The 42,186-nt window shown below is 70.6% G+C and carries 40 protein-coding genes and 1 pseudogene (1 of these 41 cut by a window edge); 21 read left to right on the top strand and 20 right to left on the bottom strand.

Going from position 1 to position 42,186, the window contains the following annotated elements:
• Window positions 1–114: 114 nt before the first annotated feature.
• From F3T56_RS18135 to F3T56_RS18125, 3 genes are read right to left on the bottom strand one after another with little or no spacing between them, the layout of a single operon-like run.
• A complete protein-coding gene (locus F3T56_RS18135; protein ID WP_149826209.1) occupies window positions 115–726 on the bottom strand; it encodes a GTP-binding protein in 612 nt (203 codons plus the stop codon).
• Window positions 723–1,151, bottom strand: coding sequence for a roadblock/LC7 domain-containing protein (locus F3T56_RS18130; protein ID WP_149826208.1), 429 nt, complete (start codon window positions 1,149–1,151; stop codon window positions 723–725). The genes F3T56_RS18135 and F3T56_RS18130 overlap by 4 nt, the downstream gene beginning before the upstream one ends.
• Before the next feature lie 60 nt (window positions 1,152–1,211).
• On the bottom strand, window positions 1,212–1,451 hold the full coding sequence (locus F3T56_RS18125) for a hypothetical protein (protein WP_149826207.1): 240 nt from the start codon (window positions 1,449–1,451) through the stop codon (window positions 1,212–1,214).
• Between the two features lie 674 nt (window positions 1,452–2,125).
• Between F3T56_RS18125 and F3T56_RS18120 the strand changes: the two genes are divergently transcribed.
• The gene (locus F3T56_RS18120; RefSeq protein WP_149826206.1) at window positions 2,126–3,361 is read left to right on the top strand and encodes an acyl-CoA dehydrogenase family protein; all 1,236 of its coding nucleotides are present in this window, start codon (window positions 2,126–2,128) and stop codon (window positions 3,359–3,361) included.
• Between the two features lie 105 nt (window positions 3,362–3,466).
• Here the strand turns inward: F3T56_RS18120 and F3T56_RS18115 are convergent, their stop codons facing one another.
• The 6 genes from F3T56_RS18115 to F3T56_RS18090 form a co-directional block, all read right to left on the bottom strand.
• Window positions 3,467–4,063 carry a GAF domain-containing protein gene (locus F3T56_RS18115; RefSeq protein ID WP_149826205.1) on the bottom strand — a complete coding sequence of 199 codons (597 nt, stop codon included), beginning with the start codon at window positions 4,061–4,063 and terminating at the stop codon, window positions 3,467–3,469.
• 37 nt (window positions 4,064–4,100) lie between these two features.
• Complete coding sequence (locus F3T56_RS18110) at window positions 4,101–4,703, bottom strand: GTP-binding protein (protein WP_149826204.1); 603 nt, start codon at window positions 4,701–4,703, stop codon at window positions 4,101–4,103.
• Complete coding sequence (locus F3T56_RS18105; RefSeq protein WP_149826203.1) at window positions 4,681–5,049, bottom strand: DUF742 domain-containing protein; 369 nt, start codon at window positions 5,047–5,049, stop codon at window positions 4,681–4,683. The genes F3T56_RS18110 and F3T56_RS18105 overlap by 23 nt, the downstream gene beginning before the upstream one ends.
• A gap of 4 nt (window positions 5,050–5,053) precedes the next feature.
• Window positions 5,054–5,491, bottom strand: a complete 438-nt coding sequence (locus F3T56_RS18100; protein ID WP_149826202.1) for a roadblock/LC7 domain-containing protein — start codon at window positions 5,489–5,491, stop codon at window positions 5,054–5,056.
• Window positions 5,478–7,346: a sensor histidine kinase gene (locus F3T56_RS18095; protein ID WP_149826201.1), complete on the bottom strand. Its 1,869-nt coding sequence runs from the start codon at window positions 7,344–7,346 to the stop codon at window positions 5,478–5,480. The genes F3T56_RS18100 and F3T56_RS18095 overlap by 14 nt, the downstream gene beginning before the upstream one ends.
• A gap of 558 nt (window positions 7,347–7,904) precedes the next feature.
• Window positions 7,905–8,867: a helix-turn-helix domain-containing protein gene (locus tag F3T56_RS18090; protein ID WP_172638999.1), complete on the bottom strand. Its 963-nt coding sequence runs from the start codon at window positions 8,865–8,867 to the stop codon at window positions 7,905–7,907.
• A 371-nt stretch (window positions 8,868–9,238) separates the two neighbouring features.
• Here F3T56_RS18090 and F3T56_RS18085 point away from each other — a divergent pair, with 371 nt between their 5' ends.
• Genes F3T56_RS18085 through F3T56_RS18065 form a run of 5 tightly spaced genes read left to right on the top strand, consistent with a single transcriptional unit; the run spans window position 9,239 to window position 13,313 of the window.
• Window positions 9,239–10,612 carry an ATP-binding protein gene (locus F3T56_RS18085; protein ID WP_149826200.1) on the top strand — a complete coding sequence of 458 codons (1,374 nt, stop codon included), beginning with the start codon at window positions 9,239–9,241 and terminating at the stop codon, window positions 10,610–10,612.
• The gene (locus F3T56_RS18080) at window positions 10,609–11,022 is read left to right on the top strand and encodes a roadblock/LC7 domain-containing protein (protein ID WP_149826199.1); all 414 of its coding nucleotides are present in this window, start codon (window positions 10,609–10,611) and stop codon (window positions 11,020–11,022) included. The genes F3T56_RS18085 and F3T56_RS18080 overlap by 4 nt, the downstream gene beginning before the upstream one ends.
• A complete protein-coding gene (locus F3T56_RS18075) occupies window positions 11,019–11,378 on the top strand; it encodes a DUF742 domain-containing protein (protein WP_149826198.1) in 360 nt (119 codons plus the stop codon). The genes F3T56_RS18080 and F3T56_RS18075 overlap by 4 nt, the downstream gene beginning before the upstream one ends.
• Window positions 11,356–11,964, top strand: a complete 609-nt coding sequence (locus F3T56_RS18070; RefSeq protein ID WP_149826197.1) for a GTP-binding protein — start codon at window positions 11,356–11,358, stop codon at window positions 11,962–11,964. The genes F3T56_RS18075 and F3T56_RS18070 overlap by 23 nt, the downstream gene beginning before the upstream one ends.
• A gap of 38 nt (window positions 11,965–12,002) precedes the next feature.
• On the top strand, window positions 12,003–13,313 hold the full coding sequence (locus F3T56_RS18065; RefSeq protein ID WP_149826223.1) for a cytochrome P450: 1,311 nt from the start codon (window positions 12,003–12,005) through the stop codon (window positions 13,311–13,313).
• Window positions 13,314–13,334: 21 nt separating this feature from the next.
• Here the strand turns inward: F3T56_RS18065 and F3T56_RS18060 are convergent, their stop codons facing one another.
• A complete protein-coding gene (locus F3T56_RS18060) occupies window positions 13,335–14,582 on the bottom strand; it encodes a cytochrome P450 family protein (RefSeq protein WP_149826196.1) in 1,248 nt (415 codons plus the stop codon).
• A 219-nt stretch (window positions 14,583–14,801) separates the two neighbouring features.
• On the opposite strand from F3T56_RS18060, the gene F3T56_RS18055 reads away from it, so the two are divergent.
• The gene (locus tag F3T56_RS18055) at window positions 14,802–15,191 is read left to right on the top strand and encodes a hypothetical protein (RefSeq protein ID WP_172638998.1); all 390 of its coding nucleotides are present in this window, start codon (window positions 14,802–14,804) and stop codon (window positions 15,189–15,191) included.
• A 101-nt stretch (window positions 15,192–15,292) separates the two neighbouring features.
• Here the strand turns inward: F3T56_RS18055 and F3T56_RS18050 are convergent, their stop codons facing one another.
• Window positions 15,293–15,691, bottom strand: coding sequence for a DUF6114 domain-containing protein (locus F3T56_RS18050; RefSeq protein ID WP_246203676.1), 399 nt, complete (start codon window positions 15,689–15,691; stop codon window positions 15,293–15,295).
• Window positions 15,688–16,350, bottom strand: a complete 663-nt coding sequence (locus F3T56_RS18045; RefSeq protein ID WP_149826195.1) for a DUF6230 family protein — start codon at window positions 16,348–16,350, stop codon at window positions 15,688–15,690. Before F3T56_RS18045 ends, F3T56_RS18050 begins: the two co-directional genes overlap by 4 nt.
• Window positions 16,351–17,057: 707 nt before the next feature.
• On the opposite strand from F3T56_RS18045, the gene F3T56_RS18040 reads away from it, so the two are divergent.
• Entirely contained in the window at window positions 17,058–17,711 is a 654-nt protein-coding gene (locus tag F3T56_RS18040; protein WP_149826194.1) for a Tat pathway signal sequence domain protein, read from the top strand.
• 23 nt (window positions 17,712–17,734) lie between these two features.
• Here the strand turns inward: F3T56_RS18040 and F3T56_RS18035 are convergent, their stop codons facing one another.
• A complete protein-coding gene (locus F3T56_RS18035) occupies window positions 17,735–18,715 on the bottom strand; it encodes a lytic polysaccharide monooxygenase auxiliary activity family 9 protein (protein WP_149826193.1) in 981 nt (326 codons plus the stop codon).
• 458 nt (window positions 18,716–19,173) lie between these two features.
• On the opposite strand from F3T56_RS18035, the gene F3T56_RS18030 reads away from it, so the two are divergent.
• From F3T56_RS18030 to cyc2, 5 genes are all read left to right on the top strand, one after another.
• A complete protein-coding gene (locus F3T56_RS18030; RefSeq protein WP_149826192.1) occupies window positions 19,174–20,994 on the top strand; it encodes a S8 family peptidase in 1,821 nt (606 codons plus the stop codon).
• Between the two features lie 81 nt (window positions 20,995–21,075).
• A complete protein-coding gene (locus tag F3T56_RS18025; RefSeq protein ID WP_149826191.1) occupies window positions 21,076–21,663 on the top strand; it encodes a hypothetical protein in 588 nt (195 codons plus the stop codon).
• A complete protein-coding gene (locus F3T56_RS18020) occupies window positions 21,656–22,813 on the top strand; it encodes a damage-control phosphatase ARMT1 family protein (protein ID WP_149826190.1) in 1,158 nt (385 codons plus the stop codon). The genes F3T56_RS18025 and F3T56_RS18020 overlap by 8 nt, the downstream gene beginning before the upstream one ends.
• A 38-nt stretch (window positions 22,814–22,851) precedes the next feature.
• A complete protein-coding gene (locus tag F3T56_RS18015; RefSeq protein WP_172638997.1) occupies window positions 22,852–24,012 on the top strand; it encodes a penicillin-binding transpeptidase domain-containing protein in 1,161 nt (386 codons plus the stop codon).
• A gap of 216 nt (window positions 24,013–24,228) precedes the next feature.
• On the top strand, window positions 24,229–26,436 hold the full coding sequence (gene cyc2 / locus F3T56_RS18010) for a germacradienol/geosmin synthase Cyc2 (protein WP_149826188.1): 2,208 nt from the start codon (window positions 24,229–24,231) through the stop codon (window positions 26,434–26,436).
• 13 nt (window positions 26,437–26,449) lie between these two features.
• Here cyc2 and F3T56_RS18005 read toward each other — a convergent pair whose 3' ends face one another.
• On the bottom strand, window positions 26,450–27,199 hold the full coding sequence (locus F3T56_RS18005; RefSeq protein ID WP_149826187.1) for a CTP synthase C-terminal region-related (seleno)protein: 750 nt from the start codon (window positions 27,197–27,199) through the stop codon (window positions 26,450–26,452).
• A gap of 95 nt (window positions 27,200–27,294) precedes the next feature.
• Here F3T56_RS18005 and F3T56_RS18000 point away from each other — a divergent pair, with 95 nt between their 5' ends.
• Window positions 27,295–28,167: a LysR family transcriptional regulator gene (locus tag F3T56_RS18000; RefSeq protein WP_149826220.1), complete on the top strand. Its 873-nt coding sequence runs from the start codon at window positions 27,295–27,297 to the stop codon at window positions 28,165–28,167.
• A gap of 34 nt (window positions 28,168–28,201) precedes the next feature.
• Here F3T56_RS18000 and F3T56_RS17995 read toward each other — a convergent pair whose 3' ends face one another.
• On the bottom strand, window positions 28,202–28,957 hold the full coding sequence (locus tag F3T56_RS17995) for a metallophosphoesterase (protein ID WP_149826186.1): 756 nt from the start codon (window positions 28,955–28,957) through the stop codon (window positions 28,202–28,204).
• Between the two features lie 214 nt (window positions 28,958–29,171).
• Here F3T56_RS17995 and F3T56_RS17990 point away from each other — a divergent pair, with 214 nt between their 5' ends.
• Complete coding sequence (locus tag F3T56_RS17990; protein ID WP_425473586.1) at window positions 29,172–30,338, top strand: aminopeptidase P family protein; 1,167 nt, start codon at window positions 29,172–29,174, stop codon at window positions 30,336–30,338.
• Between the two features lie 48 nt (window positions 30,339–30,386).
• Window positions 30,387–31,304: an aminoglycoside phosphotransferase family protein gene (locus tag F3T56_RS17985; RefSeq protein WP_149826185.1), complete on the top strand. Its 918-nt coding sequence runs from the start codon at window positions 30,387–30,389 to the stop codon at window positions 31,302–31,304.
• A gap of 128 nt (window positions 31,305–31,432) precedes the next feature.
• Here the strand turns inward: F3T56_RS17985 and treZ are convergent, their stop codons facing one another.
• Complete coding sequence (gene treZ / locus F3T56_RS17980) at window positions 31,433–33,178, bottom strand: malto-oligosyltrehalose trehalohydrolase (protein WP_149826218.1); 1,746 nt, start codon at window positions 33,176–33,178, stop codon at window positions 31,433–31,435.
• Window positions 33,179–33,382: 204 nt separating this feature from the next.
• On the opposite strand from treZ, the gene F3T56_RS17975 reads away from it, so the two are divergent.
• The 3 genes from F3T56_RS17975 (at window position 33,383) to F3T56_RS17965 (ending at window position 35,857) form a co-directional block, all read left to right on the top strand.
• A complete protein-coding gene (locus tag F3T56_RS17975; RefSeq protein WP_149826184.1) occupies window positions 33,383–33,934 on the top strand; it encodes an FHA domain-containing protein in 552 nt (183 codons plus the stop codon).
• 130 nt (window positions 33,935–34,064) lie between these two features.
• Entirely contained in the window at window positions 34,065–35,456 is a 1,392-nt protein-coding gene (locus F3T56_RS17970) for a M14 family zinc carboxypeptidase (protein WP_149826183.1), read from the top strand.
• Window positions 35,453–35,857 (top strand): SSI family serine proteinase inhibitor, encoded by a 405-nt coding sequence (locus F3T56_RS17965; RefSeq protein ID WP_149826182.1) that lies wholly within the window; start codon window positions 35,453–35,455, stop codon window positions 35,855–35,857. Before F3T56_RS17970 ends, F3T56_RS17965 begins: the two co-directional genes overlap by 4 nt.
• Before the next feature lie 51 nt (window positions 35,858–35,908).
• Here F3T56_RS17965 and F3T56_RS17960 read toward each other — a convergent pair whose 3' ends face one another.
• Window positions 35,909–37,150: a M14 family zinc carboxypeptidase gene (locus F3T56_RS17960; protein ID WP_149826181.1), complete on the bottom strand. Its 1,242-nt coding sequence runs from the start codon at window positions 37,148–37,150 to the stop codon at window positions 35,909–35,911.
• 223 nt (window positions 37,151–37,373) lie between these two features.
• Here F3T56_RS17960 and F3T56_RS17955 point away from each other — a divergent pair, with 223 nt between their 5' ends.
• Together F3T56_RS17955 and F3T56_RS49300 are read left to right on the top strand one after the other, a co-directional pair.
• Complete coding sequence (locus F3T56_RS17955; RefSeq protein ID WP_149826180.1) at window positions 37,374–39,080, top strand: IS1182 family transposase; 1,707 nt, start codon at window positions 37,374–37,376, stop codon at window positions 39,078–39,080.
• Between the two features lie 174 nt (window positions 39,081–39,254).
• Window positions 39,255–39,332, top strand: a pseudogene (locus F3T56_RS49300) (hypothetical protein); the annotation flags it as partial.
• Between the two features lie 444 nt (window positions 39,333–39,776).
• On the opposite strand, the gene F3T56_RS17945 reads toward F3T56_RS49300, so the two are convergent.
• From F3T56_RS17945 to F3T56_RS17935, 3 genes are all read right to left on the bottom strand, one after another.
• On the bottom strand, window positions 39,777–40,724 hold the full coding sequence (locus tag F3T56_RS17945; RefSeq protein WP_246203675.1) for an MBL fold metallo-hydrolase: 948 nt from the start codon (window positions 40,722–40,724) through the stop codon (window positions 39,777–39,779).
• A 405-nt stretch (window positions 40,725–41,129) separates the two neighbouring features.
• Window positions 41,130–41,549, bottom strand: coding sequence for a nuclear transport factor 2 family protein (locus F3T56_RS17940; RefSeq protein WP_149826179.1), 420 nt, complete (start codon window positions 41,547–41,549; stop codon window positions 41,130–41,132).
• 5 nt (window positions 41,550–41,554) lie between these two features.
• A protein-coding gene (locus tag F3T56_RS17935; RefSeq protein WP_149826178.1) for an MBL fold metallo-hydrolase crosses the window boundary here: on the bottom strand, window positions 41,555–42,186 show its 3' portion. 175 nt of this gene lie beyond the right edge of the window; only the last 632 of its 807 coding nucleotides appear in the window; the start codon falls outside the window, past its right edge — the gene reads right to left on this strand; it ends in the stop codon at window positions 41,555–41,557.

Genomic DNA, 42,186 nt, shown 5'->3' with positions numbered 1-42,186 from the left:
GGGAGAAGCCGAGAGTGGGGGAGCGTGCATGGCGTCGCTCGGCAGACGGGAATGTGACGACAGGGCCTAGCCGGCGTAGCCCACAGCAACACCCGGTCGGCGGCGAACTCGCGCTCAGCCCGGGCGCAGGCCCGCCGCTACCAGGCGGGCCTCTATCCTGCGGCGGGCCGCGCCGAGTACCGCCAGCAGGACCTCCTTGCTGGACTGGCGTTCGCGTACGTCGCAGAGGATCACCGGCGTGGTGGGGCCCAGGTCGAGGGCCTGGCGGACCTGGTCGGCGTCCACGTCGCGGCGGCCGTCGAAGCAGTTGACGCCCACGGCGAACGGGATGCCGCGGGACTCGAAGAAGTCGATCGAGGCGAAGGACGCGTCGAGGCGCCGGGTGTCGGCGAGGACGACCGCGCCCAGGGCACCGGTGGCCAGGCCGTCCCACATGAACCAGAAGCGCTCCTGGCCCGGCGTACCGAAGAGATACAGCACCAGGTCGGGGGCGATGGTGATGCGGCCGAAGTCCAGGGCGACCGTCGTCGAGCTCTTCCGCTCGACGCCCGTGAGGTCGTCCACGCCCTCGCTCGCCACGGTGAGTTGTTCCTCGGTCCGCAGCGGGGAGACCTCGCTCACCGAGCTCACCATGGTCGTCTTGCCGACGCCGAAGCCGCCCGCGATGAGGATCTTCAGGGCGGTGGGCACCACCGGGCCGCCCGCCGCCGAGCCGCCGCGGGTCATGCGTCCTGCACGTAGTCGGTCGGCGTCTCCGAACGGGGCGCGGCACTCAGGTACTTGCCGACCTGCTTGACCAGCGTGCCCATCTCGAACGCCATCATGCCGACGTCCACCTCCTCCGAGGCGATCGCGGCCAGCCGCGCGCCCCGCCCGGCGGCGGTCACGAAGAGGAACGCCCGCTCCATCTGGATGACCGTCTGCTGGACCTCACCGCCGTGGAAGTGACGTGCCACGCCCCGGGCCAGGCTGTGCATGCCCGAGCCGACCGCGGACAGGTGCTCCGCGTCGTCGAACCGGATGTCCTTCGACTTGCCGATGAGAAGGCCGTCCCCGGAGAGCACGATGGCGCAGCGGATCTCGGGTATCCGCTCCACGAGTCCGTCCAGCAGCCAGTCCAGTTGGGGACCCGGGGGTACCTGCTCAGTCATTCCTGAATGTTCCTCACAGTCGGTCGGCGCCAGGGGGACACGCCGAGTCGTCGGGGGCCGTCAGTCGGTGTCGTCCGGCTCGGCGAGCCGGGCCCGCATCGATCCCCGCTGGATCGCCGTCATGGCACGGGCCAGGGCGTCGGGAGAGAGGGTGTCCTCGGCGTCGTAATCCTGGGGGCTGTTCGCCGCCTCGTCACGTGCTGGGGGCGCGGACAGCGCTGCTCGCGGCCGGGGCCGTCGGGGGAGGCCCTGGGCGCCGCCCGTGGCGGCCGCGTCCTCGGCTGAGGTTCCGGCGCTCATCGATGACATGCCCGGCCGTCGCGGGTACCTGGCATCTGATTCCTCGTACGGCAGCGAAAGTCCGATGGAGACAAAGTCCGGTGGGGACAAGGGGTGTTGCGCTCGGCCGGAGGGAACGGTATCAGGCTCCGCGCCCCGTCGTCAGTAGCCCCCTGACCGCCACCTGACCCCAGCTCCGCCGGTGGCCGGGGCACAACTGCCGTACGGCCGTCAAGGGTGACTTGTCGACAGAGAGAGACAGGGAGAGATAGGTCACTATCGGCCGGACCAAGCCAGTTCTGACGCGCATCGACGTGGCCGAAAGTCGCTATCGTCCTGCTCAAACCTCCGCGGACGGCTCGTCGGTCTGGTATTTGACCCCAACTGGGGCTTGGAGAAGGTGACTTCGAGGGCGGATGCCTGGTGGTCATGGGACGTCAGGCTGGCGCCGCGTCAGCGGAGACGCTCAACTTCTCTTTGGAAAGTATCAAAATGTGGACACCGAATCGCCCGTCTCCCACGGGCTGACGCAGATTTCAACGGCCCATGTTTCAGCCAAACCACCTTAACGATCTTGGCGTAAGAGGTTGATTTGTAGACCATGTTGCACGTCGGCCAGGTCCCCCCTTGGAACCACAGCCTGACGTACAGCCTCCGCGTCTTCCGGCGCGGGGAAGCACGGAGAAGGGCTTGGCGTGGAACACGTCTTCACCACTCAGGACCACGAGGATCTGCGGCAGCGCGTACGCGAGTTCGCCGAGCGCGTGGTGCGGCCACTGATACCGGAGATGGAGGCATCCCGTACCGCACTGGTCGGGCTGTCCCGAGCGATCGCCGAGCAGGGTTGGATCGGCGCCACGATCGACCCGGTGTACGGCGGAATGGGCGCGGGCCATCTGGCCAAAACCATCATCATCGAGGAACTCGCCCGCGTCAGCGGCGCGATGGGCGCGATGGTCCAGGCATCCCAGCTGGGCGTCGCCAAGATCGTTCACTTCGGGGACGAGACCCAGAAGCGGACCTGGCTCCCGAGGATCGCCAGTGGAGAGGTCCTGCCGACCATCGCCGTGACCGAGCCGGGGTCGGGGGGCCACGTGGCGGGCATGGAGAGCAGCGCCGTACGGGACGGCGACGACTACATCCTCAACGGCCGCAAGGTCTTCGTCGGCAACAGCCACGTGGGAGACCTGCACGGTGTCGTGGTCCGTACCGGGCCGGGCTCCAAAGGCATGACGGCGTTCCTCGTCGAGGCGGACCGGCCCGGCTTCTCCCTCGCGAAGCAGGTGCCGTCCATGGGCCTGCACGGGTTCAGCTTCGGGGAACTCGTCTTCGACAACTGCCGAGTACCCGCCGCGAACCGGCTCGGCGAGGAGGGGGGCGGACTGGCCGTCGCGTACTCCTCGTCGGTGCTCTACGGCCGGCTCAACCTCACGGCGGTGTCCCTGGGGATCCATCAGGCGGTGTTCGAGGAGACCTCCCGGTACTGCCGGGAAACGCAGCGCTACGGCGAGCCGCTCGGCCACGTTCCCAACATCAAGATCGAGCTGGGCCGGATGCTGCAACGGCTCACCCTCGCGCGGCAGAGCGCCTATCTCGCCGCACACCTCCTGGACAACGGGCGTCCCTGCGACGTCGAGCTCATGGCGGCCAAGCTCTTCAACGTCGAGTCGTCCATCGAGTCGGCCCAGGCGGCCATGAAGATGCACGCGGCCTGCGGCCTGTTCACCGACCGCCCCCTGGAGCGCTATCTGCGCGACGCCTTCCACATCTACGCACCCGCCGGCACCTCCGAGATCCAGGCCCTCAGGCTCGGCGAGTTCGCCCTGGGGGAGAACCGGGGCCAGTGGTCCGAGCGCCTCGCCGACCTGGTCCGCACCCCGCAGCCCACGTTCCAGCAGACGGAACTCGACCCCGTGGGCGAGCTGGTCTAGACCTCGGACAGCAGGGAAACCGCGGACACAGCGCGTGTCCGCGGCTTTCGTGAGTGAGTCGGTTGCCCGGCGACCGGGCGGTGGTGCCCGGTCGGGCGGTCGGGGTCAGTTGCCGGCTGCCAGGGACTGGATCTGCTCGGACATCTCCTGCGCCATGTGCTTGATGACCTCCAGCCGCTGCCGCCCCCACGTCCGGGAGTCGGTGTCCACGACGCAGATCGTGCCGAGGTTGATGCCCGCCAGCGGGTCGACCAGCGGCGCGCCCATGTAGGAGCGGATGCCGATCTCGTCCACGACCGCGTTGCCCGCGAACCGCGGGTAGTCGCAGACGTCGTCGAGCACCAGCGCCGTGGTCCGCTTGACGGTGTGCGGGCAGAAGCCGTGGTCCAGGCCCATCTCCCGGCTCACCGAGGGGGCGCTCTCCTGCATCGGTCGCTGGGCCACGTTCACCGGACCGGCCTCCGGTGTGTACAGCCCGGCGAAGAACTGCCGCCGGTCGTCGATGAAGTTGACCATCGCGTACGGCGCGTCGAGCTCCAGGGCCAGTCGGCGCGCGAACTCGTCGAACTCGATCCGGGGGGTGTCGCGGAGCCCGAGTTGGGCCAGTCTGGCGGCCCGTTGCGGAGCGGCGGGGTCCTCGGGGGTCAGGAGCAGACGGTCGAGCGGTGGGTCGTAGGTGGAGTAGGGGCCGGTGCTGTTCATGAGAACTCCGTTCGATGTCGGCTGGGTTGAGTATGGATCAACGGAGCACGGGCGGCTGCTGCATCGCCACACCGGGTGTCATACCGAGCAGATGCTGGACGAGTTCGACGAGCACGCCCGTACCGGAACTGCAGTGCCGGGCGTCGCAGAACACGATCGGTGCGTTGGACCTCAGGCCGATGGCGTCGCGGACCTCTTCGATCGAGTACTGGTACGCACCGTCGAACTCGTTCACGCCCACCACGAACGGGATGCCGCGGACCTCGAAGAAGTCCACTGCCGGGAAGCAGGCGTCGAGTCGGCGGGTGTCGGCGAGCACCACCGCTCCCAGCGCACCGTCGGACAGTTCGTCCCACATGAACCAGAACCGTTCCTGACCCGGCGTACCGAACAGGTAGAGGACATGGTTCGAGTCGAGGGTGATACGGCCGAAGTCCATGGCCACGGTGGTCGTGGACTTTTCCTCCACCCCGTCCAGGCTGTCCGTGCGCACACTGGCCGTGGTGATCACTTCCTCGGTGCTCAGGGGCGCGATCTCGCTGACCGCCCCCACGAAGGTGGTCTTGCCCACCCCGAATCCTCCGGCTACGAGGATCTTCAGCGCGGTCGGGAAGGGGTCAGAGCCGTGCGCGTAGGCCATCAAGCACCGCCTCCAAAACTTCTCGGTTGGCGGCGGAGGCCGCCTCGACGGCACGGGGCGCCCGTGCGGTGAGCGCCTCGTGCTGCACTAGGTCGGACAGTAGGACTTTGGTGACGGCGATCGGCAGGTTCATCCGGGCCGCCACCTCGACCACCGGCACCGGTCGGGCGCACAGCCCGAGCACCATGTCGTGGTCGGGGCCGAGGTCGTTGATCGGCTGGATGCCGGTGGCCATCACCAGGCTGAGCAGATCGAGAGGCGTCGAGGGTCGAGTGCGCCCGTTGCTGACGGTGAAGGGCCGGACTAAGCGTCCGGCCTCCTCGTCCAGGAACAGCTCGTCCGTCATCGCGTCACATCCCCGCGCTGGAAGGCGCGGTGGTAGGCCGGCGGGCCGGGGTGGCGAGGAACGGCTGCACGGCCCGGATCAGCATGCCCATCTCGTAGCCGAGCGTCTCGGTGTGCGTCGAGGAGTCCGCGGTCACCGCGAGCACGGCGCCGTGGCCGGCGGAGGCCACGATGAGGATGCCGTTGTGCAGTTCCACGATGACCTGACGGACCGTACCGCCGTTGCCCAGCACCCGGTCGTGACCGAAGGAACGGCCTAGGGAATTGAGCCCGGAGGCTATCGCCGCGAGCCGGTCGGCGTCGTCGGCGCCCAGGTCCACATGCGCCTTGCTCAACCCGTCGGAGGACAGCAACAGCACCTGGCGGGTACCGGGCACGGTCTTCTTGAGGTTCTCCAGCAGCCAGTCGATGTTCTGACCGGTGGGGTGGCTATCGCTCACCATGGTGGGGTTCTTCTCCTTGCGGTTGAGACGAGGCCCAGCGCGAGTCGTCGACGGGGATCACGTCGGATGTCGCGCCGGCGAGACCGAAGCCTCGGTTGATTCCGGCCAGGAGGCCGGGGCTGAAGTTCAAGTCCTGTTCGTTGGTCTCGGGAGGCGCGAGGGGCCCGTGGCGGAGCTCGGGGGCCAGGTGCTCCATCGCACGGCGCTTCGGCAGCACCGGCCTGGCGGACGACCCGGGCCCCTGCGGGGCGCCGGGGCGCTCATGGCCGGCGGGGCGGTACTCGGACCGGACGTCGGCGTTCCGCGCGGTCGGCCCGGACGCCGATGCGGGCGGCTGCGCCATGTCGTGCCGGACGGGGGCGGACGGGGAGGCCGAAGCCATCGGTGCCGGTCGCTGCGGTACGGAGGCGGGGGAACCCCCGTACGACGCGACGGCGGCCGGGGGAGCCGGGTACGCCCCTTGGCCGGCCGGGGGGCCGGAGTAGGACGACGCCACGGCGACCGGCGGACCCGACTGCGGCGGACCCGGTTGCGGCGAGTCCTCCCATGAGGGTGCGGCCGGTTGCGCGGACGCCTGTGCCGGGCGGGGTGCGGCGGGACGTGCCCGGTCCGGCGCCTGCCCCTCCTCGTCGCCGAGCAGGCCCTGCGGGAGCACCAGGATGGCCTGGACACCGCCGTAGATGTTGCTCTGCAGCTGGACCGCGATGCCGTGCCTGCGGGCCAGGGAGGAGACCACGAACAGACCGATCCGGCCGTCGGCGAGCAGCTTGTCGATGTCGATGCGGACCGGGTCGGTGAGCAGCGCGTTGATCCGGTCCTGGTCCTCCTGGGGGATGCCGAGTCCGCGGTCCTCGACCTCGATGGCGATGCCGGCGGTCACCCGGCGGGAGCGCAGGAGGATCTGGGTGTCGGGGTGGGAGAACATCGTGGCGTTCTCGACCAGCTCGGCCAGCAGGTGGATGACGTCGGCGACCGCGTGCCCGCGCAGCGTGCCCTCGATCGGCGGCACCAGCTTGACCCGGGAGTACTGCTCGACCTCGGCGATGGAGGACCGCAGCACCTCCGTCAGCGTCACCGGGTTGGTCCACTGGCGGCGGGAGACCGCGCCGCCGAGCACCGCGAGGTTCTCCGCGTGCCGCCGGATACGCGTGGCCAGGTGGTCGATGCCGAAGATGCGCCGGAGCAGGTCCGGGTCCTCGACCTGGTTCTCCAGGTCGTCGAGTTCCCGGATCGTACGGTGGACGAGGGACTGCAGCCGACGGGCCAGGTTGACGAAGACCTCGACCTTGTCGCTGTTGTCGTCGGAGGCCGCCTGGAAGTAGCTCGCCGCCCAGACGAGGGCCTCGCGGGCCCGGTGCTGGGCCGACGCGACCTCGTACTCCAGAGCCTGGCGGGCGTCCTCGGCGCGTGGTGCCTGGTACGTGAACCCCCGCGACGCGAGCTGCTCACCCCGCTTGAGCCGGGTCAGGTCCTCGTCCAGCGCCCAGTTGCCGTTCGTGAGGGCCTGACGCAGCGACTCGACGTGCCGCTCCTCGGTGCGGGCCCGGGACCTGGCCGCGAGCACGGCGCCGGCGAGGCAGCCGCAGCCGAGCACCGCGCCACCGGTCAGGACACCCCAGGTGGCAGCGTCGGCGGTGCCCTCCTGCAGCCGCAGGACGGTGCCGGTGACGGCGGTGGAAATTCCGGCCATGATCGCGGTCGGGAGGACGGCGAGGCGCGTCAGACGCGGGCGTATCGCAGAGGAGTCCCCAGGACCCGAGGCCCCGGTCCTGACGTGCCGGTGACGAGGCGGAGGTGTCGTCGTGTCCGGCCGACCGTGATCCGGGGATGTTGCGAAGGGTGGGGGTTCAGGCATCGGAGTCCTCTCGATCAGCCAGTACGCGACAGAGTAGCGAAGAACGTCAACTATCTGACCAGCAGTCCTAGTCGCCCAGGGCGGGGCATTCACCTGAGGAGCCGTCAATCGCGGCAAGGGGCTGCGACGCATTTCTACCGTCTGTCGCCGGGGTGGCGCCGCAGCAGTTCTTCACACCGAGCCGGGGTGCGGGGCCGGTTGTGAAATCAGGACCGTGCCGCGGGGACGACCTGCGCGGGGTCGCCGTCCGGTGGTACGCGCGTTACCGATCGCCAACCCGATTCGTGCGGGACTCAGTTGACCAACAGGTAAACCCTGGTCACACAGGGCGTGCACGAGGGCTCCCAGCAACATTCACACCATGAAGTCGCAAAACGCGCGGTGCGCCGACTTGCGGCGGACTCCCGCCCGAGCCGGGGCCGGGGGGCGGACGAGGGTCGATTTTCGGCTGGGCTCTGACTAAGCTTTAGACTTCAACGGAACGCCGCGAGGGCGGAAAGATGAGAGAGTGTCGGCGAAACGGGCCCGTCGCCCCAACTCCCTTGATTTCAGGTGGAGTCAGCGCAGGCTCTGTCGCATCTCCCGGGGGCTCACGCCGTAGCGCCGTCGGAAGGCGGTGCTGAGGGCGCTCGCGGAGGAGAAGCCGGCGGAGTACGCGAGGTCGGTGATCGTCATGTGCTCGCACTCCGTGCACAGCAGCCGGTCCCGCACCAGGCGCAGCCGCTCCTCGCGGATCAGTTCGCGGGGTGTGGTCCCCACGCGCTGCAGGGCGAGTTGGATCTGGCGCAACGACCAGCCGAGGGCACGTGCCACCGCCGTACCCGTGAGATTCGGGTCGGCCGCGTGGTCGCGTACATAGCGGCGGACCATCGCCTCCACCTCGGCCAGCTGCCCGGGGACGTCGGGGCGGTCGTCGCCGACGGTCAGCATGCAGATGAGTTCCACGATGCGGTCGGAGACGGAGTCGAACTGCGGGTCGGTCAGATGCTCCCGCTCCTCGTGCAGGCCGGTCAGCATCGAGCCGACGATCCGTCCGAGGCCCCGGGTCAGGTCAAGGCCGGCGGCGACGGGCGACTTGGCGCCCAGGCGGCCGTCCACCTCGCGGGCCGGGACGGTGAGGATGAACGCGTTGATGTCGTCGCTCTGTAAGCATTGGAAGGGCGCCCCGAAGGTGACCAGCGCCCCGGTGCCCGGGGTGAGCCGTGCCTCCTCGCCCTCCTGGCGGAGCACTATCTCCCCGTTCAGGGGTAAGAGCAGGCGGTAGTCCTCGTCGGGGTCCTGGCGGACCTGGCGCATCGTGCGGGTGTACTCGATCTCGCCCGACCGGTACTTCACCAGCTGGTAGTTGTCGGTGCGCTGGCGGACGGTCTGCCCGTGGAAGCGCTCCGCCTGGGGGTACCTGTAGCCCATCCGGGACTGGTACGTGCCTATCTGCTCGGTCCAGAAGTCGGCCCGCTCACGCGGGTCCAGCTCCTCGGTGGACAGCGCGTCGACGACATAACTACCCGCGGGCAACGCCATTCCCTTCCCGTGTCGGTCGGAACCCGAGAACCCGACAGCTCCCTTGTGGTCTCATACGATCCCGGACGCGAAAACCTTCAACTGGTGAGTGATCAAAGACAGTTACCGTCCGGTCAGTTGTGCTGCGCAGCCTAGCGTGGCAAGCGATTGCCATGCCGCCCGGTCGGGTGGCCGAATATGCCGGGGGAGGAATCGCGGGGTCACTCACGCCTCTTGCGTCACTCCTGCGTCCTGTGACAACTTCCGTGCGCGTCACGGAAAGTGCCCGGGCGGTCGCACCACTATCGTCGGGCGCTCCGTCAACTCACGCCCGCTGTCCGGGACCTGAGGACGTTCCGTGACGTTGAGGACGTAAGGACTCGTGGACTCTCATGACCGATCAGATACCGCAGGCGGTGACCTGGGCTCTGGCCTCAGCCCTGTTCGTCACCGCCGTACTCCTGTTGCGCCAGCAGGGGATCACCAGGCGGCAGCGGAGGAAGAACGCCGGCCTGGCCGACGAGGTGCGGGCCCGTGAGGAGGAGCTGCGCCATCTGGTCCTCGTCCGGCTGCCGGCCCTCGCGGACCACCCGGGCCAGGACCTACCCGGTGTCGGCCCGCTCGACACCCGGCTCGCCGGAACCGAGTTCGGCAAGGGCCTCGACGAGGTACTGACCCGCTTCTCCGGCGCCGTCGCCCACGCGCAGGCCCGCGCCGACCAGTCCGCCAAGGCCGCGCTCAAGGCGTCGATGCGCTCCATCCAGGCCCTCGCCAACGAGCAGCAGGTGTCCATCTCCGAGATGCAGGACCGGCACGACGACCCCGACGTGCTGCGCGACCTCCTCGAAGTCGACCACACCAACGCCCAGTTCGGCCGCCGCGCCCAGGCCATCGCCGTACTGTGCGGATCCTGGCCCGGCCGGCAGCGCTCGACCTCACCCCTGCTCGAGGTCGTCCGGGGCGCCACCTCCCGCATCCGCGACTACCGTCGCATCCGGATCAACGGCCAGGTCGACATCGCGGTGGAGAGCCGCGCGGTGGAGCCGGTCGTCCTCGCGGTGGCCGAGCTGCTCGACAACGCGGCCCGCCACTCGCAGCCCAACACCACGGTCGAGGTCACCGTCCAGTCCGTGCACAACGGCGCGTGCGTCGTCATCGACGACGCCGGCGTCGGCATGGACGGTCAGGCCGTGGACCGCGCCACCCGTCTGCTCGCCGGCCGCGGCGAGGTGGACGTCACCCGCCTCGCCGACCCGCCCCAGTTCGGCTTCGCCGTCATCGGGGTGCTCGCCCGGCGGTACGGGTTCAGCGTCTCCGTGGACACCCGCTCGCCGTACGGCGGTGTCCGCGCCGTCGCGTTCCTGCCCACCGCGCTGCTGACCCAGCTGGAGCCCGCCGCCCCGGAGCCCGCGATCGACCTGACACCCGTACCGGACACCACCGAACCCAGCCCCCGCCCCGCGGTCACCGAAGGCACCGCCGAGGGCACCACCGACGGCGGACTGCCCAAGCGCCGCCGGCGCACCCCGCGGCGGACTGCCGCCCCCGAGCCGGAGCCCGCCGGGACCGCGGAGGTCTCCGGGCGCACTCCCGAGGAGAACGCCCGCATCATGGGCGCCTTCGCCCGCGGCACCCGCTTCGGCCGGGCGGCGGGACGCATCCTCGACGAGGACGAATACGTCAACGCCGACGCCGCCGAGGCCGACGCGAGCACCGACACCGCACCATCCGCCCCCCACGAGAACGAAGGGACCCCCCACGCATGATCGAGCCCACGACCAACGAGCTGGGCTGGATGCTCGACGACGTGCTGAAGGTCCCCGAGGCGCGGCACGCCATCCTGCTCTCCGCCGACGGCATGCTCCGCGCCCACTCCGCCGACATCGACCGCGACGACGCCGAGCGCCTCGCGGCCGGGCTCTCCGGACTGCAGTCGATCAGCCGCAGCACCGCCGAGTTCTGCGGCTCCGCGGACAGCCCGTGGCGGCAGACCCTGATCGAGTTCGGGCACGGTTTCGTCTTCCTGGTCGCGGCCGGGGAGGGCGCCTATCTCGCGGTGTCCACCGGCGACGAGGTCGACATGGAGGCGGTGACGTACCGCATGCACAAGCTCGTCGACCGGCTCGGCAAGGAGCTGACCAGCCCGGCGCGGCTGGACACGGGCAGCCGGATATGACGCCCCGCCGCCGGCCCGAGGGTCGTCTGGTGCGGTCGTACGTCGTCACCGACGGCCGCGCCCACCCGACCCGCAACACCCTGGACCTGGTCACGCTGCTGATCGCCGCCACCGACCTGCCGCTGACCGGCCTCAACCCGGAGAAGCGCCGCGTGATGGAGCTGTGCCGGCCCGGCGCGCTCTCCCTCGCCGAGGTCGCGGGCCATCTCCAACTGCCGGTCAGCGTGACCAAGGTGCTGGTCGCCGACCTCATGGACAGCGGCCACATCGTCACCCGCGCACCGATTCCGGCCGCCCGGCCGTCCGACGCCCGCATCCTCCAGGAGGTCCTCGATGGGCTCCGCGCCCGCCTCTGACGACGTCTATCTGCGGCCGACCGTGAAGACGGCGGTCAAGCTGCTCGTCGTCGGTCACTTCGCCGTCGGCAAGACGACTTTCGTCGGCACGCTCTCCGAGATACGGCCGCTGCGCACCGAGGAGGTCATGACGCAGGCCGGTGCGGTGGTCGACGACCTCGCCGGCACCCGCGACAAGACCACCACCACGGTCGCCATGGACTTCGGCCGGCTCACCCTCAACGACTCCCTGGTGCTGTACCTGTTCGGCGCCCCCGGGCAGCAGCGCTTCACCAAGCTCTGGCAGGACATGACCCGGGGCGCCCTCGGCGCGCTGGTCCTCGCCGACACCCGGCGCCTGTCGCACTCCTTCGACGTGATGGGCGTCCTGGAGGAGCTGGACCTGCCGTACGCCGTCGCCGTCAACGACTTCGACGGCGCCCCCGTGCACGGCCTGGACGAGGTGCGCGAGGCCCTCGACCTGCTGCCCGAGACCCCGCTCGTCCGCTGCGACGCCCGCGACCCGGAGTCGTCCACGCGGGCGCTGATCTCCCTCGTCGAGTATCTGCTGAGCCGCGAGAGCGAAAGCGAACTGGAGCACGCGTGAACGCCGTACCGCCGCCGGGCTGCCCGGCCCACCAGCCCATGCACGGACCGGAGTTCGCCGCCGACCCTGCCGCGTTCTACGAGCGGGCGCGCGCCACCGGGCCGACCACCCCCGTCGAGCTCGCCGCCGGCGTCCGGGCCACCCTCGTCACCTCGTACGACGCCGCCCTGCACGTACTGCGGAGCACGGAGACGTTCTCCAAGGACCCGCGCCGCTGGAACGACCTCAACGACGGCACCGTGCCCCCGGACAGCCCCGTCGTGCCGATGATGATGTACCGGCCCAACGCCCTGTTCTCCGACGGCGAGGACCACCGGCGGCTGCGCGGCGCCATCACCGACAGCCTGGCCCGGGTCGAGCCCAACACCCTGCGCGGCTACGTCGAGCGCAGCGCCGACACGCTCATCGACCGGTTCGCGCCCACCGGCAAGGCGGACCTGCTCGGCGAGTACGCCCAGGTCCTGCCGCTGCTCGTCTTCAACCGCCTCTTCGGCTGCCCCGCCGAGTACGGGCTGAAGCTCGTGGAGGGCATGTCCGGCATCTTCGACGGGGTGGACGCCGAGCGGGCCAACGAACTGCTCGTCACCACGCTCTTCGAGCTGGTCACCCTCAAGCGCAAGCAGCCCGGGCCGGACGTCACGTCCTGGCTCATCGCGCATCCGGCGGAGCTCACGGACGAGGAGATGATCCACACCCTCGTCGTCCTCATGGGCGCGGGCACCGAGCCGCAACAGAACCTCATCGCCAACGGCCTGCGCCTGCTCCTCTCCGACGACCGCTTCGCGGGCGACCTCTCCGGCGGCAGCCTCCCCGTCGAGGACGCCCTCGACGAGGTGCTGTGGACCGACCCGCCCATGGCCAACTACGCCGTGCACTACCCGAAACGGGACGTCATGTACGAGGGCGCCCTCCTCAAGGCCGGCGACCCCGTCGTCATCTCCCTGGCCGCCGCGAACACCGACCCGGCCCTGACGAACGACCAGCGCGCGGGCAACCGCGCCCACCTTGCCTGGAGCGCGGGCCCGCACAACTGCCCCGCGCAGACCGAGGCCCGGCTGATCGCATCGGTGGCGGTGGAAAAGCTCCTCGATCGCCTCCCGGACGTCGAACTCGCCCTACCGGCAAGCGAGTTGGAGTGGCGCCCGGGGCCGTTCCACCGGGCGCTCGCGGCACTGCCGGTGACGTTCCCGCCAGCCCGGACGGTGGGCGCGTCTGTGGCCGAGGAGCCCGCCGGGGGGCGGCCGGAGGGGCCGTACGGGAGCGGTTACGGGGCGCCGGCCGCCGCGCCGGAGTCCGTCCGGCCGAGGAGTGGCTGGGCCCGGCTGCTGGCCTGGTGGCGCGGCGAGTAGCCGCGCCACCGGCGTCGTGGCTCAGGCATCGCGGACGGGCAGGTGGCGGTGGCCATTGGAGATGAATGACTCCACGTGTCCCAGCTCCGCGTCCGTGGCGGCCGGCCGGAGTGACGGGAACCGCTCGAAGAGGGCCGGGAGCGCGATACGGGCCTCCATACGGCCGAGGGGGGCGCCCAGGCAGTAGTGCACCCCGTGGCCGAAGGCGAGGTGCTCCTTGTCGGGGCGGGTGACGTCGAAGACGTCGGCGTCCTTCCCGTGCCGCTCGGGGTCGCGCCCGGCGGCCGCGTACGCGGCGAGGATCGGGTCCCCCTTGGCGATCACCACACCCTCGGGGCCGCCGAACTCGGCGAGGTCCAGGTCCTCCACGGCGTAGCGCAGCGGCAGGCTCGCCACCGGCGCCTCCGCCCGCAGCGTCTCCTCGATCACGTCGTCCCAGGTCGCGCGCCCCTCACGGACATGGGCCAGCTGCTTGGGGTGGGTCAGCAGGGCGTGTACGGCCTGGTCGAGGAGGTTGACCGTGGTCTCGTGCCCGGCGCTGACCACCAGCACCAGGGTGTCCAGCAGTTCCTGCTCGCTGAGCCGGGTGTCGTCCTCGTCGCGGGCCGCGATCAGACCGCTGGTGAGGTCGTCGCCCGGTGACTCCCGCTTGGCGGTCACCAGTTCGCCGAGTACGCCGTACATCCGCTCGTAGGCGGCGGTCATCTCGCCCGGCCCGGCGGACGTGTCGAACAGCTTGTCCACCAATTCCTTCAGCACCTGCCCCCGTTCCTCGGGCAGGCCGAACAGCTCGCTGATCACCCGGATCGGCAGCGGATAGCAGTACGCCTCCCGCAGATCGACCGTCTCACCGCGCCGGAAGCGCTCCTCGACGCCGTCGAGCAGTTCCTTGGTGATCTCCTCGATGCGCGGCTGCAACGCGGCCGTACGGCGCGCCGTGAACGCCTTGGAGACCAGAATGCGCAGCCGTTTGTGGTCACCGCCGTACGCCGTGAACATGTTCTGCACCGCGACCCAGGTGAACAGCGGCCACTCCGGCGTGATCTCACCGGCGGCGAACCTCGGCCAGTGCTGCCGCGCGTCCTTCGACACCCGGGGATCGGTCAGCAGCCGCTTGAGCAGATCGGTGCTGCTCACCGCCCAGGCCTCGACATCGTGCGGCCCCGGAAGCAGGACCCGGGTCGCCGGACCCGTCTCGCGGATCCGGGCGGCCTCACCGTGGATGTCACGGCCGGTCGCGTCGATCACAATGGGGGCGGGGTTGCCCATCGGGCCCTCCTGGCAGTCGTAATCAGTCGTAATCAGTCGTAAGGAGTCCAACAGCACTACGTACAAGCCCAGTTACGCTACGACCCGGTAGCGTCGCCGGGCGAGAACACGTGCCACGCGCTGCGTACGACGGCAACTTCCCTGCGCGTGCTCGCAAGTTGGGTGCGGAGCGCGCTCCTAGGATCGGGCTCACCCCCCCATGAGGAGCCGGTGAGTGCCATGACTGTCAGCAGGGCTCCGCGCTGGATGTGTTCTTACAACCCCGACGTACGTACGGTGCCGGCCGGGCGCTGGTGGAACGCCGTACGCGTGCCGGTGGCCCTCGGCACCCCCGCGCTGAAGTCCCTCGGGGACGCGAGCGGAGCCGTGATCGAGGACGGCTACGGCGGCATCATGTACTGGCTCGTCCCGCCCGGCGCCGCGACCGACTGGCGCCTCACCGACGTCCAGGTCCTCGGGCCGGGCAGCCACGTCGCCGTCCCACCCCTGCGCCGCACGACGGGCCCCGGCCTCTACTGGCGCGTACCTCTCTCGCAGGACCGCTACTGGACGGACCCGGAGCGCTTGCGCGCGGCTTTGACCGAGGCTGCGGTCACCTTTGCGCTATAAACGAGACCCCGCGCCCCGATAGGGGCGCGGGGCTGAATCGATATGCGGCTCCGCCGCGTGGGCGCGAACAACCACGAACAACCCGCACTCGCCGAACTACCTCAACCACCGAGCCCTGCGGCGTGTTTTTCCGGCTGCTTGGCGGAGCGCTTACGCCGGGGTTCCTGGTCCGGCAACCACCCGAACGTCAGCGTGCTACCCACCGCCCCCAACAGCAGCCCCACAACAAACCCGCCGATGTTGGACGTGAGCCAGGTGCCGAGGGAGAGCAGGATCCCGAGGATGGAGTAGAACAGGCGCTGCGCGGGGTTGAAGAGGATCAGCGCCCCGCACACGATCATCAGCGAGGGCAGAAGGTAACCCGCCAGCCCCTGCATACCGATCTTCAGGATGACCGGCAGCGGCGCCTTCATGGTCACCAGAATCTCCGCGCCGCCCAGCACCAGCAACAGCCCACCGGCGAACGGCCGGTGGCCCCTCCATTCCCGGAATCGGCTCACTGCTCGCAGCCCTCGCTCTGGAACCTCATGTGCAGGTCGGGGAGCTTGAAGACGGCCGCGGTGGCCGCGTAGTTGTGCTGGTACAGGTCGGTGATGGTGACCGAGTCGGCCTGCTGACCGTAGACACCCCGCGGGCCCTGCTGGTCGACCTTGTCGAACGTGCTGGAGTCGCGGCCGATCTCGATGTTGTTGAACGAGGCGTCGCCCTTGATGTCGTCGGAGTCGATCGCCAGGTTCTTCACGCTCACCGGCGTGGACTTGTCGCCCGCGGTGAGGACGAGCTGGATGCCGCCGAGGTCGACGCTCTGACACAGATTGGTCAGCTTGCCGCTCTTCACGACCGAGGTCACGACCAGCACCTGACCGCCGGTGTCACCCTCGTTGGGGCTGTTCTCGATCATGTGGTCGAGCGCACCGAACTGCGCGAAGCCCTGCCCCTCCAGCTTGTCGGCGGTGACCACGAAGGGCATGCCGGAAATGGCGAACTGGACGCCGAGGGCGCCCTGGGCGGTGAGGATCATGAGACCGGCGGCGACCGCCGTGGCCGGCACCGCCATCACGGCGGCACGCTTCAGGCGGACCCGCCCGCGTCTTCCGGACGTTTCGGGACCCTCGGGTCTTTCATTGGTGGACGCCGTGGCGTCCGAGGACGAGGCCATGTGTGCTCCCTGGACTTACAAGCAAGAACAGTGCAGATGGTTCAAGCCACGTTGTCCTGGCGCGGACACCGGTTGCGACGCACACCTGAGCGCACCCTCCCGAGGGTGCAAGGGCTTACTCGCTACGCCGCAGTAGCCATTCGGGAAGTTACCCGTGGTTACTTTGGAGGGTCAAGGCGCTTGTGACAAAAGGATGTTGGATGTGCGACACCTGTGAAGGGTGAACGTCGCTCACCTTTGCCTTTGTCGGTCGAGGCCCTCGACCGCACCACCGCAGGCGAGGCCGCCAGCGTCTCAACTTCCTTACTGCTCCTTGACGTTGACTCTTCTACAGGTCTACAACTCTCCCGGGTTTCCCCCAACGGATCCGTGGCGCCGGATCCGACGCGCAGCGTTTGTCACCGTCCCGAGCTCCCCGTCGCCGGCGTGGAGTGTGTGACACACCTGAACGCGCTGCGCGGCCCAACGCAGCACCACCCCTCGCCGCGTGCCGGGCATGGTCGCCTTCCCCTCCACTGGACCGTGCCCGGCCCCCGGCTGTCGCTGTCGATCCGTCACGTACGGAGAAGGCGTCACGGATCGACAGCGATCGTTCGGCGCCGTGCGGCACCGCCGCGTTCCCCCGCGCGAACGATGTCGACGCGCGCGTTCACCCGCAGTTCTCTCCTTCCGAAAGTCCTGAGAACAACCTGAGAAGAGGCACCCCCATGCGTACGCGATCCCTCCTTGCCCTCGTCGGAACCACCGCCGCCCTGATGGTGTCGGCCGTCAGCCCCGCCTCCGCCGCCGACACCGTGCTCACCACCGGCGGCCTCGCCGGTGACGCGGTCGCGGTCGGCGACACGCTCAGCGCGTCGCTGGCCTCCGGCACGACCGGCAAGTTCTACTCCAGCGCGACGGGCACGAGCGGTGTCTCCTGCGCCGAGTCGACGTTCACCGCCACGGTCACCGACAACCCGGCGGGGCCCGGCACGGCCACCGAGACGGTCGACGCCCACACCTTCGGCAACTGCACCAGCAACGTCTTCGGCGTCACCGGCGTCAACAGCGTCACGGTCAACAACCTGCCGTACACCACCACCGTCACCTCGGACGGTGTCGTCACGGTCAGCCCGGCCGAGGGCTCGGTCCTCCAGACCACCGTGGTGCTGAGCACCCTGCTGGGCACCATCAACTGCGTCTACCAGGCGCCCAGCATCACCGGCACGTCCAGCAACGACGACAACAGCATCAACTTCACCAGCCAGCCGTTCACGAAGACCTCCGGCTCGTCCCTGTGCTTCAGCACCGGCTACTTCACGGCGAAGTACGCGCCGGTCACGAACACCACCCAGGGCGGCGCGTCGGTCTTCGTCAACTGACGTAGCCCGACGGGTCAGTCACCTCAGTCACCGATACGAGAGCGGCGTCCGCGTCCGCGCAGGAAGAGGACGGCGGCCACGGCGAGCACCGACACCGTGGCGCCGCCCGCTGCCAGCGGCACGAGGGCGCCGCTGTCGTCGCTGCCATCGCTCGCGGAGGCCACCGGGCTGTCGGCCACTTCCGCCTGTACGTCACCGGGGGTCCACGAGGGCTCCAGCGGCGACGGCGACCCTTCCGTGGGCGTGGACTCGGCGGACGCCGCCGGCGCGGGCTTGTCGGTCTTCGCCGGTTCCGCCTCCGAAGTCCTCTCTCCAGTACCGGAGTTGGCCCCGGAGCCGGTCTTCTTCGCTGCCGGGAACACCACGTCCGAGCAGGAATAGTACGTATCCACCGTGCTTGTGTTCTGCCAGATCGTGTACAGCACATGACGCCCGGACCGGTCGGCCGGCAACTTCGCCGAGAAGCGGTACGAGCCGTCCCGCAGCGGCGGATCCGTGATCGAGGCGAACGGCTTCTCGGGCAGATCCGACCACTTCAACGGCTCGGTGGGGTCGTATCCCGGTTTCGTCAGGAACAGCTTGAACGTCCCGGTGTGCGGGATCGTCGTCCGGTACGTGAGGTTCAGCGTGCTGCCGGGGGAGAGGCGGGTCGAGGGCCAGTCGGCACGGGCCAGATCGAGCCCCTTGTAGGGCGCGAGCCCGCCGCTGCACAGCTGCCCGTCCGGGACGACCTCCCGGTCGCGCCCGTTCACCCCGGCGATCCGCATGTTGTCCCACGCGGTGAAGGGCGCCCCGTTCGCGGCGATCGCCGCCTCGCAGGCCGCCGTGCCCTGACTGTCACCCTCGGGCGAGCACGCCGACACCCGGCTCACCGGGTCGGTCGGCGCGCCGTGCGCCGCCGCGGGGCTGCCGGCCGCCGCCGTCAGAAGGACGGGAGCCGCCATGACGAAGGCGGCGGTGCGGTGGCAGGCGGACAAGCGGTACATCCGGAACGTCCGATCCATGGGGATGAGGGCTGGGGCGAGGGGCTGGGGTGAGGGCCTGGCGGTCCACCGTGTCGTACGGGACCCGGGAGCGCCGCGTTCAAAGGTCCGTGGCGTGGTACGTGCCGCGATCCGTGCCGCGATCCGTGCCGCCGTTCGACCGGTCGAATCCGGCCACTCCCGGTGCGGCGGCAAGGCATCGGCAAAGCGTCGACAAAACCGCCGAAGCGCGACATCAGGGCCCGACTGCCGTACGGGATAGGGGAGTTCCCGAAGGGGTCGAGGGTTTTCCCCGTATCCCCGTGACCAGTGCTTTGCCTAATGTGCTCGCACAGCTGAACCACAGGTAACCCCTGATCAACAGCTCGCGCCTGGCCGGCCTTTGCGCCAACCCTTTCTGGACCCCCCGCCGCTTCGATGAAGAAGCGTTTCACCGCCGCTCCTCCCCTGACATGAGCAGGCCACGAAAGGTGAAGACCTTGCGTACCTCCACCCCCCGCACCGCCGGACGGAAGCTCATATCCGTCGCCGCGGTCTCCGTCGCCCTGGTGGCCGGCATGACCTCCTCGGTCGCCGTCGCCCAGGCCCCGTCCGCCAAGGCCGACACCGCGCCCGCCGTCGCCGGTGCCACCGAGGCCGCTCCCGGCACGGTCGCCGAGCGCCTGATCGTCGGCTACAAGTCCGGTGCCGCCGAGGCCAAGTCGAACAAGGCCGCCGACGCAGACGCCGCGGCCAAGGGCAAGGAAGCCGGCGAGACCCTCGACTTCCAGCGCCGCCTCGGCAGCGGTGCCGCCCTGGTCGACCTGGGCGAGAACCTCACCAAGACGGACGTCGCCGACGTCATCTCCGAGTACCAGGCCGACCCGCAGGTCGCCTACGTCGTACCGGACCGCCTGAACAAGCCGCTGGCCACGCCGAACGACACCGAGTACAGCAAGCAGTGGGACCTCTTCGAGTCCACCGCGGGCATGAACGTGCCGGGCGCCTGGGACAAGGTGACCGGCTCCGGTGTGACGGTCGCCGTCATCGACACCGGTTACGTCACCCACTCGGACCTCGCCGCGAACATCGTCGGCGGCTACGACTTCATCTCGGACGCCACCGTCGCCAACGACGGCAACGGCCGGGACAGCAACCCGGCCGACACGGGCGACTGGACCGTGAACGGGGAGTGCGGCGTCGGCTGGCAGGCCCAGCCCTCCTCCTGGCACGGCACGCACGTCGCCGGCACCATCGCCGCCGCCACCAACAACAGCAAGGGCATCGCCGGTATCGCCTACGGCGCCAAGGTCTCCCCGCTGCGTGTGCTCGGCAAGTGCGGCGGCTACGACTCCGACATCATCGACGCCATCACCTGGGCGTCCGGCGGCACCGTCTCCGGTGTCCCCGCCAACACCAACGTCGCCAAGGTCATCAACATGAGCCTCGGCGGTGGCGGTGCCTGCACCACCGCGACGCAGACCGCGATCAACGCCGCCGTGAACCGCGGCACCACGGTCGTCGTCGCGGCGGGCAACAGCAACGCCAACGCGGCCAACTACTCGCCGGCCAGCTGCAGCAACGTGATCTCGGTGGCGGCCACCAACCGCGCCGGCTCCCGCTCGTACTACTCCAACTTCGGCTCGGTCGTCGACATCGCGGCCCCCGGCGGCGACACCCGCACCACTCAGTCGGGCGGCATCCTGTCCACGCTGAACACCGGCACCGCCGGCCCGAGCGGCGAGACGTACGACTACTACGAGGGCACCAGCATGGCCGCCCCGCACATCGCGGGCCTCGCCGCGCTGCTGGAGTCGGCGAGCTCCGCGCTGACCCCGGCCCAGATCGAGTCCGCGATCAAGGCCAACTCGCGTGCTCTGCCGGGTACGTGCTCGGGCGGCTGCGGCGCCGGCCTCGCCGACGCGGCCAAGACGGTGCAGGCGGTGACCGGGGGCTCCGGCGGCTCCACGGGGGGTACCACCTTCACCAACACCACGGCCGTCTCCATCCCGGACAACGGCTCCGCGATCGAGTCCTCGATCGCCGTCACCGGCCGCACCGGCAACGCCCCGTCGACCCTCCAGGTCGGCGTGGACATCACCCACACCTACCGCGGTGACCTGGTCCTGGACCTGGTGGCCCCCGACGGCTCGACCTACCGTCTCAAGGCCTCCAGCACCTCGGACTCCGCCGACAACGTGAACACCACCTACTCGGTGAACGCGTCGAGCGAGACCGCGAACGGCACCTGGAAGCTGCGTGTCCAGGACGTGGCCTCGGCGGACACCGGCCGCCTCAACAGCTGGAAGCTGACCTTCTGAGTCAGTTGCTCTGACCGCCACCCCCCACTGCTGGCGGCCGGCCGATGCGAGCGGGCATCGGCCGGCCGTTAGCGTATGCGTATGTCGACAGAGAAGACCCAGTGGACCGACGGGACGCCGGGGCCGGTCGCGGTGGTGTGCCCGGGCTGCGGCGGCACGGGCTCGTCGGTGCGTACGGTGCCCGAGACCTGCGCCGACCCGGAGTCCCGGCGGAGCGGACTCACCGACCGGCTGCTCAAGACCCCGGGTGCGCACGGACGTTCCGACAGCGTGACGCACTTCCTCGAAGGCACGGTCCTCACCGGTATCGGCGTCGGCCTCGCCTACAGCGGCGTCCAGAACGACAAACCGCTCTACACGATCGGTGGTTCGCTCCTCGCCCTGCTGCTGTTCATCGGCACGATCGCGGTGGTCAACGGCGAGCGGCGCGAACGGAAGCTCGTCGCGGCAGGCAAGGAACGCGCCGAACGGCTCTGGCGCCCCGCGCACCACTGCTCCTCGTGCGGGTCGGTGTTCTACCCCGGCGGCAGCCCGTGGCAGGGTCCGCTGACGCCGGAGCAGTTCAAGAAGTACGTGTGGACCGAGGCCGGCTACGACAAGCTGCTCGACAAGAAGGCCAAGGACGTCTCCCTGCCGCCCGCCGGCGCAGGAGGAACTCCCGGTGTCTGACGCCCCCGCCCCCGTCATCCGCAGCGACGACCCGGCCTCCTTCCCGCACAGCGTCCTCGCCGAACGGCACCCCGCCCTCATCCGCAAGGTCCAGGACGCCACCCCCTACGGCCCCCAGCAGCGCCGCGCACTCGACGAGTTGCTGAAGAACACGCTCGAAGGCGTCGTCGAACCCCCGGCCGACGACGCGTGGTGGGACACCTGGAACGTACGCCGCTACGCCGGCCGCTCCTGGTTCTCCCTGCCCTTCCTCGCCGCCGAGAGCTGCTTCTACCGCCAACTCCTCCACGCCGTCGACTACTTCGCCCCCGGCCCCTGGCAGGGCACCGACCCGTTCCGCCCCTTCAAACTCGCCGAACTCGACACCCCCGAGGCCGCCGCGGAACTCACCGCCCTCGACACCCTCACCGAACACCCCCTCCCCGACCAGCTCAAGGCCCTCCTCCACGGCTCCCTCTGGGGCAACCGCGCGGACCTGGGCTTCCGCATCCAGACCGCCGAAGAGAACATGGCCGCCGACTCCCAACTCGTGGCGGACGACAGCGAGTCGCTGCTGTCGGCCCTGCTGTCGGGCGGCTCGGGCGGGGGCGTGCTCTGCCTGGTCGCCGACAACGCGGGCCGCGAACTGATCCCCGACCTCCTCCTCATCGACCACCTCCTCGCCCACGGCCACTTCGACCGCGCCGTACTGCACCTGAAGCCGTACCCGTACTTCGTCTCCGACGCCACCACCGCCGACACCCTCGACGCCGTACGCCACCTGGTCGCCGCGAAGACCCCCGCCGGGCAACGCCTGTGGTCGGCCCTGTCGGACGGCCGCCTCATCCTCCGCGCCCACCCCTTCTCCTGCGCCCCGCTGCCGTACACGGACATGCCGGCCGACCTGCGCGACGAGTTCGCCTCCGCCGACCTGACCCTGATGAAGGGCGACCTCAACTACCGCCGCCTGGTGGGCGACCACCTCTGGCCGCCCACCACCTCCTTCGCCTCGGTCACCGCGTACTTCCCCGGACCGGTGGCCGCTCTGCGCACCCTCAAGTCCGACGTGATCGCGGGCCTGGACGCGGAGACGGAGGCCGCGCTGGTGACGGCGGAGGGACGGCGATGGCGTACGAGCGGGACGCGGGCGTTGATTCAGGTCAGGATCTGACGAAGGTCTTTCTCTAGAGTGTGGGCATGCGGTCGATCATGAGACGTCCCCTTGCCGTGCCCGGACTCCTCGCGCTGCTCACCGGCTGCACCGGAGACGCAGACGCGCCCAACGCGCGGGAAGAGACAACGAGTTCGCGTGTCGGCACCTCTGGCGGATACGGCGACATCCTCGTCGCCGGCGAGCCGGTCACGGGGTCGAAGGAGAGCGGGACCACGAAGGTCCCCTACCAACGCACCTACACGGACGGCGAGTTGTACGCGCCCGTCACGGGCTACCGTGCGCTTATGTTCGGCACCACCGGGCTGGAGAGCATCTACGAGGACTCCCTGAAGTACAGCAAGGGCGAGGACGTCGAGACGACCATCGACCCGGCGGTGCAGGAGGCCGCCTTCGCGGAACTCGGCGGAGAGCGCGGGGCGGCCATCGCGCTCAACGCGGAGACCGGCGACCTGCTCGCCGTCGTGAGCACACCCTCGTACGACCCGACGGCCTTCGCCGGCAACACTCCGAAGGACCAGGAGGCCTGGAAGAAGGCGAACGACGACCCGGACGAACCGATGTTCAACCGCCCGCTCCGGGAGGCCACCGCCCCCGGTGAGGCCTTCCACATCGTGATCGCCGCCGCGGCCCTGGAGAACGGCCTGTACGACACGGCCGAGGAGCCCACGACCGGCGGCACGGGCGAGTGCGCGAACGCGACCGTACGACAGGCGCTCGCCCGCTCCTGTGAGGCGGTCTTCGCGAAGATGGCCGACGATCTCGGCGAGACGAAACTGCGGGAGGCCGCCGAGAAGTTCGGCTTCAACGACGACAAACTGTATGTCCCGCTGCGTGTCGCGGAGAGCACCTACGACAGTTACCGGGACGGGAACATCACCGTCACCCCGCTCCAACTGGCCATGGTGACGGCGTCCCTCGCCGACCGAGGCGAGGTGGTGGGGCCGGGTATGACGGGCACAAGGGACCTGTCGATCGGGCGGAGCGTCTCGGAGGCCACGGCGAACGAACTGCTCCCGTCCGTACGCGACAAGAGGGAGTGGGCCCCGACCGACACCGGTTCGTCATGGTCTCTCGCCTACGCCACCACCACCCAGGGCGACCCCGTCGCGCTGGTCGCCCGAGTAACGGGCCCGAACGCCGAAGCGGCGGAACGGGCAACAAAGGCAATGTCCGAGGCCCTGGCCGCGCCCCTTTAAGGGGGCGGGGAACTGCGCGAGCAACCACACAGAACCCGCACCCGCCAACGACCCGACCGGATCGAGCTCTCATGCGCAGTGGGGTCGAAGGGGCGCAGCCCCTGGGGATGGGAGGGCTAGGGGCGGCGGGGGCGAGAAAAGCCCCGAATTCACGCGATGGTGTGATCACGTACCGCCCCCCGGATGCCCGCCGCAGGCGCCGGGTAGGGCCCGCCCATGACACAGCCGTTCATCCTTCCCCACTTCTACATGCCATACCCCGCCCGCCTGAACCCCCACCTGGAAGAGGCCCGAACCCACTCCACCCACTGGGCAAGGCAGATGGGCATGCTGGAGGGCTCCGGCGTATGGGACCAGGAGGACCTGGACGCCCACGACTACGGCCTCCTGTGCGCGTACACCCACCCCGACTGCGACGGCCCCGCACTCTCCCTCATCACGGACTGGTACGTGTGGGTCTTCTTCTTCGACGACCACTTCCTGGAACTGTTCAAACGCTCCCAGGACCGCCCCGGCGGCAAGGCCCACCTGGACCGGCTCCCGCTCTTCATGCCGCTGGACCTCAACGCCCCCGTACCGGAGCCGCGGAACCCGGTGGAGGCGGGCCTCGCCGACCTCTGGGCGCGCACGGTGCCCTCGATGTCGATGGACTGGCGCCGCCGCTTCGCCGTGGCGACGGAGCATCTGCTGAACGAGTCGATGTGGGAGCTGTCCAACATGAACGAGGGGAGGATCGCGAACCCGGTCGAGTACATCGAGATGCGCCGTAAGGTCGGCGGCGCCCCCTGGTCCGCCGGTCTCGTCGAGTACGCGACCGCCGAAGTCCCGGTGTCCATCGCGGAGTCGAGGCCCCTGCGGGTCCTGATGGAGACGTTCTCCGACGCCGTCCACCTGCGCAACGACCTGTTCTCGTACCAGCGGGAGGTCGAGGACGAGGGAGAGAACAGCAATGGCGTACTCGTCCTGGAGACCTTTTTCGACTGCGGCACGCAGCGGGCGGCAGAGACGGTCAATGACATCCTCACCTCCCGTCTGCACCAGTTCGAGCACACCGCGCTCACCGAAGTGCCCGCGCTGGCCCTGGAGAAGGGTCTCTCCCCGGCCGAGGTCGCGGCCGTAGCGGCGTACACGAAGGGGCTGCAGGACTGGCAGTCCGGCGGCCATGAGTGGCACATGCGGTCCAGCCGCTACATGAACAAGGGCGCGGCGGGCTCACGCGGCCCGCTCGACCTCGGCGGCGCGGTGCTGTCCGGCCCCGCGCTCGTCAGCCGGGCCGGGTTCGGTACGTCCGCCGCCGACATGGGCGCGCTGCTCGCGTCGGCCGCCGCGGAGCGACTGCGCGCCCACAGTCATGTGCCGTACCAGAAGGTCGGACCGTCCCTGCTGCCCGACTTCTACATGCCCTTCCAGGTGGAACTCTCCCCACACCTGGACGGCGCCCGCGACCGCCTCGTCGGCTGGGTGCACGCGATGGGCATGCTGAGCGAGGGAGTCTGGGACGAGGAGAAACTCGCCGCCGCTGACCTCCCGCTCTGCTCCGCAGGCCTCGACCCGGACGCGACCCCCGAGGCGCTCGACCTGAGTTCGCGCTGGCTGGCCTGGGGCACCTACGGCGACGACTACTACCCCCTCGTCTTCGGCCAACGCCGTGACCTCGCGGCCGCACGCCTGACCACGGCCCGGCTGTCGGACTGCATGCCCGTCGAGGGCGAGGCGATCCCCGTTCCGGTCAACGGGATGGAACGGGGACTCATCGACCTCTGGGCACTGACGACGGCGCGGATGACCCCCGACGAACGACGCACGCTGAAGGCGTCCGTCGACAAGATGACCGAGAGCTGGGTGTGGGAGGTGATGAACCAGCTCCATCACCGCGTCCCCGACCCGGTCGACTACCTGGAGATGCGCCGCGCCACCTTCGGCTCCGACCTCACCCTGAGCATGTGCCGGATGGGCCACGGCCCGCAGATCCCGCCCGAGGTCTACCGCAGCGGCCCCGTGCGCTCACTGGAGAACGCCGCCATCGACTACGCGTGCCTCATCAACGACGTCTTCTCGTACCAGAAGGAGATCGAGTACGAGGGCGAGGTCCACAACGCGATCCTCGTCGTGCAGAACTTCTTCGGCTGCGACTACCCGGCCGCGCTCTATGTGGTCCACGACCTGATGACCCAGCGCATGCGGCAGTTCGAGCACGTCGTCGCCCATGAACTCCCCGTCGTCTACGACGACTTCGAGCTGTCCGACGAAGCGCGCGAGATCATGGCCGGCTATGTGACCGACCTGCAGAACTGGATGGCCGGCATCCTGAACTGGCACCGCCGGGTCGACCGCTACAAGCCCGACTTCCTGGCCCGCCGCGCCCACGGCTTCGTCCCGGACCTCCCCCCGGCCCTGCCGTTCGCGCCGGTTCACACCGGCTGACGTACGGCGCCGGTCACGCCGGCTGACGTGCCGCCCGGGCCGCGTGCTCGACCGCGGCCCGGGCGAGTGCCCGGACGAACGGGTGCGGGCGGCTGCCGTCGCCGGAGAGCTCGGGCTGGAAGAGAGTCGCGAGGAAGAAGGGATGGCCGGGCAGTTCGGCGATCCGTACCTGCCCGCCCTCGTCGTGCCCGGAGAACCGCAGGCCGTGCGCCCGCAGGGTGTCGAGGTGGCGGGACGGGCCGTAGTGGCAGGAGTACCGCTCGACCGACCGCTCGGCGCCCAGCACGGACTGGGCGAGCGAGCCGGACTCGACATGGACCGTCGCCTCGTGGCCGGCCAGGGAGCAGGCGAGCGGCTCGATGAGGAAGTCCTCGGCGTCGGGGTCGTTCTCGGCATGCGCGACCTGGGTGAGACCGCACACGCCGCGGGCGTACTCCAGCAGCGCGTGCTGGAAGCCGCCGCACGTGCCGAGGAACGGGATGCCCCGCTCACGGGCGGTGCGGATCGCGGAGAGGACACCGGCCTCGCTGCGGTACGGGCTGCCCGGCACCACCCACACCGCGTCGAAACCGCGCACGGCTTCCGCGTCCGCCGCGGCGTCCTCGGAGTGGATCCAGTAGGCGTCGAGGACGAGCCGGTCACGCTCCGCGAGAGAGTCCAGGAAACGCGGGATCCGGGTGTGGGACACGACGTCGGGGGAGCGGTCGCCGACCAGGGCGAGCCGGGCGGTGCGGGAGGCGGGTTGTGCCGCGTTGTTCGTCATGTCCGTCATCCTGGGCTCGGACCCGCGATCACGTCCAACGATGATTTATGGATTCTCGATAAGTGATGCTGATGGAGTGCGCGATCATGGGCGCCATGGATCCGCATCTGCTGCGTACGTACGTCACTGTGGCCCGCCTCGCCTCCTTCTCCGAGGCCGCGCGCGAGCTGGGCTACACCCAGTCCGCGGTGTCCCAGCACATCGCCGCGCTCGAACAGGATCTCGGCGCCCCGCTGCTGACCCGCCGCCCGGTCGTCCCCACGGCCGTCGGCGAGCGGCTGCTCGAACACGCCGGGCCCCTGCTGCTGCGCCTCGACGCGGCCCGTGCCGACGTCGTACGGATGGCGGCCGCACCCGAGCACGGGCTGACCCTCGCGGTGACCCCGACGGCGCTCGGCCCCCGTACGATCGCCGCGCTGCCCGCCGCCGGCGTCACCCTGCGGATCCTCGCCCGCGACGAGATCCCGGCGGCCGTCGCCACAGGCACCGCGGACCTCGGCCTCGTCGACGGACTCGCCGCCCCCAGCGATCCCCTCCGGCTCCCCGACGTGGCACCCCTGACCACCCGTGGCATCGGCGAGGAACCCGTCTGTGTGCTCCTCCCCGCCACCCACCCGCTCGCCCGTCGCCCCGGGCTCCGCCTCGCCGACCTCGTCGACGCCCGCTGGCTCGACGCCCCCGGCGCGGGCCTCCCGCTGGATCGGCTCCGCACCACGAGCGGCACCGGCGGCGTCCGTACCGCTCTCCGCTACGAGGGCACCGACCTGCGCACCCTCACGACGCTCGCCGCCGCCGGACACGGACTGACCGTCCTGCCCCGCGGTTTCGCCGCCCACGTTCCCGGAGCGGTCGCCGTCCCCCTTGTCGAGCCGCGCCTCGTGCACCGTACGGAACTCGTGTACGGCGGCACGCCGAGCGGCGCGGCGGCGGCACTGGTACGGGAGCTGACCGAGCCACGGACGACGTGATCCCTGAGGCTTGGAGGCGCAGTGCGCCGAAGTCCTACGAAGCCACCCTGAAGTGGCTCGTCAGCCGTCCCTCGTCGTCCAGCACATGGAACGCGAGTCCGGGCGGCGCCTCCCGGTCCGCGACCCGCTCGCCCTCCCAGGGCAGTCGCAGCGTCCACGTCACGCCCGGCCCGACGACGAGCGGCCGTCCGGCGAAGACGGTCGCGGCGGGTGTGTGCGCGTGTCCGGTGATGATCCCCGCGATCTCCGGCCGGCGTTCCAGCAGCCGGGTCAGGGTGGCGGGTCGGCCCAGTTGGCAGGCGTCCGGCAGCGGATGGTGCAGCGCCACCGGCGGATGGTGGAAGGCGAGCAGTGCGGGCCGGTCGCCGTCGAGGTCGTCGAGGGTCTCCTCGATCCAGGCGTACGTCTGGGCGTCCAGCTCGCCCTCGTCCCGGCCGGGAATGCTGGAGTCGCACATCAGCACGGCCGCGTCCGCGAAGACGTGCACGCTGTTGACCGGCCCGTCGGCGGCGGGCTCCGCGAGGAGCGCCTTGCGATAGGGCGCCCGGCTGTCGTGGTTGCCCGGACAGGTGAGCACCGGGAAGGGGGCCCCGCCGTCCCGCAGGCCGAGGATGCGGGCCGCCTCCTCGTACTCGTCCTCCGTGCCGTGGTCCGCGATGTCCCCCGTCACCAGCAGCGCGTCCAACCGCCCAGGCAACCCCCACAGCAGATCCCGTACCCGCTCGGCCCGCCGGGTCGCCCGTTCGGTCCCGTCCAGATGCAGATCGCTGATGTGTGCGAGTACGAGCATCGTCGTACGCCTCCTGTCGGCCCGCTTGCCTGACCTTGCCCTAATGGAACGCCCGAATCCAATCATTAGCGGTAACGGGTGGGCAAGCTTCAACCATTAGGCGACTGGCGGGGGCACCGGATGCCGGCGTACCGCAATCGGCTCGCGTGCGTTGCGGCGGAAGGGCAGGATGCTGCCCATGGCCCTTGGGGACTCCGAGCGCACGGAGGCATGGATGACCGGCACGTCCAGCACGGCCAGCACGAGGTCCGAGCCACTGGCCGACGGCTCGCCCATGCCGTTCACCGTCGACGACTACCGGGCCCGGATGCGACGCGCGGCACGGACGGCGGCGGACGCCGGGCTCGACGGGCTGCTGGTCGCGCCCGGCCCGGACCTGGTGTGGCTGACGGGGTACCGGCCGCCGGAGACCGAGCGGCTCACCCTGCTGATGCTGCGGGACGGAACGGACCCGGTACTGGTCGTGCCCACCCTGGAGGCCCCGGACGCCGAGGAGGCACCCGGCGGGCCCGCGCTGAGCCTGCGTGACTGGGCCGACGGCAAGGACCCGTACGAGGCGGCCGTTCCCCTCCTCGGCCCGCGCGGCCGCTTCGGCGTCAGCGACAACACCTGGGCCCTGCACCTGCTGGGCCTGCGGAAACGGCTGCCGGAGACCGAGTACGTCGCGCTCACCGAGGCCCTGCCGATGCTGCGGGCCGTCAAGGACGCGGCGGAGCTGGCACGGATGGCGGCCGCGGGCCGGGCCGCCGACGCCGCGTACGAGGAGATCCGGAAGGTGCGCTTCGGCGGCCGCCGGGAGACCGAGATCGCCGCCGAACTCGCCGAGCTGCTACGGCGGTTCGGGCACTCCCAGGTCGACTTCACCATCGTCGCCTCCGGCCCCAACGGCGCCAACCCGCACCACGAGGCGGGCGACCGCGTCGTCGGACGCGGCGACATGGTCGTCCTCGACTTCGGCGGCCTCAAGGACGGCTACGGCTCCGACACCTCCCGCACGGTCCACGTCGGCGAACCGACCGCCGAGGAGCGCGAGGTGCACGACATCGTGCGCGCCGCCCAGGAGGCGGGCGTCCGCGCGGTACGGCCGGGCGCCGCCTGCCAGGACGTGGACCGGGCGGCCCGCGCGGTCATCACCGAGGCCGGCTACGGCGACCGGTTCATCCACCGCACCGGGCACGGCATCGGCGTCACCACCCACGAACCGCCGTACATGGTCGAGGGCGAGGAGCGGCCCCTCGTGCCCGGCATGTGCTTCTCCGTCGAACCCGGGATCTATCTGCCGGGCCGCTTCGGGGTGCGGATCGAGGACATCGTGACGGTGACCGAGGACGGCGGCCGACGCCTCAACAACACCCCGCGCGAAATGGCGATAGTGAACTGAGGATCCCTAGAACCCCCGATCGAGCCTTCGGACGACAACGGCGCGACCATGACCCAGGCACCGACACCCACCGCGGACACCGTCCGCAGAGTCGTGCGTTCCCTGCTGAAAAGCGGGGGCGGGGGCGATCCTGATGTGCGACCCGTCACCGAGCAAGGCGGGCTGGACACCTGGTGGGTCGGCACCCGCCATGTGCTGCGCCTCGCTCCCGACCGGCACGCCGTCATGCGGCAGCGGCGTGAGCTGCGGCTGCGGGACCTGGTCCGGCCGCACGTCGGTGTCGCCGTCCCGGTGAGCGTCGCGCACGGCGAGTGGTCCGGAGGGCTCACCTGCACGCTCGACACCAGGATTCCGGGGACGACCGCCGCCGTGCACGATGTGTCGGCCGTGGGCGAAGACGATCTGGCGGGGCTCCTCACGGGGCTGCGCGAGGTACCGCCGAGGCAGGCGGAGGCGCTCGGCGTGCCCCGGCTGGCGGCGCGCTCGCTGGATGCCCTGCGTACGGCCGCGGCGCGGGCGGGGCGGCAGCTCGCCGAGGTGGACGAGTTCGACGCCGCGCGGCTCACGCAGCTCACCGCGGCGAGTGCCGCGCAGCTGACCGCCCCCGCGGCGGTCCTGGTGCACCACGACCTCCGGGGTGAGCATCTCGTGGTCAGCGCCGACGGACGGGTGCGCGGGGTTCTCGGCTGGGCCGACGCGGCGATCGGTGACCCCGCCGAGGACATCGCCGGCCTCGCCACGGCGGTCGGCTCCCCCGCCGCCGTACGCGCCGCCACCCTCGCGGGCTACGGCGCCCGCCCCTGCCTGCGCGGCCTGTGGCTGGCCCGCGGTGACACTGTCGTTCGACTGGCCGAAGCCCTCCAGAGCGGCGGGGCCGCGCCGCTACCGGTACTCCGGGAACGCCTGCGACGCGCCTGGGAGCCGATCCTGCTGGAGAGGGTGACAGACCTCCGGGGGGAGGACTGACCGGCCGCCGCACCCAGCTGCGGGCAATCGTGCCGCTGGGGCGATGGGGGAGGGTGGGCGCAGCGGCACCCTGCATGCGCCGGTAAGCGAAACCCACCCCCGCCCAGCCCCGGCGCCGGGCGCCCGTTTCAGGCCCCCGTCAGCACCGCACACGACTCCCCACCCAGGTTCAGCACCCCATCCGCTCCCGGCCCGTCCACCGCCTCCCAAGCCGCCAGCACACGCGCGTGGGGCACCCACACCGGGATCGCGGCCGGCGACGGGCCGAGGTTCACCGCCACCCGTACATCCCCCCGCCGGAAGCCGAACCACCGGGCCTCCTCGTCGAACGCGACCTTAACGTCGGAGAGGTCGGGGTCGGTGAGGTCGGGATGGGTGTGGCGCAGGGCGATGAGTTCGCGGTACCAGGCGAGCACGCGCGCGTGGGGGACGCGTTCGGGCTCGGACCAGTCCAGGCAGGAGCGGTCGCGGGTCGCCGGGTCCTGCGGATCCGGCACGTCCTCCTCCGCCCAGCCGTGCGCCGCGAACTCCCGCCGCCTGCCCCGCCGTACGGCGTCCGCCAGCTCCGGGTCGGTGTGGTCGGTGAAGAACTGCCAGGGCGTACCGGCCGCCCACTCCTCGCCCATGAACAGCATCGGCGTGAACGGCCCGGTGAGCACCAGCGCCGCCGCGCAGGCGAGCAGCCCGGGGGAGAGGGACGCGGAAAGGCGGTCGCCCTGGGCACGGTTGCCGACCTGGTCGTGGGTCTGGGCGTAGCCCAGCATGCGGTGCGCGGAGACGCTCGTACGGTCCAGGGGCCGGCCATGACGCCGGCCCCGGAACGACGAGTACGTGCCGTCGTGGAAGTAGCCGCCCGTCAGGGTCTTCGCCAGCCCGGCAAGACCGGCCCGCGCGAAGTCCTCGTAGTAGCCCTGAGACTCGCCCGTCAGGGTCGTGTGCAGGGTGTGGTGGAAGTCGTCGTTCCACTGCGCGTGCACTCCGAGGCCGCCCCGGTCGCGCGGGGTGACCAGCCGCGGGTCGTTGAGATCCGACTCGGCGATCAGGAACAACGGCCGTTCCACCGCCTCGGAGAGCGCGTCCACGGCCGTCGACAGCTCCTCCAGGAAGTGGCACGCGCGCGTGTCCCGCAGGGCGTGCACCGCGTCCAGGCGGAGCCCGTCGAGCCGGTAGTCCCGCAGCCACGCGAGCGCGCTGCCGAGGAAGTACGCCCGCACCTCGTCCGAACCGGGCGCGTCCAGGTTCACGGCGGCGCCCCACGGGGTGTGGTGCGTCTCGGTGAAGTACGGGCCGAACACCGGCAGATAGTTGCCGGACGGGCCCAGATGGTTGTGCACCACGTCGAGCACGACCCCGAGGCCCCGCTCGTGCGCCGCGTCCACGAACCGTTTCAGCGCCTCGGGGCCGCCGTACGGTTCGTGCACGGCCCACAGCGAGACGCCCTCGTACCCCCAGCCGTGCGTGCCCGGGAACGGGCACAGCGGCATCAACTGCACATGGGTGACGCCCAGTTCGGCGAGATGCCCGAGCCGCCCGGCGGCCGCGTCCAGCGTGCCCTCGGAGGTGTACGTGCCCACGTGCAGCTCGTACAGCACCGCGCCCGGCAGCCCGCGCCCCGCCCACGGCACGCGCCACGCGTACCGCTCGTGGTCGACGACCGCGCTCAGCCCGTCCGGACCGTCCGGCTGGCGGCGCGAGCGCGGATCGGGCAGGACCGGGCCGTCGTCGACCGCGAAGCCGTAGCGGGTGCCGTCCACCGCCTCCGCCTCGCCTGTCCACCAGCCCGCGCGCTCCGGATCGCGCCCCATCGCGTGCGTGGCGCCCGCGCAGTGGAGCGTCACACGGTCGGCCTGCGGTGCCCACACCTCGAACTGCACGGAACGGTTCTCCCTCTGCCGGCCCTCCATCTGGCCCGTCCATCGTGCGGCAAACGAGATCAATTCGCCCTCGGAACGGCGCTTTTGCCGCGCGAGTCGCACTGTTCTGCCGCGCGAGTCGCACTGTTCGTCGGAGTGTCCGAGGATGGTCACCGTTTACGGGAATTCTGGACACCCCGGCCTCGCTGACCGACAATCACGTGCGTGACGTCGTCTTTCGAGTTCCACACGTACCCCGCGCGGCTGTCGGACGCGGAGCGCGACCGCGCGCTGAGGGTGCTCCGTGACGGCATCGCCCTGGGCCGGCTGTCGCACGACACGTTCATCCGCCGCATGGAACTGGCGCTCATCGCCCGCCGCTCCGACGAACTCGCCGCGCTCACCGCCGATCTGCCCGCCGAGAACAGCTGGTCCCGGGTGGTGCTTCGCACCGTCGGCGCGATCTCCGGCTTCGGCCCGAAGCTGCGCCGGGCCTGGCAGGTCGAGCGGCTCCCCAAGCTCCAGCTGCCGCACCCGGCGAGCGGCCACTCACTGCGCATAGGGCGCGACCCGGCGAACGGACTCCGGCTCAGCCACGAGACGGTCTCCCGCGTCCACGCCGAGCTGACCCGGCAGGGCGGCATGTGGATCCTGCGCGACCTCGGCTCCACCAACGGCACCACCGTCAACGGACGGCGGGTGATCGGCGCGGCCGTCGTCCGCGACGGCGATCAGGTGAGTTTCGGCCGCATGTCGTTCCGGCTCTCCTCCGACTGAGCCATCACCGAACCCACCGCCAAGCTCTGGCCTGGGATTTACGTAGCGAGTTTCTCAACTTCCCTTGGGTTCCAAAGTGTTGACGTACGTTCTCGGCCATGACTGACTGTGCGTACCGCATGTACAACAGGTGAACGACGGCACCACACAGGGGAGGTGTGCCCTGCCGCCCCTTCTCCGCTACCCGACCGTGGACGAGCTGTCCGCCCGCGCCGCGACACTCGTCGCCCGACATCCGCACCGCGCCCGACTGCGCCGCGTGGGCACCTCACGGGCGGGCACGCCGATGTGGCTGCTGTCCGTCGGCCACGGCAGCCGCCACGCCCTCATCGTCTCCGGCCCGCACGCCAACGAGCCCGTGGGCGGCGCCACCGTCCTCCGCCTCGCCGAACGCGCCCTGGCCGACCCCCGGTTGAGCGACGGCGCCGACACCACCTGGAACCTGCTGCTCTGCCTCGACCCCGACGGCTCCCGCCGCAACGAGGGCTGGCTGTCCGGCCCGTACACGCTGCCGCGCTACTTCCGGAACTTCTTCCGCCCCGGCTTCCTGGAACAGCCCGAATGGCTGCCCGACGGCGCCGCCGGGGCCGTCCTGCCGGAGACCCGCGCCCTGCTCGACCTCCAGGACGAGCTGCGGCCCTTCTTCCAGTGCTCCCTGCACGGCGTCGACGTCGGCGGCGGCTTCGTCGAGCTGACCCGCGACCTGCCCGGCCTCGCCCAACGCCTCGCCGACACCGCCGCCCGCCTCGGCATCCCGCGCGAGCTGAGCCCCTACGACGCCCTGTACTGGCCGCGCCTCGGCCCCGCCGTCTACCGCATCCCGCCCCCGCGCCGGGCGGGCCTCGCCGCCGCCATCACCGAGGCCGCCGTCGATTCCACCTGGTACCACCCGCACCGCCACGGCACGGTCACCGCCGTCGTCGAGGCACCCATGTGGGGCGTGGCCGCCGTGGAGGACGCCTCCCCGGCTCCCGACGTCGACGCCGTACTGCGCACCGTCAGCCGGACGCTGCGCCGCGAGACCCGGCTCCTGGCGGGCATCCTCGCCCGGATCCGCCCCTCGGCGAGCACCGGCCCGGACGCCGCCCGACTGCTGGCCCCGATCGACGACTACCTGATGGTCGGCCCCGGACTCGCCGACTCCTGGGACCCCGACGTCCACGACTCGGCCGCCCGGCCGCTGCCCCCGTTCGACACCGCCCGGCTCACCGCCCTCGGCGTCTCGTCCCGCCGGGTCACCCTGCGCGCCGCCGGGCTGCTGCATCAGCTGGTGACCCGTGCCGGCCGCGACCCGGCGGGCGCGCTGCCCGAGCTGAACCGGCTCATGGGGGAGTGGTGCGCCGAGTACCGCGACGGCTACGGGGCACGCTGGATACCCGTCGCCCGCCAGGCGGAGTACCAGGCACGCGTGGTGCTCACCGCCCTCGAACTGGCATCGGCCCGGCACACACGCGAACAGGACTCCCATTCGGGTGAGCCGGAATGGAGTTCCGAGCCCGCCGTGCCGATGCACAGGGAATGACGAACACCACCCGAGCGGTACGAGGCGGCCTGCTGGCGGCGCTCGTACTCCTCCCCCTCGCCTCCTCCGCCCCCGCCCGGGCGACCTTCCCGGACAACTGGCTCTACGTCACCGTCACCCGCGGCGACGCCCGCACCGGCGACACCCGCGGCTCCCTCCTCCTCTGCGACCCGCCCCAGGGCCATACCCGGGCCGCCGAGGCCTGCGCCGAACTCCGCGCGGCCGGCGGGGACATCACCCGCATCCCTCAGAAGGACGGCATGTGCGTGCAGGTCTACGCCCCGATCCGGGCGACGGCACACGGCGAGTGGAACGGCAGACCGGTCGAGTACGAGCAGACGTTCGCGAACGGCTGCGTGATGACGGCGCGAACGGGAGCGGTGTTCGCCCTGCCGGACTGACGGCTACCGGCGTCTCCACGTGACTGGAGTCTCTACGCCACCACGTCGTCCCTACGCCACCATGTCGTCCCGCGCGTGCAGCGCCGCCGCCAGCACCGTACGGGCCTGGTGCTCGACCTGGTCCGACAGCGGCACCCAGCGGGCCCGGAAGCGGTCGGCGAAAGCCTCGCACCAGTCGGCGACCAGCCCTTCGAGATACGGCACCGCCGGGTCGCAGGCCTCCCGCAGAACCCGTAGCAACATCGCCGCGGCCCGCAGCGGGAGCCGGCGCCCGAAGGCGTCCACACTGGCCACGTACGCCATCGAGACATCCGGCGGCGGCCCCCCGGTCCAGTCCCGGGCGAGCCCCGGCACCAGGTCCAGCGCCCACCGGGCCGCCCGCAGCAGCGGCCCCCGAGGCCCCGGGAGCCGGGGCAGCGCCTCGGCGAAGACCCGCTCCACCTCGCCCGCCTGGACCAGCAGCCGCCGCGCCAGCTGCCGCAGCGCCGCCGCCGGGGCGGGGTGCGGGGCGGTGTCGTCGACCAGGTCGCTTGCCCACATCGGTACCTCGACGACCGCGGTGAGACCGCCGTACCGGTGGGCGTGGAACCAGGTGCTGTCGCGCGCGTCGTCCGGCATGCCCGGATACGCCGTGCGGTGCTCGGGCCGTGGCATCACATACACGCCGGGTCCGGAGGCGGGCCAGCCCGCGGCGTCGGAGGCGCCCATCTCCACCGGTATGCCCAGCTCCGCTGCCGACTTGGTGAAGGGCTCGGCGAGCCCCGGGACGTCCTTGGTCAGCTGCACCCAGCTGCCGCCGAGGTCCGTGCCGTGGAGAGTCACCTGGAGACAGGGCCGCAGCTCGTCGATGACCCGCAGAAGCGCGAGCGTCTCGGGCGGCAGACGGTCTGGCGGCAGCACGGACGGGGACCACTCCGGCTGCTCGGGACCGGCGGGCCGGAAGAAACCGAGGTGGTAGTCGAGCAGGGTGCGCGGCGCCGGCGCCGTGTGCAGGCTCGCCCCGTCCGGGTCCGCGCACAGCACGAAATGCCACGAGGTGTCGGCCCGTAACTCCCGTTCCAGGGCGACCCGTTCGGCCAGCGCCAGCACCGTCGAGCCGCCGTTCGGTTCGTTGGCGTGGGCGCCCGCGACGACGAGAACGGCACGTCTGGCGTGCCCCACGGACAGCAGCCGCAACGGCCGGCCCCCGCGCGAGACACCGATCCGCCTGAGCGTGCACAGGCGCGAGCCCGGGCCCACCAACGACCGTGCGTACGACTCCAGCTCCGCCACCGTGGGATAACCGAGCTCCATCAGGAGACCACCCCCCGTTCAGTCCGACAGTCCGACTGAATGCAGTGTCCGTCCCTGAACGGGGCGGCTCCCAGGGGCGCCCAGTGGCATTCGCCGCCCCCCGGCACGGCAGCCGCCACTAAGCTTGACTCTGTCGGGGATCTTGGAGTTTCCCGGTGCGGCAGCAAGATCGACGGGCATGCTCGGGTAGTTCCGCCGACCGATACAGCCGTCGAGGTGCTCGTTGTCCCTTCGTCCCCGTTCCGGTGAGCAGGTCCCGTCTCTGACTGCGCAGGTTGCGCGGGCGAGCAACCCGGACGGCACGACGGCGATATGGGTACGTGACCGCCTCGATGGGCTGTGGTGCGACAAGGACTTCGCCGACTGGTACCCGCGCGACGGGCGTCCGGGTCTCTCACCTGCTCAACTGGCCACCGTCTGTGTGCTGCAGTTCCTGCTCGGCCTGTCCGACCGGCAGGCCGCCGAGTCGGTCCGCTGCCGCATTGACTTCAAGTACGCCATGGCCATGGAGCTGGACGACCCCGGCTTCCACCACAGCGTGCTGGCCGACTTCCGAGACCGTCTCGCCGAAGACGACCGCGCCGACCGCCTCCTCGACCTCGCACTGGCCCGCCTCAAGGAGGCCGGACTTGTGCGCGAGCGCACCACGCAGCGCACCGACTCCACCCACGTCCTGGCCGCGGTGCGCGACCTGACCCGCCTGGAGATGGTCACCGAGGCGGTCCGCGCCGCACTCGAAGAAGTCGCCGGCACATCCCCGCACCTGCTGGACGAGCTGGTCGATGAGGACTGGGGGCTCCGCTACGGCCGGCCGGTCCGTCTGGGCAAGAACCCCACCAAGCCCAAGACCAGGATTCTTGCCACCGGAAACGACGCCGTCCGACTCCTGGAACTCCTCTACCGGCACGGAGCAGACCGCACATCCGGTCCTCGTATCCAGGCCCTGCGCCAGATCATGGTGCAGAACTACCACCGTGACGCCGCAGGACATCTGCGCTGGCGCACCGCCGAGAAGGAAGGCGGGCCCGGACTGCCGCCCTCGTCCCGGGCGGTCGTCTCGCCCTACGACACCTCGGCCCGCTACGCACGGCACGGACACATCATCAGCTGGAAGGGGTTCACCGCCCACCTGACCGAGACCTGCGCTCCCGACGGCCCCAACGTGATCACCGACGTGGCCACCACCGCGGCCACCACCCACGACAGCCAGGTCCTGCCCGGCATCCACACCCGCCCCTCCCGCCGCGGACTGCTGCCCGACGAGCACCTGGTCGATGCCGGCTACACCTCCCTGCCCCACCTGGAACAGGCCACCCGCGAACACCAGGTCACCGTCTCCGGGCCGCTGAAGAGCAACCCCACCCGCCAACACCGCCGAAATGAGGGCTTCGCCCGGGACGACTTCCGCATCGACTACGACCATCAGCAAGTCACATGCCCGCAGGGGCAGGTCAGCGCAGGCTGGCACGGCCCCTACCCGACCTCCTCGCCCACCGCGGCCTCGCTGATCGTGGCCAGGTTCACCAAGAGCCAGTGCCGCCCCTGCCCGGCCCGCGCCCAATGCACCACCACCGCCGACAGCGCCCGCACCGTGGGATTTCCTCCACGAGAGCTCCGTGACCTGCAACTCCGTGTCCGCGCCGAGCAGCAGACGTTCGAGTGGAAGACGCGTTACGCGGTCCGCTCCGGAGTGGAGGGCACGGTCAACGAGTTCACCCATGGCCACGGTATGCGGCGCTGCCGCTACCGAGGGCAGGGAAAGGCACACATCCAGCACGTCCTGACGGCCATCGCCGTCAACATCGAGCGCCTCAGCGGATTGCCACCGGCCGAGGAAGCCCCCATACCCCGCCGACCGACTGCCTTCCAGAGCTACCTCGACCAGCGCGAGATACCTCGGCTGAAATCCTGGCGAACCCTGGGCAGTTGACCTCGCCAACCCCAAGATCCCCGACAGAGCCAAGCTAAGAGTGTGAATCGGAATTCACACAGGCTGTGAATTCACACGAGGCCGCGGCGTGCACCGCACAGTCGGGCCGCACCCCTCTCCCTTCCCACCACGACCCCTCGCAGCGGCGCGGGAGTGTTTCCGGAGGTGTCTCTCATGGCTCCGCTCTACGACATCGCCGTCGTCGGCTACGGACCGACCGGCCTCACCGCGGCGTCCCTGCTCGGCCGGCTCGGCCACCGGGTGGTGGTCTGCGAGCGCTGGCCCGGTCTGTACGGGCTGCCCAGACTCACAGACGCCGGCCCGGATCTCCTCCCGCACCGCGATCACGCACGGCCGGCACAGTCCGTCACCGTCCACGGCCCCGACCCGGCAGCACCGCGGACACTGCGCCGTCCCCCGGTTCTCCAGCCAGCCACGACAGCTCCAGCACAGCCCGTCCACAGACGCGACACGCCCCAGTCCAGGCAGAGCCCACACTGCCGCACCACCGCAGCCCCCACCGTCAGTTCGGCGGCCGCAGCCGGCGCGGGCCGTCCCGACGCGGCACCGGCCGCACCGGCCCCGCCTCGCCGCCGACCGCCCTTTCCTGCTCCTCCTGGCCCCCAGCGGCAGCCACCGCCGAGGGGCACCGCGAAGCCGGTGTTCCGGTACTTCGCGGTCGTCACTCCCAGGGCGTCACTCCCAGGTCATCTCGCCCATGGCGACCTTCGCACCGATCTCGGCGGCGATGACCATGCCGTAGTCCGGGTAGCGCTTGACGAGTGCCGCGGTCAGCGCGGCGCCGTCGGCGGCCTTGGCCAGTTCCTCCTCGAAAGTGAGGAGGTACTCGCGGGTGGCGGTGATGGCTGAGGCGTCGGCCGCCGTGCCGGGCAGGCGGTGGCCGGGCACGACCAGCTTCGGGTTGAGGGCGGCCATCTCGTCCAGCAGCTTGATCCAGGCAGCGCGGATTTCCGGGGTGGGGGTGTCCGCGACCCACACATGCTGCTTCTGGAACAGCAGCACCCCGCCGAGGATCGCGCGCTGCTCCGGCTGCCACAGGTAGTGGCGGTCCGGCAGCAGGGCCGATCCGCCCTTGAGTTCGAAGCGGTGCCCTTCCAGGGCGAGACCACGGGTGAGAGGCTTGATCTTCACCAGGCGGGTGGGCAGGTTGGCCCCGAGGTCGGCCCACGTCTTGAGCTTGCTCTCAAAGGTGCGCCGTATGTGCTTGATGACCGGCTGGGTGGCGACGAACTTGGCGTCGGGGAAGGTGTCGGCCAGGGCCTCGGCGCCGAAGTAGTAGTCCGGATCGCCGGCGCTGATGAACACGGTGGTCAGCTTCTTGCCCGAGTCCAGCACCTCGGCCACCAGCCGGTACCCGTCGGCCCGGGTGAACCCGGTGTCGACCAGCAGCGCTTCACGCTCACCCGTGACCAGAGTGGCCGTCTTGTTCTTGCTGCCGACCGGGAAGTCCAGGTCGAGGACCTTGAAGTCGAGCTTGCCCCTGGGGTGCTTTTCCTTGTGATGTCCGGCTCCGTGTCCGTCGGCGAGCGGGGTGGCCGACGCGCTGGCCGGGGTGAGGCCCAGGCCGAGCCCGGCGGCCGTGAGCGAGCCTGCCGCGAGGAAGTGACGCCTGTTCATGGGCATGTCTATTGCTCCCTGTTGATGGTGGGTGTGAGGGCGCACGGGAGAAGGTGCCGCGTGTCGGCCTCTTACGTTTTCGCGGTGGTGCTGGTGTGCGGTACGGCCACCAGCGCCTCCGGGTGCGCGTACGTCCGGAGGGCATGGATGATCGCGGTGGCGACGTTCGTCGCACGACGATGGTCGGTCCCGGCTGCCTCCGTTGGCCGGACCGGGAAGGCGCCGCGGAGTGATTCTGGCGACGTGCGGGCGCGTTTCCTCCGCCGTGCCGGTCGCCGTCCCGGCGACGGTTTCGTCGCGCGGACCGCTGACATCGGCGGCGGAGGTGTTGAGGAAGACGGTGCCGTTGCCGACGGTGGACCTCACCGTCTTCCCGGCTTGTGTGAGTTCGCCTGTGTGGTGCTGCCCCGACTACGTCATGGCGTCGCGGACCTTGGCGGTGTCGGCGAACTGCTCGAAGCGGACGATCAGGCCGCCGCGGACCACGAAGTGGTGGGCGACGCGGACGTTGATCGATTTGCCGGTGGCCTTGTTGGTCGCGGCGTAGCGGGCCAGAACGACGACGTTCTCGCCGTCGATGACATAGGTGTCGTCGTGAGCGGTCCAGCCGTCCCAGTCCTGGCTGAGCTTCTCCATCACGTTCGAGGTCACGCCGTCGGGGGTGCGGTAGGTGCCGGCGAGAGGGAAGCCTGCCATCTCCTTCCACTCCACGTCCGGCGCGAGGGTGGCGCGCAGGGCCTCCAGGTCGCCGGCCGCGGAGGCCAGGTACTGGCGGCGGACCACGTCGCCCGGGGCCGTGGAGGTCGCGAAGCCGGTGTGCTCGTATGTCATGACACTCAGCCCCACTTCATCTCGCCCTTGGCGACCTTCGCCCCGATCTGGGCGGCGATCAGCATGCCGTTGTCGGGGTAACGCCTGACGAGCGCCTCGGTCAGCGTGGCGCCGTCGGCCGCCTTGCCGAGTTCCTCCTCGAAGGCGACGAGGTAGTCGCGGGTGGCGGTGATGGCCGAGGTGTCGGCCGCCGTGCCCGGCAGGCGGTGGCCGGGGACGACCAGCCCCGGCTGCAGGGAGGCCATCTCGTCCAGCAGCTCGATCCAGACGGAGCGGTGCTCGGGGGTGGGAGTGTCGGCGACCCAGACGTGCTCCTGCTGGAAGAGCAGGACGCCTCCGAGGAGGGCGCGGTGCTCGGCCTGCCACAGGTAGTGGCGGTCGGGCAGGCCGGCCGGGCCGCCCTTGAGCTCGAAGCGGTGGCCTTCGAGGGTGAGGTCGCCGGTCAGCGGGGTGAGGTCGACCAGGCGGGTGGGCAGGTTCAGGCCGAGGGCCGCCCACGCCTTGAGCTTGCCCTCGTAGGAGTGCTGGATGTGCTCGATGACGACCGGGGTGGCGACGAAGACGGCATCGGGGAAGGCGTCGGCGATCACCTCGGCGCCGAAGTAGAAGTCCGGGTCCCCATGGCTGACGAACACGG

Origin of the sequence: Streptomyces tailanensis (assembly GCF_008386495.1) — a bacterium.
GTDB lineage: Bacteria > Actinomycetota > Actinomycetes > Streptomycetales > Streptomycetaceae > Streptomyces > Streptomyces tailanensis.
Note: the sequence above shows the minus strand (reverse complement) of the source record. Positions and strands in the feature narration are given on the sequence as shown.

Coding starts and splice junctions, on each gene's coding strand:
- F3T56_RS18090 (WP_172638999.1), bottom strand. CDS start 8,867: ATGGCGTTGCCCGCGGGTAGTTATGTCGTCGACGCGCTGTCCACCGAG.
- F3T56_RS17960 (WP_149826181.1), bottom strand. CDS start 37,150: ATGGAGCTCGGTTATCCCACGGTGGCGGAGCTGGAGTCGTACGCACGG.
- F3T56_RS18000 (WP_149826220.1), top strand. CDS start 27,295: ATGGATCCGCATCTGCTGCGTACGTACGTCACTGTGGCCCGCCTCGCC.
- F3T56_RS18040 (WP_149826194.1), top strand. CDS start 17,058: ATGCGTACGCGATCCCTCCTTGCCCTCGTCGGAACCACCGCCGCCCTG.
- F3T56_RS17940 (WP_149826179.1), bottom strand. CDS start 41,549: ATGACATACGAGCACACCGGCTTCGCGACCTCCACGGCCCCGGGCGAC.
- F3T56_RS18080 (WP_149826199.1), top strand. CDS start 10,609: ATGATCGAGCCCACGACCAACGAGCTGGGCTGGATGCTCGACGACGTG.
- F3T56_RS17985 (WP_149826185.1), top strand. CDS start 30,387: ATGACCCAGGCACCGACACCCACCGCGGACACCGTCCGCAGAGTCGTG.
- F3T56_RS18005 (WP_149826187.1), bottom strand. CDS start 27,199: ATGACGAACAACGCGGCACAACCCGCCTCCCGCACCGCCCGGCTCGCC.
- F3T56_RS18055 (WP_172638998.1), top strand. CDS start 14,802: ATGACTGTCAGCAGGGCTCCGCGCTGGATGTGTTCTTACAACCCCGAC.
- F3T56_RS17945 (WP_246203675.1), bottom strand. CDS start 40,724: ATGCCCATGAACAGGCGTCACTTCCTCGCGGCAGGCTCGCTCACGGCC.
- F3T56_RS18045 (WP_149826195.1), bottom strand. CDS start 16,350: ATGGCCTCGTCCTCGGACGCCACGGCGTCCACCAATGAAAGACCCGAG.
- F3T56_RS18115 (WP_149826205.1), bottom strand. CDS start 4,063: ATGAACAGCACCGGCCCCTACTCCACCTACGACCCACCGCTCGACCGT.
- F3T56_RS18105 (WP_149826203.1), bottom strand. CDS start 5,049: ATGACGGACGAGCTGTTCCTGGACGAGGAGGCCGGACGCTTAGTCCGG.
- F3T56_RS18035 (WP_149826193.1), bottom strand. CDS start 18,715: ATGGATCGGACGTTCCGGATGTACCGCTTGTCCGCCTGCCACCGCACC.
- F3T56_RS18100 (WP_149826202.1), bottom strand. CDS start 5,491: ATGGTGAGCGATAGCCACCCCACCGGTCAGAACATCGACTGGCTGCTG.
- F3T56_RS18025 (WP_149826191.1), top strand. CDS start 21,076: ATGTCGACAGAGAAGACCCAGTGGACCGACGGGACGCCGGGGCCGGTC.
- F3T56_RS18125 (WP_149826207.1), bottom strand. CDS start 1,451: ATGAGCGCCGGAACCTCAGCCGAGGACGCGGCCGCCACGGGCGGCGCC.
- F3T56_RS18110 (WP_149826204.1), bottom strand. CDS start 4,703: ATGGCCTACGCGCACGGCTCTGACCCCTTCCCGACCGCGCTGAAGATC.
- F3T56_RS18060 (WP_149826196.1), bottom strand. CDS start 14,582: ATGGGCAACCCCGCCCCCATTGTGATCGACGCGACCGGCCGTGACATC.
- F3T56_RS18130 (WP_149826208.1), bottom strand. CDS start 1,151: ATGACTGAGCAGGTACCCCCGGGTCCCCAACTGGACTGGCTGCTGGAC.
- F3T56_RS18095 (WP_149826201.1), bottom strand. CDS start 7,346: ATGCCTGAACCCCCACCCTTCGCAACATCCCCGGATCACGGTCGGCCG.
- F3T56_RS17995 (WP_149826186.1), bottom strand. CDS start 28,957: ATGCTCGTACTCGCACACATCAGCGATCTGCATCTGGACGGGACCGAA.
- F3T56_RS18070 (WP_149826197.1), top strand. CDS start 11,356: ATGGGCTCCGCGCCCGCCTCTGACGACGTCTATCTGCGGCCGACCGTG.
- F3T56_RS17965 (WP_149826182.1), top strand. CDS start 35,453: ATGACGAACACCACCCGAGCGGTACGAGGCGGCCTGCTGGCGGCGCTC.
- F3T56_RS18085 (WP_149826200.1), top strand. CDS start 9,239: ATGACCGATCAGATACCGCAGGCGGTGACCTGGGCTCTGGCCTCAGCC.
- F3T56_RS18065 (WP_149826223.1), top strand. CDS start 12,003: ATGCACGGACCGGAGTTCGCCGCCGACCCTGCCGCGTTCTACGAGCGG.
- F3T56_RS18015 (WP_172638997.1), top strand. CDS start 22,852: ATGAGACGTCCCCTTGCCGTGCCCGGACTCCTCGCGCTGCTCACCGGC.
- F3T56_RS18075 (WP_149826198.1), top strand. CDS start 11,019: ATGACGCCCCGCCGCCGGCCCGAGGGTCGTCTGGTGCGGTCGTACGTC.
- F3T56_RS17990 (WP_425473586.1), top strand. CDS start 29,172: ATGACCGGCACGTCCAGCACGGCCAGCACGAGGTCCGAGCCACTGGCC.
- cyc2 (WP_149826188.1), top strand. CDS start 24,229: ATGACACAGCCGTTCATCCTTCCCCACTTCTACATGCCATACCCCGCC.
- F3T56_RS18135 (WP_149826209.1), bottom strand. CDS start 726: ATGACCCGCGGCGGCTCGGCGGCGGGCGGCCCGGTGGTGCCCACCGCC.